Below are 57,671 nucleotides of genomic sequence, written 5' to 3'. Positions count from 1 at the left end.
GCGAACGAATGACGCACCACACGTTCTTTTCGGTAGGCAGCGGCACCGGGCCGGCAACCTTTGCGCCGGTACGTGTCACCGTGTCGACGATCTTGCGCGCCGAAGTATCGATGACCTCGTGGTCATAGGCCTTGAGCCTGATGCGGATTTTCTGTCCCGCCACGTTAGGTTCCTCTTTTTCGCTCACATCGATTCAGTCTCGAACTTTCGTCCGATCAGAACCGATTCGGTCTGCTACTTGGTCGCTTTCGCGACCCTCGGTCTTGTGTTGGCGCTGCCGCCTCATTCGAGGCCGCTCGTCCAGTCCACTGCACCAGACCTACGAGCCTTAGCCGCAGAGTCTTCGCCTTCGGGCTTCCACCCTCAGTTTCCACTGAATTCAGTTTCTACTGAACCCTCAAGTGCAGTTAACCGGAGCCGGCTGGGCTCGATTGGTTTCTGGCGGACACGACACACGCTCTCGCTGCCTTAAGGGCTACCCGGGTGGCTTTTGAGATGGAGCCTAACCCGCCACGATGCTGTTTTTTGCAGTTGCTGACCCTGTTTGAGCCATATCCTGCTTTTCATGTCCGGCTTCAGAAAAGACCATTCAGCCTAGTCAACGCCGTGCTACTCCGACACCCGAGGTCGGGCGTGTCGCTTGCCTTTTTCGAATCAGCGAACGAATTCGACTGATTTTCTAGCTGTTGGACACACTCCAAGGTGCTGGAGCAACCTGTAAATAATCTCACGATGGCCGCCAAGATTCAAATCAAGGGATGAAACCGGTTTTTAGTCACTGTCTAACTCAGCCCTTGGGCTTCATCTGGTTTTGGAATGCCGCAACTCGTTCTTGCTTGGTGCGCTTGGAGCACCAGGAACAGTATTTTCCGTTCCTTGCCGCATACCAGTGGCAACATGACCTGCGGTGGAAGAACAATCCCGTTTTCCCGTATGCACTGATTATCTCGAACGTCCCCAGGCCTCGCAGCTCTTTTCTGCTAGCCAAAAGTTCTTCACCAAAGAACTTGGCTTTTTCAAGCCCCACCTGATCTGCGACTTTCCTAACTCCCAAAGCCAATGACGCCGCAATGTTTCCATGCAGATTTCTTATGCCAGGCCCGACTATGTGCTTCCAATTAGATGCCATTTCAAGAAGGTGGCCGTCCAGAAGCATTTCTGTCAGAGCGTCAAAGTTAGGATTATCGATGGTTTTGTTTTCAGCCAACCACATCGTCTTCGGGGTGCCGTTACGCAGCGACATAGAAACGTCGCCAGAGGTTAACAATGGCACAGAGCCGGTGAGTAGCGTGCTAGCGCTCGCCAAGCCGCAAAGCCTGTGGCAGTAACGCTGAAAAATCAACGAGGCGCCTTCTTTACAGAAAGGTAGCCCGCGCATTTCGCAATGCGCTTCGATCATTTTTCGTGCAGCACCCGACGCTGGATCGCATAGCTCAACAGCCGGGTAAACAGGATCATCCGTCTCAGGCGCACCAAATCGCACATCGTGATGAGCGAGATAAGGCAAGGTACGCTCGACTATCTGCACTGCGTCGAGTTCGTTAACACTTTCAGGCATGCGACAACTCTAAAAGCTAGCCACCTATAAAACCACTTGCCGAGCCTGCTTTAGCTAGCGCTTCCTGCCCTTGCGTTTTGCTTCCAGACCTTCCTCTGAAACGTGTTGCTGCACCGCCTCGTACGCGGGCTGACGCAAGGCATCGAAATCGATCGGTTCGGCCTTGGCCCTGGTCGGAGCGAGCATCCGGTAGACGATAAGCATGGCCACAATCCACACGGGCGCAGCAGCGATCGCCATGCGCGAATGAGCGTCGAGAGCCAAGAAGACCAGGACAACAACGAAGAAACCGATCGTCGCCAACGACATCAACCTGCCGGCGGGCATTTTGAAATTCGATTCGGCATGACGCTCTGGGAATTTCTTCAAATACCTCAAGTAGCAGACCATGATCAGGCCCCAAACTGATAGATAGAGGATCGAAGAGACGCCAGCCACCATGTTGAAGGCGTCCATCACCGAATCGGACAGCATCACGATTCCGATGGCCGGTGCGATGCAGATCGCGGTGAGGAGCAAAGAATTCTGCGGAATGTGCCTGCGGTTCAGTTTGCCGAGGTACCTGGGGGCATTGTCTTCGCGAGCCAGCCCGAACATGATCCTGGAGGTTGAGAAGACACCAGAGTTGGCGGAGCTTGCGGCAGACGTCAGAACTACGAAGTTAACAACGTGAAATGCGATTCCGATTCCGATAAATCCGAACATCTCAACAAATGGACTCTTATCGGGATCGATCAGGTCCCAAGGCTGAACCGACATGATGGCGGTTAGCGCCAAAACGTAGAAGATCAGGATCCTGGCTGGAATCGAATTAATCGCGCGAGGTAAGTTGTGTTCGGGGTCCGCGGTCTCAGCCGCTGCTGTGCCAGCCATCTCGATGCCCTGGAAAGAGAAGATGGCGATTTGGAAGCCACCCACGAAACCGAGCAGTCCGTTAGGGAAGAATCCTCCCCTATCCCACATGTGCGTCACCGAAGCCGGCGGCGCGCCAACAGTATCGGGCTGAAAGCTGATCAGAACCAGGAAGAGCCCCACCATGATGAGCGCGACTATCGTCGCAATCTTGATCATCGCGAACCAAAACTCAAGTTCGCCAAAGACCTTCACGGCCACCATATTCAGGCCAGTCAACAGCAGGACTACGCATAATGCCGGAATCCACTTTGGCACGTCCGGAAACCAAACCTCTAAGTATCCGCAGATCGCGCACGTATCTGCGATCGCAATGACCACCCAGCACATCCAATACGTCCAGCCCATATAAAAGCCGGCGGCTGGACCGATCAGGTCCGTGGCGAAATCGGCGAAGGATTTGTAAGCAAGGTTGGAAAGCAGAATCTCACCCATCGCCCTCATGACGAAGAAAAGGAAGAAACCAATAATGCAGTACACAAGGATGATCGACGGCCCAGAGATGCTGATGGTTCGTCCCGAGCCCAAGAAAAGGCCGGTGCCGATCGCGCCACCGATGGCTATCAGCTGCAGGTGACGATTCTTCAGTCCCCGTTGCAGGGTATGGTTTTGGCCTTTTGCGCTCATTTGACTCCTAAGAAACTAGAGCGATTTTACGGGACTCGACGCGTTTTCATTCAACCTGCCACCAGTTAGACATTTTGTTGCTTTGAAATCCCTGAAAATAGCGGGTGCACGGAAAGTAAGTTCCAAGCACCCGCTAGTTACTACCAATCCAGATCTGTAAGGAAAAGATCCTGAACCGGGCAAAAAGTTATTGCAATTACTAGCGTTCACTCAAGAAAGCCGCGAACTTCTTCAGCCTCGCTAGCGACTCGTCCTTGCCGAGAATATCCAGAGACTCGAACAGCGGCGGAGAAACCTGCTGGCCGCTAGTGCCGAGACGAACGGGGTTGAAAGCGAAACGCGGCTTGATGCCAAGTTTGCCAACCAGGTCCTCTCGAAGCGCTGCCTCGATGTTCTCGGTTGTCCAGTCGTCGATGGTGTCGAGAACCGAGATCGCGGATTCGACAACCTCACCGGCGTTCTCTTTTAGCTTCGAGACGGCTGTCTCGTCGAAGGTCAACTCTTCGTTGGTGATGAAGAGGAAACGGATCTTTTCAAGGGCCTCGTCTAGAGTTACCAGACGCTCCTTGATGATCGGGGTGGCTGCGCGCACGACGTCCTCATGACCCTCGTGCATCGACTCCCACTTGCCGTTCGACTTAGCGTGCTCGATGATTCGGTCTGCAAGCTCATCATCGCTTAGGGAACGGATGTAGACGCCGTTCAACCAATCGAGTTTCTTGGTGTCGAAAACCGGCCCGACGGTGTTGACCTTAGCCCAATCGAAGTTTTCGACGAACGACTCGAATCTCTCCACCTCGTTGTCGTCTGTCGGCGGGTAGGCCAACAGCTGCAGGAAATTGCGCAGCGCCTCAGGCAGATAGCCCTGCTCACGGAACCAGGTTAGGCGCGCTGCGGGGTTCTTGCGCTTGGAAATCTTGGAGTGATCTGTGTTACGCAGTAGCGGCATGTGGGCGAACTGAGGAACGTCCCAGCCAAGCCACTTGTATAGCAGCATGTGCTTGGGGGTCGAGCTGATCCACTCTTCGCCGCGAACGACGGTGGAGATATTCATCAAGTGGTCGTCGACCACGACAGCCATGTGGTATGTCGGAAAGCCGTCTGCCTTCAAAATAACTTGGTCGTCGGGGAAAGGCGCCTTGACGTGGCCACGGATCAGGTCGTCAAACATGGTGGGCGCGTCGTCGGGAATCAGCATTCGCACGACGGGAGTCTCGGAGAAGCCAGGCAGTTTAGCGCGCTCCTCGCGGGTCATACCTAGGCACATGCGGTCATAACCGGTGTTTTCCTGCTTGCTTTTCGCCTGCTCGGCACGCATGTCAGCCAACCGCTCTGCGGAGCACCAGCAGTAATAGGCGTGGCCGTCTTCGATTAGCTTCTCGACGTAAGGCTTGTACGTGTCCAGCCGCTCGGACTGCTTGTAGGGTTCATATGGCCCGCCGAGAATCGGCGACTCGTCTGGATCCAGACCGAGCCAATCCAGCATGTCGTAGATCTGCTGTTCGGAACCCTCGACTAGACGGTTCTGATCGGTGTCTTCGATTCGCAGAACGAACTTTCCGCCGGTTTTTTCCGCCCACGCCTTGTCGAACAGGGCCATGTAGGCGGTGCCGACGTGCGGATCACCAGTTGGGCTTGGGGCAACACGAGTACGAGCTTCAATCACGGCAAACCATGCTACCCCACAAACCCGTCACACGTAGTTTCTAACTTTGGCGAAGATCTCCGGGTAGTGGTTTTCGACGCGTTTCACGGCTGCCCGCAGCAAGAACACGTAGAGGATCAACGGGATGACAAGGGCCAGCACGCCACCGACGATCTTCAACGTCTGGTTACCGTTCAAAAATCCGATGAGGAAACAAATTCCACCCGCAAGGATAGGCAGCAAAGATCCGAACATCGAGGCCATCGACGCGATGAACGCGCCGCCAGAGAATCCGCTCTTATCCTTCCACGGGTTAGTTCCTGGCCTAGCCATCGGATAAGGGTTGAATGCGCTCAGCAAAACTCCCACGCCTGCCGAACCAAGGAAGACGCCCACATAGAGCACCAGAAGCTCGGCAATGACGTCACGCTTGGGCGAAAAAATCAGGCAGACCGTGAAGCCCGATACAAATAATGCAAGCGAAGGCAAGATCGAGGCACAATGCCTAAAGAACACCAGAGTCTTGGCAGGCAACGGGCTCGAAATATGCAGCCAGTTCGATGGGCCGTCGTACCCGAAATCGTTGCTGCCCAGCAGCGCGGGAGTCACGGTGAACAACAGCAGGAAAAACAGCTCCATGCCGTTAGAAGGCATGAATACTACGTAAACCAATAGCAGCGGATACAAAATGATGCTCATCAAAAGTCGCGTATCGCGAATGAAGTAGCGAAGCGACCTAGACAGGATCATCGGGCCAGCTCCCCAGGGCAGCCCCCGAAGCAAAAGCGGAACGCCGACCGGCGATCGCTTCTTTTTCTTCTTCGAGACACTTTCCCTGATCGGCTCGACGAGGCTGCGCATCAGAAGCCGCTGCCAGGCCACGACGACTGCCACCAGCAGAGCACAACCGATGAGAACTTGAGCGACACCGACGAGTGTGACGGAGAAAGCCAGATTGATGATACCCGCTACGAGAGCGCCAAGGGTCCAAGCCCCGATTACCACGAGGACGTTGAGCACCTGCATAGCGAAGCCAAAGTCGCCGCCGGATTCCTCAACCCGCTGCATCCAAAAGCCCCAGCAGCCAAACACGATCGTCAAAGCCATGAAGCCGAGGAACGAGATCAGCCCCCTCTTTTCCCTCGATCCCCTACTGGCGAAAGACATGGAAAAAAGCGCAAAAACCTCTCCGAGCAAGATGGTAAAGACCAAAGTAGCTGCCATCGCCGGAAGAAAAGCGATTATCCAGAGCGCTTTTCCAGCGCTAGCCAAACCGAAGCAGCCACCCCACGTCGTAGCAAATGTGATCAGGATCGCGATCACAGCCCTGACCTGGAATAGCGAACAAACCAAGGCAGGTACCTTGATGTCTTTTGTCCGCAACGGCAAGAACGAATATTGCTCTGGAATAAACCTGCCCTCGGCTGCGGCCAACATCAGACCCAAAAACAAGTAACCCAAGGTACCTAACGCGCACAATGCGCCGAGCGCCTCCGGCATCGCCGATTCAGCCACCAGGCCAAACCCGGCGAAAGCACCGACGAACATGAAGCCTGCTCCGTAAAGCAGAACAAACACGCTGAAGATCATGCCTGCCGTGTTGGCACGCAGTGAGCGCCACCACAGCTTCGCTTGCAGCCCGATGAGTGCTTTGACCCGCTGACTCGCCAGTTGCTTTTCCGATAAACCAGCGGATTTGATTTGGGTGCTGGGCCTCTGCATCACTTCGTTCCCAGCCATCCGAGCGATCCCTCCCCCAGCTGGCCACCGCCAACCAGATTAATGAACACTTCGGTCAAAGAATGGTTTTGGCGAACGCTCTCAGTCGGTCCGCACGTCAGCACCTGGCCTCGGCCAATGATTGCGACGTGATCGCAAAGCCCCTCCACGATCTCCATGACGTGAGAGCTCAAAATTACGGTTCCGCCAGATGCTGCATAGTTTCGCAGGATCTGCTGGATAATCCTGCCGGAAGCCGGGTCGACCGCCTCCAGTGGCTCGTCGAGAATCAACACAGCGGGGTTGTGCAACAAAGCAGCGGCAAGCAGGATCTTCTTAGTCATGCCTGCCGAGTAGTCAACGATCCTCTTGTCGACGGCGTCGCTCAGCCCCAGAGCCTCGAGAAGCTCCCCGGACCTGGCCTTAACGGTCTCCTGTTCCAAACCTCGAATGGCGCCTAAGTAGTAAAGAAGTTCCGAACCGCTCAACCTATCGAAGACTGGAAGCCCATCGACGAGTAGCCCGAGCGACACCTTAGCCGCCTGAGGATCACGCCACACATCGTGTTCATCAAGCCAGACGTCGCCCGCATCGGGACGCGTCAGACCCGTCCACATGGAAATAGCTGTAGTCTTGCCGGCGCCATTCGGCCCAACTAGTCCATAAATTGAGCCTTTGGGGACGTCCATCGTCAACCTGTCAACAGCAACAAGCTCACCGAACCGTTTCGTCAGGCCACGCGCAGAAAGCGCAACAGATGTTGGATCATCGATCAACGGCTCAAAATACGGCTGCCATCCTGACATTTGCGAAATCGGCTGATTGGTCATAGTTAAAGCGTAGAACGAAGGTCCATCCGCAAGAAACCGAGACTCGCGACCACGCAGAAAAACACCCCGGCTAAACAGCAACCCTCATCTACGCGGGGCAGCCACGTTGAAGAGCGCCCGAAAAAATTCTGCCAAACTCAACGCTCAAATTCGCCCAGGGGCTGGATCAAAAACTGCAAAACGCTCCGACAAGGGAGAACACAAAAGTGCGCAGCAGCTACACGATTATTCAGTTGAGTTTGGCTAGAAAAAGTGATGCCCCGCAAAAAATGCGGGGCATCACTGACTAAAAAATCGTTACTTGACGATCTTGGTTACGCGGCCAGCGCCAACGGTGTGGCCACCTTCGCGGATAGCGAACTTCAGGCCCTCTTCCATAGCGATCGGCTTCTGCAGAACAACATCCATCTCGGTGTTGTCGCCAGGCATAACCATCTCAGTGCCCTCCGGCAGGTTGATGGTGCCGGTGACATCGGTGGTGCGGAAGTAGAACTGCGGGCTGTAGTTGGAGAAGAACGGCTTGTGACGGCCACCCTCTTCCTTCTTCAGAACGTAAACGCTACCGGTGAACTCGGTGTGCGGCTCGGTCGAGCCAGGCTTGGTAACAACCATGCCGCGCTCAACGTCTTCCTTCTTGGTGCCGCGGAGCAGCAGACCGACGTTGTCGCCAGCCTCGCCCTCGTCGAGGATCTTGCGGAACATCTCAACACCGGTGATGGTGGTGGTCTGAGTCGGGGCCAGGCCGACGAGCTCAATGGTGTCACCAGTGTGAACAACACCGCGCTCGATACGACCGGTAACGACGGTGCCACGACCGGTAATGGTGAAGACGTCCTCAACCGGCATCAGGAACGGCTTGTCGAGGTCGCGCTCCGGCTGCGGAACGTACTCGTCGATGGCGTTCATGAGCTCCATGATGGACTCTGCCCACTTCTCGTCGCCTTCCAGCGCCTTCAGGGCGGAAACGCGAACGACCGGGCAGTTGTCGCCGTCGAAGTCCTGCGAGCTGAGCAGCTCACGGATCTCCATCTCGACGAGCTCGATGAGCTCCTCATCGTCAACCATGTCGCACTTGTTCAGCGCAACGACGATGGCCGGAACGCCAACCTGGCGAGCCAGCAGGATGTGCTCGTGGGTCTGAGCCATCGGGCCGTCAGTGGCGGCCACAACGAGGATGGCGCCGTCCATCTGAGCAGCACCGGTGATCATGTTCTTTACGTAGTCGGCGTGACCCGGGCAGTCAACGTGCGCGTAGTGACGCTTCTCGGTCTGGTACTCAACGTGAGAAATCGAGATGGTAATACCACGCTGACGCTCTTCCGGCGCCTTGTCGATGTTCTCGAAGGCGGATGCCTCGTTGAGTTCCGGGTACTTGTCGTGCAGCACCTTGGTAATCGCCGCGGTCAAGGTGGTCTTACCGTGGTCGACGTGGCCGATGGTGCCGATATTGCAGTGCGGCTTGGTCCGCTCGAACTTGGCCTTTGCCACTTGGGCTCCTTTACGGATTATCGCCTCGCTGGTTGCGAGGCTCATCTGGACTTCGTCGGGGACTAAAGACCCTCGACCTATCTTTTTCAACTGTCAGTGCGAAACCACGATCGTTCGTCGTCCCCCAAGACAGTTTGTCTGTGGTTGCGGGTTTTGCCGGCCCAAGCTCAAGAACTTACGGAGCCCGGTTTGGCTTCGTCGTCCGGCTAAAGGCGCGGGGCATTGCCCACGAACTCTATCCATTTTTGCTTTGCTGGCGCCGATAGTCAAACTGGCAGCACAAATGCCGCCCGCTATGTTGCCTACGCAGTCATGGATATTAAACCAACTCCACAATAGTAGCCCACCATTTCAAGGCCCAAATCAGGCAATACGTCTGGTTATAAAAAGAAATCGGCCACCACGGACTATCCCATGGTGGCCGATCGCTAAATCAGCTTTTCTAGCTCATCATTTCAAACACGAACCAAAGCTCGAAGGAAACGGTCAGCGCAACGAAGAGCATCCACAGACCCGTGAAGAGGGCGTGCGGGATGATCGGGGACTTATCGAAGTTGCCCTTCTGACTCATTGTAGTGAAGATCAGCAGCTCTGCTACAAACATCGTGAATGGCATCGCTAGCGCGAAGAAAATAAGGCCAAGCGCGAAGGTAGCGCCATTCGGAATCAACCAAAGAATTCCAGTAATGGCAAGAACAGCACCCGACAGCAGGTAGGAAACCGAAGACAAAGAAAGAATCGAACGGAAATCTGCACTGCGCTGACGAAGGCCGAACACCCACTTGACGGTCAAAGGACGAAGCATCGCGATGATGAAGAAGCAGATAGCTGCCGTGATCAAGGTGACCAGCCAGGTGCCGAAGTTGAAGCTGAAGTAAGTGTAGCCACCAAATACTTCACTCAAGGCGCTATCAGCCGCGTCCGACGCGCGCCAACGCTGGTTCGCGAAAGCGAAACCGAATAGTACGCTCATCACGCCCGCTGCGATCAAACCGAAGTTTTTAGAAGATTCAGCGATCTCTAGCGCCTTCTCTGGAGCACCGCTTAGTACATGCTGGAAGGCCTTCCAGGACTTTCCTAAGAAAGACTGAGCGGAAGCAGAGACGTTGCCGATGTGCTGAGCTATCTGTTGGGCCTGCTGGTTTACGGCAGGATCAAAGCCCTGCTGGGACTGTAGCCCGTTACCGTAGTAGCCCTGCTGCGGCTGGTTACCGTAATAACCTTGCTGGTAATAACCCTGCTGGGCATACTGGCCATTTTCCGGATAATAGCCCTGGTAGCCCTGGGACTGCTGCGCATACGGATCGCCGTACTGACCAATTGCTACCGTTGGCTCATTATTCGACGGAGGGTACTGATAATTACCCTGCCCTGCGTACCCCTGCTGAGGCTGTAGCGGATTACCATACTGGTCATAACCGTAATTGGGCTGCTGCCCATACTGCTGGTTAGCGTAATACTGGCCTGCATCGCCGCCCTGTTGATACCCCTGAGGCTCCTGGGCTGCGCCTTCCTGGAAATTCTCCTGGGAGAAATTCTCCTGGTTTACGTCTGATCCGGGTTTCTGTTCCTCCGGAGAAAAGTCTTGCGACATACGCCCCTTCTTCCAAGACAAGTGAATAAGTAATTAGCAAGGCATGGCCACGCGAGAAATAACGCTAGCACACGCCAAATCGACAGATGCCGAACATCCGTACTTGTTTACCGAATAATTAAGTCACCACTCGATATCGGCTGCGGATAGGGCAAATACAATTTCGACAGGAAAGCTTAGCTTTCACCCAAAAAATTGCCGGCCAGGATATCCCGACCGGCAATTTTTGTAGCTATTTACTCGCCACCGTTAGCCTTTGCGATGACCTCATCGGCGATAGCCTTCGGAACCTCACCGTAGGAGTCGAACTCCATGGTGTAGGTGGCCTGACCGGAAGTCTTCGAACGTAGGTCGCCAACGTAGCCAAACATCTCGGACAGCGGAACCAGAGCGCGAACGACACGGGAGCCGTGCTCCTCGTCCATCGACTGAACCTGGCCACGACGAGAGTTCAGGTCGCCAATAACGGTGCCTAGGAAGTCCTCTGGAGTGGTAACCTCAACGGCCATCAGCGGCTCGAGCAGGGCCGGGTCGGCCTTGCGGGCGGCTTCCTTGAACACCATCGAACCGGCGATCTTGAACGCCAGCTCGCTGGAGTCGACGTCGTGGTAAGCACCATCGGTAAGGGTGACCTTGATGTCGTCAACCGGGTAACCGGCTAGCACACCGAACTGCATGGCTTCCTGGATACCAGCGTCGACCGACGGGATGTACTCGCGCGGAATGCGGCCACCGGTAACTGCGTTGACGAACTCGTAACCAGCGCCCGGCTCCTGCGGCTCGAGGTCGATGATGACCTTACCGTACTGACCGGAACCACCGGACTGCTTCTTATGGGTGTACTCAACGCCCTTGACAGCCTTGCGGAGGGTCTCGCGGTACGCAACCTGCGGCTTACCAATGTTGGCCTCAACGTGGAACTCGCGCTTCATGCGGTCGATCAGAACGTCGAGGTGGAGCTCGCCCATACCAGCGATGATGGTCTGGCCGGTCTCTTCGTCGGTGTGAACGCGGAATGTCGGATCCTCTTCAGCCAGACGCTGAATAGCGACGGACAGCTTCTCCTGGTCGGCCTTCGACTTCGGCTCAATAGCCTGTTCGATAACCGGATCCGGGAAGTCCATGGACTCGAGCTGAACCGGCTGGTCGGCGTCACACAGGGTGTCACCGGTGCTGGTTGCCTTCAGGCCCATGACCGCGCAGATGTTACCCGCGGGCAGCTCCTCGATCTCGTTACGCTTGTTGGCGTGCATCTGGTAAATCTTGCCGATGCGCTCCTTCTTGCCGGAGACGGAGTTCAGAACCTGGGTGCCAGCCTTCAGAACGCCGGAGTAAACGCGGACGTAGGTCAGCTTGCCGAGGTGCGGATCTGCAGCAATCTTGAATGCCAGCGCAGCCAGCGGCTCTTCCTTGCTCGGAGCGCGGTCGATCTCGACCGACTCGTCGCCCGGCTTGAAGCCGACGATGGCCGGAACGTCTAGCGGACTAGGCAGGTAGTCAACGACGGCGTCCAGCAGCGGCTGAACACCCTTGTTCTTGAAGGAGGAACCACAAAGAACCGCGGTGAAAGCGTTGGACAGAACACCGCGACGAATCGCAGCCTTAATGTCTGCAACGGAGATGTCCTCGCCACCGAGGTACTTCTCCATGAACTCTTCGTCGTTCTCAGCCAGAGTCTCGAGCATCTCGGTGCGAGCTGCCTCGGCCTGATCCTTCATGTCGGCCGGGATTTCCTCAACCTCGTAGTGCTCGCCCAGGTCAGTCTCGCCACGGTAGGTCTTGGCGTGCATCTCGACCAGGTCGACCATGCCCATGAGGTCAGCCTCCGAGCCGATCGGCAGCTGAAGAACGACCGGAACCACGTGCAGACGCTCGCGGATGGTGTCGACAGCGTGCGAGAAGGAGGCGCCGGTGCGGTCCAGCTTGTTCACGTAGCAGATACGTGGAACGTTGTAGCGGCTAGCCTGACGCCAAACGGTCATCGACTGCGGCTCAACGCCGGCGACGCCGTCGAAAACGGCTACTGCACCGTCGAGAACACGGAGCGAACGCTCCACCTCGACGGTGAAGTCGACGTGTCCTGGGGTGTCAATAATGTTGATCTGGTAGTTGTTCCAGAAACAGGTGGTAGCAGCGGAGGTAATGGTAATGCCACGCTCCTGCTCCTGCTCCATCCAGTCCATGGTTGCGGCGCCATCGTGCGTCTCACCGATCTTGTGGTTAATACCGGTGTAGTACAGGATGCGCTCTGTAGTGGTGGTCTTACCGGCATCGATGTGCGCCATAATGCCGATATTGCGCACCTTTTTAAGGTCGGTCTGCAAATCGAGGGCCACGTGTTCCCCTAAGTTCTAGTTGAATGAATAGTTTTATTGCCCCGCAGGGCCACATCCCTTTTGTACCCGATGCGATCGAGACTAAAGGAATGATCTTGGCAAGGCGGGCAAGCCCGTAACCAAGATTTCGTTTTGTAGTTACCCTGCGTAAAAGTTCAGTAAGCGTTTTAAGGTCGCCCACCGGCTGACGATGGGCGACCAGAAAAAATCTACCAGCGGTAGTGAGCGAAAGCGCGGTTGGCTTCCGCCATCTTGTGAACGTCCTCACGACGCTTGACGGAAGCACCAAGGCCGTTGCTGGCGTCCAGGATCTCGTTCATGAGACGCTCGGACATCGACTTCTCGCGACGATCACGCGAGAAGGAGACGAGCCAGCGCATGGCCAGCGTGTTAGCGCGAGCCGGCTTGACCTCGACGGGCACCTGATAGGTGGCGCCACCGACGCGTCGGGAACGAACCTCGACTGCCGGACGAACGTTCTCCAGAGCCTTCTTCAGGGTCTGCAGCGGCTCGACACCAGTCTTCTCACGAGTGCCCTCAAGGGCGGTGTAAACGATCTTCTGAGCGACGGACTTCTTGCCGTCACGAAGGATCTTTGCTACCAACTGCGAAACCAGCGGAGATCCGTAAACCGGATCGACTACCACTGGCCTCTTCTGGGCTGGGCCTTTACGTGGCATTACTTCTCCTTCTTCGCGCCGTAGCGGCTACGAGCCTGCTTACGGTTCTTGACGGCCTGGGTGTCGAGTGCACCGCGGATAATCTTGTAGCGAACGCCAGGCAGGTCCTTAACACGACCGCCACGCACGAGCACCATCGAGTGCTCCTGCAAGTTGTGGCCTTCACCCGGAATGTAAGCGGTGACCTCGATGCCCGAGGACAGCCTGACACGAGCGACCTTTCGGAGCGCAGAGTTCGGCTTCTTCGGGGTAGTGGTGTAAACGCGCGTGCAAACGCCGCGGCGCTGCGGAGATCCCTTCAGCGCAGGGGTCGCGCTCGCCTTAGTCTTGTCGGTGCGACCTTTGCGCACCAGCTGTTGGATTGTAGGCACCTTTTCGGTTCTCTTTCGTTGTCTTGGGTTTCCCTAAGCATTAACAATTTTCGTCAAGCCGGCCTGAACCACCGTTCATCCAGGAAGATCACGGCCTGAAATCACATGGAGCCTGACTTGGTCGGCGTTAAAACCGTAGCCGTTCAAGCATCTCACACGGACGTCAAAAATCGTTGTGCGGCCTTTCACACTCGCGGGCTCCTCGCAACGTTTAGGTGTCCCGCGCCATGCCAGGGCGCTTGTATTCGGGTAGCAACACACCGAACACAATTGAACAGGATACCCCGCGCATAAAGACGGGTCAAAAACTGCCGCATCATAGGCAACTTTTGACCCGTAATAAATATTTAGTTTTTTAATAGTGGCTGACCACAACCGTGCCCATCGGCGCCCAGTCGTAGATGAACTTTGAATCCGCCTCGTTCATGTTAATGCAGCCGTTGGAGCCGCCGGGTCCGCTCCACCCGAAGCTCGTCTGCCAGGGTGCGTAGTGGAATGCATAGCTACCGTGGAAGTAAGTCACCCAGCGCACGTTCGGCGTGACGTACCGCGAACCATCAGGGTGAGTGCCACGCATGGTCTGTGAACTGTACTTTAGATAAACATTGAACTTGCCGGTAACAGTTTCGGCGCCGGGCATTCCGGGAACCATCAGCATCGGGCCGCGAACCAGGGTTGCACCTTCATAAGCTGAGCTCGTGTTATTACCCAAATTAATCTCGAGCCATTTTTCTCCCGGAGCAGCCGCATAGGCAAGATTCTCTGCGCCTTCCGCAACAACCTTGTCTTCGTACCCGGCCTTGGTGACGTCGAACTCGAACTTGCCGGCGTACTTCTGACCGTCCTGCAGCGCAGCAACAGCCTCGGAGGCTACCGCATCTGCGTTCTTGACCGTGTATCCATCCACAGCATCGACAGCCACGGCTAGAACTTCGCCCTCCTCGGAGAAGTTGCGAACACCGTTCTTCGGTTCAACCTTTTCGGCTGCGGCCACCTCATTCACCCATTCGACGATCTTGTCGCCGTTCAGCTTAGGGGCTGCGTATGCGTCGTCTTCAGCTTCGATCTGCACCCAGCCGGCCTTGGTCGCGGCAGTTGCCTCGTAAGCCTGCGCACGTCCCTGGATGGAAGCAGAAAGCTTCAACAGTTCGTTAGCTTTATTTGCCGTTTCGGTGGCTTGTTCCACGCTGATCGACGGCTCAACTTGAGAAGTGGTCAGCGAAATATCTTGAGTGCTCAAATAATCGATAGCTTTGTCGAGGGTTTCCTTGACCTTATCGACGTCGATAGCGTTACCGCTCTTGCCCTCGACAGCCTTGAAGACTCCCTCGTTCTCGTCGAACTTGACGGCGGGGTTTTCGGCCGGAACGCCAGTCTTAGCGATCAAGGCATCCAGCGCTTCCTTCTGCTTGGCCTCATCGGTGGTAGTGACCGGCTCGACGTTCCGACTCTTGAACAAAGCGCCAAGCGAGTTCAGGAAATTGGAGTTCTTGGCGAAGGCCTCTTTAACGGTAGCGTCAACGTCGACGTTCACACCAAGATCGCTGAGAGCGTAAGAGTTCTGCTCTCCGTTGACCTCTACGTTGACTTTCGTATCGTTCAGCCTTTGAGTCATCTCTTTGGCCACATCTGGCCTGCTCTTGCCGGTGATAGAGAAACCTGCAACGGACGTGCGTGGCAAGCCCTTGCCCGAGAAGTAGAAGCAGTACGCCGCGACGGACAGCACCAGCATCAGAACTACTGCCAGCGTCGCCCACAGCGTTATCCGCTTAACCTTAGACTTGTTCTTTGACACGTGCTTCATAGTAACTAGATAGCCTTCCCCATTCCAGATAGTTGCAGCACTGGGGGGCTAACAATTCCCTAACGAAAAATTCGCTCTTTTGGCCCCGCAACCAAAACACCTGCAGCGGCCAAATTATCAGATGCAACAAGAAGGCATAGTCACTACCCTAACCAAATGGGGCAAATGCAAGGCAAAAGCGCTTGTTAAAGCGAGCGCAACAAAAAATGACCCGCCCGAAAACGGATCATTTTTTAAATAATTTTTTACTTCACCTTTGGCATCGGAACGTCTTTATTACCGGAGATCGTCTCCCACGGAACCTTGTCTGGCAGGTAGCTGTTGAACTCGTCAATGAGTTTCTCCTGATAGCTGCCCGAGTACTTGCCCTTCAAGAATTTGTCTAGTGCCTCGTCTTTGAAACGCTGCCAGGAGTATTTCTCGTTGCCGGGCAGGATCGGGTAGTAAAGGCAACCCGCCTTCTTAGCCGCGTCACGATCGCCTGGTGCGTCGCCGATAAGCATGATCTTTTCGGGATCGTACTTGCCGCTGGCAGCGTACTGGACGTGCTCCGCCTTGGATCCCTGCTCCTGGCCGGCGACCATCTTCATGTAAGGGGCCAGGCCGTGCGCATTCCATTCATATTCGAGCGCATGGACCGGTGTGGCTGAAACGACCATGGTGTCGACATCAGCCTGCATGGCCTCGATGGCTTCGCGGACTCCGGGGAACGGGCCGCAGCCGTGAACCATGTCTGCGATCGAATCGTTCACCGCGTCGCCCCAACGAATCGCGCGTTCGATCGTCTCGGATGGGTGATCCTTGTAGTAGGCAGCTATGCCTTTATCGGAGAGCGGATAATCGGGCGCCTGGGTGAAATCTGTAAGTTCTGGATACTCCGGAATGGTGACGCCACGCTCTGCCACCTCGACACGGTCGCGAAGCAGGTCGAGCAGCTGCTTTAGAGCAAGCCAACGGTTCAACCCGCGAGTGATCGAGCCTAGGTTTACGAAGAGCGCCGTCTGCCTAGCGAGCGTGGAGATTGGCTGTAGGTCCCAGTGCTTGATGTAGCAGGGGGTAAAACATTCCTGATGCTTAATATCCATCGCATCCATGGCACAGCCATCAGAGTCGATGCCGACGAAGAACTCCTTCGTCGGTTCGAAATCAACTAGTTCTTGAACGACCTCGGGGTATGTCACGAAAAGCCTCCTCGCTTTTTGGCCTGTACATCAATACTGTGCTGTTTGAGCCGCATTCGCTAGCGAATGCGGCTTGTTGCCCAACGAGGGCCGATAGCTGAGGATAAATTTTGTCAGTCAGGTTATTTAGAATGGTTGTAAAACCACCAAATGCGAGGATTAAACATGATTGAGCTTACCGCCGAACAAATTGACGTCATCAGGCAGTCTGCTCAAAAACAAGGGGCGCAAGATAGCCCCGTTCCGCTTGAATTGCGCCAAGAGCTCCTCGGCCCAATCACAGACCTGGTTTTCGTGCCTCACCATCAGCAACGGACGCTGACCGACGTCTATGGCCAAGACCAGAATTGGTTCACGAACTTGAACGCCGACTGGGAGGCCGCCAGGCAACTGGGCGCGGTGTACATGTTCAGCCCTGATACCATCACTTTTCCGCTTCACGATCTCACCGACGACGGCCAGCCGATCGTCGCATCCATCAGGCGTAGCTCTCGTCCCGAGGGACTGCCCTGGTACATGGCATATGTGACGCACAAGCACTCCAAAACGTACTCGAACCCGGCAAACGCGTTATGGGATTGGGCTTTCTTCCCTGGTGGCTGGGAAACAATCCTTCCTCCGCTTGCAGATTTGGCCTTGGACGAGAGTTGGGATTTCATCGAGGAGCGCGGTAACAGCAGGAAACCGTACAGCATTCTGCGCAGCTACCTTAAGTACACCTTCTACAAACTGCAGAGCGACGGCATGGTCTTCGAGGACGAAGATGCGCAATTCGCCGCGTTTAACACCGGCCTGGTGAACAAAACCTACGAAGCGATTTACGCCTGCTTTACAGCCAACGAGAGGGGCCCGCAGCCCTGGATTTTCCAAGAGTTTTGCTATGCAGGGCAGTCGGGTGCCGGCAAAAAACTGGTTTCCACTTTTAACCCGCTGCCGCCGAGAGCGAAGTATGTGAAGCGTCTTGAAGACTTGGTTTTCGACGGCACCCGACGTCTTGACGCCGATCGCGAGCACATTCTTCTGGACAATATCGACCGTCTGCCGGATGCCTTCCTATCCGAGGAGTTACGCGGCTTCAATGAGGCGTCCTCGTTTCTGGAAAACATCTACTCAACAGCTGACCGTCGGGCGCGCAAAGACAAGTTCTCCGATCTCGCCGAGCTAATCCAAAACGAGCCGAAGTACATGCGCAGGCTAACCAACCGGCTCAACGACGCCATCGAGTTGGCGCAGAAACGCGCGCAGTGGAATTACCGCACCGCAGTTCCCGCCTACTACCCCACTAAGGGCACCATGACCCTCTTGTTGCCGTTAGACCTGACCGACGACGAGCGTCCCGACGTCGCGCTTGTCTCCGAGCTGATGCCCACGGGCGTCTATGTCGGCCACACCATCCTCACGATGCGCATGGCCTACAACAACGCCCGCCTGGTGAGCCGCCCTGATAGCGACTGGTTGAACACGGGCGTCAAGCTGTTCGGCGGCGAGTACGACGAGTAACCACCAGGCTTAGCTTGAGGCCCGCGTTCAGCGTCTCAGGAGGCGACGGCTAGCTTCTCTTGCTTGTCGGCGTAGCGCCAGCGACGCCAAGTTGCGAGCGCCACTAGAGCTATCGACATAAGCAACATGCCGGCAGAGAACAAAAGCGCCAGTGATATCGCGTTGTTAGCTCCTCCTCCGCTGATCGCAGCCCGGATCCCCTGGCTCACGTATGTCATAGGCAGCCAAGGCCTGATCACCTGGAAGAATTGCGGGCTGGTCTCGATGGGGAATGTAGCTCCCATCGATCCGATCTGCAGGACGATAAGCACCAGCGAGATGAAGCGTCCCCTGAACCCAAACACTGCCACGCACGCCTGGTTGAAGATGACGAATGCCAGCGAGCCGGCCAGACATACGGCGACGAGTGCAGGCAAGTTTTCCGTCCCCAGCCCCAAAAGCCAATTCGATCCAAGACTGATCAATACTGCCTGGGCCACGCCAAGCAGGATTGCCGTACCTGTGGTTCGTCCCACAGCGATGCGCCACGGCTTATTCTTCAAGCGCCGATCGACCGCTGGGATAACCATGAAAATGCCGATTCCACCAACCCACATGGCCAGCGTCATGAACATCGGGGCGAACCCAGCGCCATTCGAGTTGACCGGATTGTTTCGCAAGGCATTCACTTGGGCAGCGCTTGCCGCTACGTCCGCTCTGTCCTGAGCCTGCTCGGCAGAAACCTTGGGAAGGCTTTGGCGACCCTCTTGAATGCCATCTTTGAGGGAATTTAGACCATCATCGATTTTTCCGCTGCCTTGTTTGGCGGTCGAGCTCGCCTGCTTAAGGGAAGTCAATCCTTCGGACAGCGTCCGACTACCGAACGAAAGCTCGCCTACCCCGGATGCCAGAGAACCTTGTCCAGCCGCAAGGTCGTTAGCTCCCTGGAGCAATCTGGTCTGCGCTGATGCGAGAGCCGCGCTGCCGGAAGCTATCTGCTGGCTTCCGCTACCTAACGCGTTTGCTGCGTTTGCCAATCTGGGGACCTTCGAATCTAGCGCTTTCATGCCAGAAGCCAGTTCGCTTGAGCCATCGGATATCTCACTGAATCCAGCGATCAGTGCCGAAGAGTTCAGCCTCGTTTTGTTTTGTTCGTCGTAGGGTCCGACCAGCTTGTTAGCACCTACGTTTAGCCTGTTAACGCCCTCGACAAGACCGTCGTCCTCGTCACCAATAGCCACTACAAGCGACTGGACCCCCTGATTCAACGCCTCGCTTCCCGAATACAGAGATTTTGCTCCGGCAGATAACTGGCCTGCCGCTTGGGATGCCTGAGCCACCCCTGAAGTCAGTTTCTGAGTGCCTGCAACCGCTTGCGGAAGCTGCTCGTTGAGATTAGCGAGCGAGACGCATATCGGATCTTGTCCGGTATGCAAGGCGGCACACGCATTGCTCAGCTGTTGTATCGAGTTAGCCGCTTGGGTGACTCCGGTTTGCAGCTCTGACGCCCCTGCTTTAGCCTGACCCAGTTTTTGGGCCAAGACAACTGAATTATCGCTAAGTGAGGCGAGTCCTGAGTTCAAGTCTGCGGAGCCCTGCCCTAATTTCGCAGCACCCTCCTGCAGAGCGGGCATTTTTGCGTTCAGTTCACCAATTCCCGCTGCCAGTTGATCCGCGCCAGTGGTATAGCGAGAAAGGGCTTCGGCGAACGAAGCCAAGCCGCCCACCAGCTTCGCGCTACCGCTCGCAAGTCGGTCAGTCGCGGAACCCAGCTCGGGCATGTAGCCATTCATAGTCTGAGTGCCTTGGGCAAGCCGACCGGATGCATCGGCGAGTTTCTCGGCACCAGGCGCCGACGCCTGGAGGCCGTCACGTAGTTGAACCGATCCATTGGCCAACGAGTCGGCGCCATTTTGGATTTTGGTAGCTCCATCGGCGAGACGCACGCCTGCTGCGTCAGCACGAACTGCACCATTTTCCAGCTCGCTAAGACCAGAGGTCAGCCTGGCAGACCCATCAGATAGTTGAGCAACCCCATTCTGCGCGTCTGCGAGCTTTTCGTCGACGATACCGAATCCGTTCAATACGTTATAGATGTACTGGCTTGCGATCTCTGAGGTTAGGGAATTTTCCAGATTGGCGGCTACAGTCGCAGCCAGCGTTCCAGACAAATAGTTGACGCCGTCATCCGTCGTCAGTGATAGCTGCGTCGCTTCGGGGTCTTTTTCGAAGTCACCCAACCCTGCGACCGCAGCAGAAAAATTGACCGGCATCTTCAGCACTGCCCGGACCTTCCCTTCGGCCAAAGCATCGTCTGCATCTTGGCTTTCCATCTGCTTCCATCTGAATCCGCCGTCTCCCGCCAAGAGTTTCTCGGTGAGGCTTTGGCCGACAGCCAAGCGCTGCCCTTCGAACTGCGCGGGTTCATCTTCGTTGACTACTGCTGCTGTAACCCGAGAGATGTTTGCAGTGTTGTCGTGGTAAGCGGAAGTCAGGACGCTCGCGTACAGCAATGGAATCAGTACCAGTGCTGTTACGACAACGATGTTGGCAACCAGATGCTTTCTTTTCTTCATCAAACCTTCAATACAGAGGTGTATCCAAAACGAACAGAACTAGAATACACATATGTATCGAACTATGAAATGACGAGTCATCGCTGCTGCACAGATTAGGATCGAAGCATGAGAAATAAGGCCGCCCAAACAATCAGCGCCCGTAGAGCAAAGATGTTGGATCGGCTAGCTACAGAGGGCGCTTCCAAACGACGGAAAGAAACTCAAACCAAATTACTTGACGCTGGTCGAAAACTAATCGTCGAAAAGGGCGTTGGCGCCACCTCTGTCGGCGACATCTGCAAAAAGGCCGGCTTCACACGAGGTGCGTTCTACTCAAACTTTTCTGACATGCCGAGCTTTTTGGTCGACCTGACACGCGGGCTATGGCGCTACATCGTTCAGACGCTTTTGGCACGCATCGGAGAGCCACAAGAAGAGCTTCCAGACGAAATCGAGGAAGTCAACAAACTGCTTGCGGAAAAACTTGGACAATGGATTGAGCGGCAGCCAAAGCGCCAGCAGACACTTGGCCAAATTGCTGGCCAGATAGTTGAGGCTTTGCCAGATGACCAAGAAAGCTATCTACTGATGCAGGAGTTGCGCGGATACGCGTTGCGCTACCCCACTCCCGCTAAACCCATCCGCAGCCTCCTGAAGGAAATCGCGCAAGCGGTAGAGGCCATCATCGACTCGGTACTTACGGCAAACAACGCCTACTCTAAAATCGGCACGCGCGCCCTTCGAAAACTGCTGATCAACTGGGGATACAGCGAAGTATTCGACAATGCGCTGTACGACGACGCAAATAGCCACGACTTATCTTCAGTCGCGGAAGCGCTGATTAAGTTAAAAGACGAGCCCAAAGACGGAAACTAATCCCGCAAGGCCGGCGTGATAAATACGGCCAAACTGCGAAAAATTGACCAAAAACAAAACGGGCGTCGGATAACCGACGCCCGTTAAGTTATTTGCTTTAGTGCAGATCGCTGAAGTCGAGATCATCCAGCGGAACCGCGTCACCGGAACCAGCACCGAAGTCGTAATCGAACGGATCGTAACTCATCGTGAAGGCGCCAGCCTTAGCTTCGGCTGTGGGCTCAACACGGATGTTGCAGTAACGATCCAGACCGGTACCGGCAGGGATCAGCTTACCGAGAATGACGTTCTCCTTCAGACCCTCAAGGTGATCCGACTTGCCGTTGATAGCGGCGTCGGTCAGAACCTTGGTGGTCTCCTGGAATGACGCAGCGGACAGCCAGGAATCCGTAGCAAGAGAGGCCTTCGTGATGCCCATCAGCACCGGGCGACCCTCTGCAGGCTTGCCACCCTCGGTGACAGCCTTACGGTTTTCCTGCTCGTAACGCTGACGATCCACCAGCTCACCCGGCATCATCTCGGTGTCGCCCGACTCAATGACGGTAATGCGACGCATCATCTGACGGATGATGATCTCGATGTGCTTGTCGTGAATCGGCGCACCCTGCGTGGCGTACACCTTCTGAACCTCGGCCACCAGGTGCTCCTGAACCTTGCGAACACCCTGAACGCGCAGGACGTCGTGCGGGTCGATGGTGCCACCAGTCAGCTGATCGCCAACGGAGACGTGATCGCCGTCCTTGATGGAGTGACGAACTCGGTTTGAATCCTCAAACTCCAGGCGAGCACGGCGCGGAATCGAGTACTCGATGTCCGGCTGGCCGTCATCACGGACGATGATCAGCTTGCGGCCACGGTCAGACTCCTCCAGCTTGACGCGGCCATCGGCCTCGGCGATCGGAGCCTTGCCCTTAGGCACGCGGGCCTCGAAGAGCTCGACAACACGAGGCAGACCCTGCGTGATGTCGTCACCTGCAACACCACCGGTGTGGAAGGTACGCATCGTAAGCTGGGTGCCCGGCTCACCAATCGACTGCGCAGCCTGAATACCCACGGCTTCGCCGGCGTCGACAAGCTTGCCGTCCGCCAGGCCACGGCCGTAGCACATGGCGCAGATGCCGACCTGGGACTCACAGGTGAGAACCGAACGAACCTTGACGCGCTCGATGCCGGCAGCCAGCAGCTTCGCAACCTCGATAGAGGTCAGGTCGGTGCCAGCCGGAACAACAACGTTACCCTCGGCGTCAACTGCGTCGACGGCCAGGTTGCGGGCCTCGAGAGAGGTCTCAGCGTTGCTTGCGGCACGAAGCACGCCATCCTCGCCACGAACACCGACGGTCTTGAACAGGCCGCGCTCTGTGCCACAATCCTTCTCGCGGACGATGACGTCCTGCGAGACGTCGACCAGACGACGGGTCAGGTAACCGGAGTCTGCGGTACGCAGAGCGGTGTCGGCCTGGCCCTTTCGGCCACCGTGCGTCGAAATGAAGTACTCGAGAACGGTCAGGCCCTCGCGGAAGTTCGACTTAATCGGGCGAGCAATAATCTCACCCTTCGGGTTGGCCACCAGACCACGCATAGCAGCGATCTGACGCATCTGAGTCATGTTGCCTCGAGCACCCGAGTTCACCATCATGAAGATCGGGTTCGTCTTGGAGAAGTTCTTCTCCATCGCGTTGGTCAGCTCGGTCGTAGCGTCAGTCCAAATGTGGATGAGCTCCTGACGACGTTCGTCGTCTGTAACCGCACCCCGCTCGTAGAGCTTGTCGATCTTGGTTGCCTTGGCGTCGTAGGAGGCCATCATGTCTGCCTTGTTGCCAGGAGTCTCGACGTCGCCGATAGAAATCGTGACGCCGGAACGGGTACCCCAGCGGAAACCGAGGTCCTTCAAAGCGTCGAGGGTCTCGATGACGACCGTGCGGGGGTATTCTTCGCTCAGCCTGTTGATGATGGCGCTGATCTGCTTCTTGCCGCAGAGGTAATCCACAAACGGGAAGGACTCCGGCAGAACCTTGTTGAAGATCAACTGGCCCATTGTGGTGTCGATGACTGCAGAGCCATCTGCACGCTTGCGGTCGGCCTGCGATTCAGGCAGAACCATATCCTGCACTTTGACCTTGATCTTCGAACGAATGTCAATCTCGTTCCTGTCGTAGGCCAGGGTGACCTCTTCGGGGCTGCTGAACGCACGTCCCTCGCCGGGCAGGCCGTCGACATCCATGGTCAGGTAGTACATGCCGATGATCATCTCGTGGCTCGGCAGCGCAACCGGACGGCCGTCCGCAGGCTTCAGAATGTTGTTAGCCGACAGCATCAGGATGCGAGCCTCTGCCTGGGCCTCGGAGCTCAGCGGCAGGTGAACAGCCATCTGGTCACCGTCGAAGTCAGCGTTGAACGCGGCACAAACGAGCGGGTGCAGCTGAATAGCCTTGCCCTCGATCAGCAGCGGCTCGAACGCCTGAATACCCAGACGGTGCAGCGTAGGTGCACGGTTCAACAGAACCGGGTGCTCCTTAATGACCTCTTCCAGAACGTCCCAAACATGGGCCCTCTGGCGCTCGACCATGCGCTTAGCGCTCTTGATGTTCTGCGCATAGTTCTGCTCAACCAAGCGTTTCATTACGAACGGCTTAAAGAGCTCCAGAGCCATCTGCGTCGGCAGGCCACACTGGTGCAGCTTCAACTGCGGACCAACGACGATAACGGAACGACCCGAGTAGTCAACACGCTTACCCAGCAAGTTCTGACGGAAACGACCCTGCTTGCCCTTGAGCATGTCGGACAGAGACTTCAGCGGACGGTTGCCAGGTCCAGTGACCGGGCGGCCGCGGCGACCGTTATCGAACAGCGAATCGACCGACTCCTGGAGCATGCGCTTCTCGTTATTAACGATGATCTCAGGCGCACCAAGATCAAGCAGACGCTTCAAACGGTTGTTGCGGTTGATGACACGGCGGTAAAGGTCGTTGAGGTCGGACGTTGCGAAACGGCCACCGTCGAGCTGAACCATCGGACGAAGATCCGGCGGAATAACCGGAACGGCGTCCAGAACCATGCCCTGCATAGAATCCGAATTGCCCTGGAAAGCACGAACCACCTTGAGACGCTTCAGTGCGCGAGTCTTGCGCTGGCCCTTACCAGTCTTGATGATCTCGAGAAGCTTCTCGCATTCGGCGTCGAGGTCGAAATCCGCGAGACGACGCTGAATAGCCTCAGCGCCCATGCAGCCCTCGAAGTACTTGCCGAAACGCTTCTTCATTTCGCGGTAGAGGATCTCATCGCCCTCTAGGTCCTGAACCTTGAGGGTCTTGAACCTGCTCCAGACGGCGTCCAGGCGGTCGCTTTCGCGCTGCGCACGTTTGCGAATGGCGCGCAGATCCTTCTCGCCGGCGTCCTTGATCTTCTTCTTGACGTCGGACTTTGCGCCCTCTTCTTCAAGACGTTCGAGGTCTTCCTCTAGCTTCTTGGAGCGCTCGGCAATGTCGGCGTCGAGACGGCTCGTGATGAGCTTGCGCTCGGTCGAAACCTTAGCCTCGAGGCTCGGCAGATCGCGATCGCGGGCGTCGGTGTCGACCTTCGTGATCATGTATGCCGCGAAGTAGATGACCTTCTCCAGGTCCTTCGGGGCGACGTCGAGCAGGTAACCCAGACGGCTCGGCACACCCTTGAAGTACCAGATGTGCGTGACCGGAGCGGCCAGCTCGATGTGTCCCATGCGCTCGCGACGAACGTTGCTGCGGGTAACCTCCACGCCACAACGTTCACACACGATGCCCTTGAAGCGGACGCGCTTGTACTTACCGCAAGCACACTCCCAGTCGCGGGTCGGGCCGAAAATCTTCTCGCAGAAGAGACCGTCGCGCTCCGGCTTGAGCGTGCGGTAGTTAATGGTCTCCGGCTTCTTAACCTCACCGAAGGACCAATCCCGAATCTGGGAGGCCGAAGCCAGCCTGATTCGAATCTGATCGTAATTAGTGGTATCCAGCACAGTTATCTCTTTTTCCTACTGAAGTCGAAAAGTTGTTTGAGGGTCTGAGCTGGAGGCTCAGATTTCGTCAACAGCGAACGAAGAATCAGCTCCGGGACGCCTAGACAGGTCGATGCCCAAGTCTTCGCTTGCGCGGTAGTCGTCATCGCTTTCCCGAAGGTCAACGATCTGGCCGTCCTTGCCGAGGACCTCGACGTTCAGACACAGCGACTTCATCTCTTCGACGAGCACCTTGAACGATTCCGGAATGCCTGGCTCGGGGATGTTCTCGCCCTTGACGATCGCCTCGTAGACCTTCACGCGGCCTGCGACATCGTCGGACTTGATAGTGAGCATCTCCTGCAGCGCCCATGCGGCACCGTAGGCTTCCAGTGCCCAAACCTCCATCTCGCCGAAACGCTGGCCACCGAACTGGGCTTTACCACCCAGCGGCTGCTGCGTAATCATCGAGTAAGGACCGGTGGAACGGGCGTGGATCTTGTCGTCGACCAGGTGGTGCAGCTTCAGCATGTACATGTAGCCAACACCCACCGGCTCCGGGAACTTACGTCCGGTGCGGCCGTCGTAAACGGTGGCCCTGCCGCTGGCGCCGACCAGCTTGTGGCCGTCCTCGGTGGGCAGTCCGTTTTCGAGCAGACCGGTGATTTCTTCCTCGTTGGCGCCATCGAAAACCGGAGTGGCGACTCGCGCACCCGGATCGACGTGGCCGAGACCAACCTCGCGCAGGCGGTCGGCCCATTCGCCCTCGACGTCGTCCAGGTCCCAACCGGAGTGAGCGATCCAACCGAGGTGAAGCTCGAGCACCTGACCCAAGTTCATTCGGCTAGGAACACCCAACGGGTTCAGAATGATGTCGACCGGGGTGCCATCCTCGAGGAACGGCATGTCCTCGACCGGAAGCACCTTGGAGATGACGCCCTTGTTACCGTGACGGCCAGCGAGCTTATCGCCCTCCTGAACCTTACGCTTCTGGGCGACGTAGACGCGCACCATCTGGTTGACGCCAGGGGGCATCTCGTCGTCGGCCTCGTCGCGGTCGAAGACGCGAACACCGATCACGATGCCGGTCTCGCCGTGCGGAACCTTCATGGAGGTATCGCGAACCTCGCGCGCCTTCTCGCCGAAGATTGCGCGAAGCAGGCGCTCCTCCGGGGTGAGCTCGGTCTCGCCCTTAGGCGTAACCTTGCCGACCAGGATGTCGCCGGTGGTCACCTCGGCGCCGATGCGGACGATGCCGCGCTCGTCGAGGTTGGCGAGCATGTCGTCGGAGACGTTCGGGATGTCGCGGGTGATTTCCTCGGGGCCAAGCTTGGTGTCGCGAGCGTCGACCTCGTGCTCTTCGATGTGAATCGAAGTGAGCAGGTCTTCGCTAACAACGCGCTGGCTGAGGATGATCGCGTCCTCGTAGTTGAGGCCTTCCCACGGCATGAACGCACACAGCAGGTTGCGGCCGAGAGCGAGCTCGCCGTTGTCGGTGGAAGGACCATCGGCCAGAGGCGTGCCCGGCTCGATGTGCTGACCGACGTGGACGATCGGGCGCTGGTTAACGCAAGTGCCCGCGTTCGAACGATTGAACTTCTCCAGACGGAAGGTCTGGTAAGTGCCGTCGTCGTTAGCGATCTCGATCATGTCGGCCGAAACGTCGGTGACGGTACCGGTCTTGTTAGCCATGACGACGTCGCCGACGTCGGTAGCAGTGCGGTACTCCATGCCGGTGCCCACGTAAGGAGCCTCGGTCTTGATCAACGGAACGGCCTGGCGCTGCATGTTCGCACCCATCAGAGCTCGAGATGCATCGTCGTGCTCGAGGAACGGAATCAGTGCGGTTGCGACCGACACCATCTGGCGCGGCGAAACGTCCATGTAGCCGACCTCGCTCGGGGGAACCTCGTCGACGTCACCGAAACGAACGCGAACTGTAACGCGGTCTTCGACGAAGCTGCCGTCGGCGTTGAGCTCCGAGTTCGCCTGAGCAATGTTGTAGCGGTCTTCCTCGGCTGCGGTCAGGTAATCGATCTGGTCGGTTACCTTGCCGTCTACGACCTTACGGTACGGGGTCTCGATGAAGCCGAAGGCGTTGACGCGGGCGAAGGTTGCCAGCGAACCGATCAGACCAATGTTCGGGCCTTCAGGGGTCTCAATCGGACACATACGGCCGTAGTGAGACGGGTGGACGTCACGGACTTCCATGCCCGCACGGTCGCGGCTCAAGCCACCAGGACCAAGCGCGGAAAGACGACGCTTGTGGGTCATCTCGGCCAGCGGGTTGTTCTGGTCCATGAACTGGCTCAACTGCGAAGTTCCGAAGAACTCCTTCAGCGCAGCGGTGACCGGACGAATGTTGATCAGCGACTGCGGGGTGATGGAGTCGACGTCCTGGGTGGACATGCGGTCGCGAACGACGCGCTCCATGCGGCCCATGCCGGTGCGAAGCTGGTTCTGCACCAGCTCGCCGACGGTACGCAGACGACGGTTGCCGAAGTGGTCAATGTCGTCGGCCTCAACCAGGATGTCGACGCCCTCGGAGTTGGTAACCTCCTCTACGCCCTCGTGGAGTGCGCAGATGTAGTGGATCGCTGCGACGATGTCGTCCATGGTCAGGACGCGCTTGTCGAACGGCAGGTTCAGGCCGAGCTTCTGGTTGATCTTGTACCGACCAACCTTTGCCAAGTCGTAACGCTTGTCGTTGAAGTAGTAGTTGTTCAGCAGCGTTTGAGCGGCCTCGCGCGCCGGCGGCTCACCGGGACGCAGACGCTTGTAGATGTCGAGCAGGGCCTCGTCGGTTGTGGTGACGGTGTCCTTCTCCAGCGTCATGCGCATGGACTCATACTGGCCGAACTCCTCGAGGATGCGATCCTCGCTCCAGCCGAGAGCCTTCAGCAGGACGGTGACGTTCTGCTTACGCTTGCGGTCGAGACGCACGCCGACGGTGTCGCGCTTGTCGATCTCGAACTCCAACCAGGCACCGCGCGAAGGAATGACCTTACACGTGTAGATGTCCTTATCGGAGGTCTTATCGGGCAGCACTTCGTAGTACACGCCAGGCGAACGAACGAGCTGGGAAACGACCACGCGCTCGGTGCCGGTGATGATGAAGGTACCCTTGTCGGTCATCAGCGGGAAGTCGCCAATGAAAACGGTCTGGCTCTTAATCTCGCCGGACTCGTTGTTCATGAACTCCGCGGTGACGAACAGCGGCGACGCGTAGGTGGCGTCGCGGTCCTTACATTCCTCAACCGAGTACTTCGGGTTTTCGAAGCGGTAGTCGCGGAAGCTCAGAGACATTGTCTGAGCAAAGTCCTCGATGGGAGAAATCTCTTTGAAGACTTCTTCGAGGCCTGAGACTGTATTGATGTCGGTACGACCCTGTGCCAGGGCTTCGTCCACTTCAGCCTGCCAGTCGGCATTACCGACCAGCCAGTTGAAGGACTTGATCTGCAGATCGAGCAGATTCGGTACCTCTAGCGGCTCAGCGATCTTCGCAAAGGAGATACGCCCGCTAGGCGATATAACATTTCTATTCTTCGAGGCATTGCGCAAGGCGGCCAAGATGCAATCCTTCCAAGAAGGTTCAGTGCACGCTAAACGACCCGAGTCAAATCGGGCACGTGAAAGCGTTAGGGCAAGGATTGACTTTAACCAAAATTAGGCATGTAGGCAAATCTACATAGCAAAAGTAGCCGACAATGTTTCCACTGCCGGTTGAGACTCGCCGAACTATTTTAAAATCGCGAGGCCGTTTCATCACTGAACATTAACGACTGTAGCGACTACTAGGCGCATTTCCAAGCATTTCAGGCCTTAGAACTCACAATCGTTACGTTTACGACCGCCGCAAGATTAGAGGGTTCTCATCCCCATCTCCTGATTACTTAATCATCGCCTAGTCTGGTCTCACGGGCCCGGTTCGTGAGGCCAGAAAAAGCATCGCTTAAGTTAAAGCCGAGCTACGACGAAATTCCGCTGTCCACATTAGATTCTGGCAACCCCGAGAACCTTCGCGCCGATCTGCTTATTAGCTCAGCATCTCCACGCGAAGATCTTCTGGAGCTAAAGGCTCTGTCACCAAGCGCAAATACCCCTTACCCGGAGAAGGTACGACGACCTCATCCACCCCAACCAAGCTCTCGTGCATTCGCTCCCCCGCACCGAGACCGGTCCGAATAATTTCGATATCTCTGCCGCTATCGGCGATGGCTTGGCGAGCGAGGTCTAGCATCCGAAGTTCTTTCGAGTCGGTCGAAACCAGCACCTCACCGGCAGCTCCGGATCGGGCCACCTCTAGAAGTACCTCGACCGCTTGATCTTTCGTGATAAAGAATCTCGTGGCATCATCGTCGCTTAGCGTTAGCGGCCCGCTCGCACAAATCTGCGCATTCCAGGTGTCGAAGACGGATCCGCGAGTGTGCAATACATTGGCAAACCGGACGCTGAGGTATTGCCGACCGCTCTGCCGAGCCGCCCACGCGGTCAGTCCCTCGGCGATCCTTTTCGATTTACCTAAAACCGAGGACGCCTGCGCGGCTTTATCCGTCGAAACATTGACGAACGTATCCACGCCGGCCTCGACGCAGGCACGCAGAACGTTCAACGTGCCAAGAACGTTGGTCTTCCAAGCCTCGGCAGGAAACTTCTCTAAAGCGACCACATGCTTCAGCGCAGCGGCATGAAAGACGACATCGGGACGAAGAGACGCAATTTGGTCGAAAATTGTCTGCTCGTCTCTAATGTCCGCGAGGATGATGCCGTCATCGGCAAGATTCGCCCTGCCATAGAGACGCAATTGGGCGGCGTGCAGCGCGGACTCGTCGCGGTCTAACAAAACCAATCGGCAACACCCGCTCAAGCGCTCGGCAAGCTCAACGCCGATGCTGCCGCCCGCACCCGTGATGAGTACCGTCTTGCCGGAAAAGAATTCGTCCATCGCATATAAAAATATCGCCCGACAAAAGTCGGGCGATATTTCTTAAGTAATTACTACTTGAAGGAGACGGTTGCGCCGGCTTCTTCCAGAGCAGCCTTAGCCTTGTCGGCATCTTCCTTCTTAGCCTTCTCGAGGACAGGCTTCGGAGCGCCCTCAACCAGGTCCTTAGCGTCCTTCAGGCCGAGACCAGTCAGAGCGCGAACCTCCTTGATGACGGCGATCTTGTTGGAGCCGAAGGAGTCGAGGATAACGTCAACCTCGGCATCGGCGTCGTCTGCAGCAGCAGCCTCGCCGCCAGCAGCAGCCGGAGCGGCAGCAGCAGCGACGGCAACCGGAGCGGCAGCCTCAACGTCGAACTCTTCCTCGAAAGCCTTCACGAAATCGGAAAGCTCGATCAGGGTCATTTCCTTGAACTGCTCAAGCAGCTCTTCAGTGCTCAGTTTAGCCATTATTGTGGCGTCCTTTCTTGATGTATTTATTCGCTCGCGGCGGAATCGGCCGCCACATCGGTAGATTCTTCTTTTGCTTCTTGCGCCTGCGGCTTCTGATCAGCCTCGCCTGCACCGCCGATTACCGACGGGTCTTCTTTGGCCTTGGTTTCGAGGGCGCCAACCAGGCGTGCAGCCTTGGAAAGCGGAGCGGCGAAGGTGGCAACAGCCTTGCTCATGCTGGCCTTCATGCCGCCAGCCAGCTTGGCCAGTAGCACCTCGCGGGACTCGAGATCGGCAAGTTTCTTCGCCATGTCGGCGTCCATAACCTTGCCCTCGAGCACAGCGCCCTTGACAATCAGAAGCGGCTGTTCCTTTGCGAAGCTACGCATAGTCTTGCTAGCAACTGCGATATCGCCATTGATGAAGGCGATAGCGGTCGGGCCGGCCAGCTGGTCGTCAAGACCCTCAATGCCGGCTTCCTTAGCAGCGATAGCAGCAAGCGTGTTCTTCGCAACGGCGTAGCTCGTGTCCGCACCCAGCTGCTGACGAAGATCTTTCATCTCAGCAACGGTCAGACCACGGTAATCAGTCAGCACAGCAGCGGCGCAGTTGCTAAATTTTTCCTTCAGCTCTGCAACAGCAGCTGCCTTATCTGGCCTCGCCATTGGTTCTCCTTCCACTTCATTAACGCCGCGTTGCGCGAGTAGAAAAAGAAAACCCGGCGCACAGATGCCCGGGTATTTGTGACTAAACGTCACAAGAACGGCACCTGCGCGGGCGCTTTCGCATTAAGTTTCCACCTGCGGTCTACGGCTCGACAAACATTAGCCCATAGGCCAGGCAGGACAAAATTGCTGCAACACCACGTTTTTCTGCCAATCTCAACGCTCAAAAGAGGCTCAGCGCAGCAGCTTTGCTCCAAAAACTCTCTGACTAGGGCAAACGTAAAACTTCGGCCCGTAGCGTCGCGTTAGCGAGTTGAGTTTGGCAGGAAAACTATCTTGGTAAACATTGGCAGCATCGCTTCAGTGTTGTCACGGTGATTTTTCCTTCACGCTTTCGACAATGGTTACGCCGTGAAGAAGCACTTTTCGTACGCAGCACCCGGTATTTTACGCAGCAAAGACAACAGAGCTGTCCGCTACGGGCTAGCAAAAGCCGCAGCTTCGAAGAAAATAACGAAGCTCCTCCCGGGTGTTTACTGCCAGAGTCACCTCGAAAACGACCCGCTTACTTTGGCGGCCGCAGCGCTCATCTACAACCCGAATTTTGTCTTGCTTGGTGAAATCGCAGCAAAGCTCCAATTCATGCCTGATCTCAAGCCAGAACTCATAACTGCAGCCTGCCAATCGGCGCAGTTTTCTGCCAGACAGTACCCAAAGTTTCGCTTCACGAGGGCATCCATACCCGATGACCTCAAGACTTCCTGGGGATCAGGCTTCGTTGCAGCTCCCGAAATCTCTGTTTTTCACATGTCCCTAAACGACGACTACTCTGCGCTTTGCGAGGCGCTCAGAAGAAAGGTCGTGAGCGCAGAATCCCTAATCAAGGCCTACCAACGACTGCCGGAACGGTCATCGCTGAGGAATCTTGACTGCGTAACTAAAGCTCGCGGGAATCCGTGGTCGTTGCCCGAACTCGAAATGCAAGAACTACTGAACGCCTTCGGGATAACCGGATGGCGTGGAAACATAACCACAAAAATTTCTGGGAGGAATTTCATCCTCGACATAGCTTTCGAAGAACAGAAAGTCGCGATCGAGATCGACAGCGAAAAGTACCACCTAAACCAAACCGCTTTTCACGAGGACCGCTCTCGACACAACCTGCTCACGGCAGAAGGGTGGATAGTCCTTCACATCACTCCGCGAGCCATTAGGCGCTCCCCCAAAGAAGTGATCAAGCAAGTCGCTTCAACTTTGAAGTGCCGTAGCTGGCAATAGACAAATTAATTTTTCTGCCAAACTCAACGCTTAAAACGAAATCTGCGTGGCCCCCACAATCCGAAACCCTATGACTACGGCAAACGCAAAACTCCGGCCTGAAGCACTGTATTAGCGAGTTAAGTTTGGCAGAAAAAAGGAGCGCAGCCCGCAGGCTGCGCTCCTTCAAAAATGTTTTAGGCCTCGTCCTTAGCGGTCGGCTGAATCGGGACACCCGGACCGAAAGTCGTGCTAATCACGATCTTGCGAACGTAGCGACCCTTAGCGCTGGTCGGTTTCAGACGCAGCACCTCGCCTGCAGCGGCGCGGTAGTTCTCCACCAATGCGTCCTTATCGAAGGACTGCTTGCCAATGATGAACTGCAGGTTCGCGTGACGATCGACACGGAACTCGATCTTGCCGCCTTTAATGTCGGAAACAGCCTTGGCGACGTCCATGGTGACGGTGCCAGTCTTCGGGTTCGGCATCAATCCACGCGGACCGAGGACGCGACCCAGACGGCCGACCTTACCCATCATGTCCGGGGTAGCAACGACCGCGTCGAAGTCGAGGTAGCCGCCGTTGATCTTCTCGACGAGCTCGTCTGCACCGACCTCGTCCGCACCAGCTTGCTCAGCCTCGGTTGCCTTGGCGCCCTGAGCGAAGACGAGGACCCTTGCCGTCTTGCCGGTGCCGTGAGGCAGGTTGACAGTGCCACGAACCATCTGGTCAGCCTTGCGCGGGTCTACACCCAGACGCATGGAAACCTCGACGGACTCGTCGGACTTGCCAACACCGTACTGCTTGATGATGCTAATTGCCTCTTCAGCCGTGTACAGCTGAGAGCCGTCGACCAGAGCGGCCGACTCGTTATAACGCTTACTGCGCTTCATGCTGGTTCCTTTCTCGACAGCCTCGCAGGCTGTTCCACCAGTTCTGGTAAGGGCGTGCTGCCCGACCCAGAGTTTAAAAAGTTAGTCTTTTACGACGATGCCCATGGAACGTGCGGAGCCAGCGATAATCTTCATCGCAGCCTCGACGTCATTAGCGGACAGGTCCTTCATCTTGGTTTCGGCGATCTCGCGCACCTGATCCTTGGTCACGGTGCCGACCTTTTCCTTGTTAGGAACGCCGGAGCCCTTCTGCAGACCAGCAGCCTTCTTCAGAAGGTCTGAGGCCGGAGGGGTCTTGGTGATGAAATCGAAAGAGCGGTCTTCGTAGATCGTGATCTCAGCCGGAACGATCGATCCACGCATACCTTCCGTCGCAGCGTTGTACGCCTTGACGAATTCCATGATGTTGACGCCGGTCGGGCCAAGCGCGGTACCAACTGGCGGAGCCGGAGTAGCCGCACCAGCCTGGATCGCGATCTTTACGACCTGCGCAACCTTCTTGTTCTTGGAGGCCATGTTTTAGGGTCCTTGCTAGTAGTTACTTTTTCTTCTATTCAGTTATGAACACACAGAGTTTACGCACCCAAAGTGCGATAGCGAAAATAGCAATTGCAGCATTGCCAGCTAACTCTGCAAGACGGGCAGATTAGATAACCTTCTGAATCTGCTCGAAAGTCAGATCAACAGGGGTCTCACGGCCGAGAATCTCGACGTTTGCGCGAACCCTCTGATTGTGGGCGTTGATTTCGACGATCGTCGCGTGAACACCAGCGAACGGGCCGTCGGTGACCATGACCGAATCGCCCGCCTTGTAGTCGGCGACAACGATCTTGTCGACCTTCTTGGCGCGAGCGTTCGTCTCTGCAGCAACCTTGGAAACAACAAGCGGTTTGAGCATGTTCATCACTTCGTCGATGGACAGCGGAACCGGCTGGTTCTCGTAGCCAACAATGCCCGTAACGGACGGAGTGTGACGAACGACCTGCCAGGCCTCGTCGGTCATGTCCATGCGAACGAGGACGTAGCCCGGCATGAATGTGCGGGTGACGTTCTTGCGCTGACCGTTGCGGACCTCGACGGTCTCTTCGGTCGGGACAATGACCTCGTAGACTTCGTCCTCGAGGTTGAAGTTAACGATTCGGGCCTCGATGTTCTGCTTTACGCGGTTTTCCATGCCCGAGTAGGTGTGCACGACGTACCAGTCGCCGGGCTTGGTGCGAAGCTCGTCCTCAAGGGCTACCAGCTCGCGCTCCAAGGCCTGCTCGGTGTCGTCCGCATCTTCGTCTTCTTCGGACTCTTCGTCTTCGGAAAGGGCATCGAGGTTGATCTCGGGTTCGGAGGGAGTTTCCTCTTCCTCGTCAGCGTCGAAGTTCAGGTTGATCTCTACTTCTTCGGTTGTCTCGGGCTCTTCTTCGCCGAGACCGAGCGCCGAAAGATCGATGTCCACCTCGCCAGTTTCCTCGTTCACCTCGCCAGCGAGCTGGCCGTCTTCGAGGAAATCCTGATCCTCGTTAGGGGTCTGAGTCATGAAAATCTCCTAATCAGCGGCCCAGGACCTGCAGGAGGCCCCAGCCGAACAGGGCGTCGAGCCCGGCGACGACAGTCATGATGAACAGAACGAAGACCAAAACCACAATGAAATACTGGCGTGTCTGGTCGCCGGTCGGCCATACGACCTTCTTCAACTCGCCAACGGACTGCTTAGCGAACCTAATCGGGCCAACGCTCTCGTTCTCAGCTACCTCGCCGCGCTTCTTGGTTGGCTTGGCTTTCTTGACAGGGGCCTGCGTGTGCTTGCGTTTTACCGGCTTGGCGGCAGCAAGATCTGAGGTCTTTTCTTCGGCGGAAGGGGACGTCTTTTTGGACGGCTCGTCTACCGAGTCGTCTGGACGCTTATTGCTATCAGCCACCGTTTTCCTTATCTGCGCTGCGTCTCGCATCGGAGCCGATACGAAAGCTATTCGATCTTAAAAAGCGGGTTTCAGTCGAAACCCGCGTGCGAGACTTATCCGCCCCGCTTTGCAGGGCAAGAGGGACTCGAACCCCCAACCTGCGGTTTTGGAGACCGCTGCTCTGCCAGTTGAGCTATTGCCCTATTCAAGGGGTGGTTTACAGCCCCGGCTTGCTGTAAACAGCCGCAACTGAGCCACCAAGATCAGTAGTCTAGCGCCAAATTTGTCAACAGAAAAATGGACCTTGCATCGGCGCTGCAATTTTCGCTTCGCCTACCCCAGTTTCAATCCGACGAGGACGGGTTCGGGAACGAGTTTAACGCCGTAGGTCTCTTCGACTCCGTCGCGCACCTTCGTCGCCAATTCGACGAGCTCGGTGGCGCTCGCGCCTCCCCTGTTCGTCAGGGCGAGGACGTGTTTGGTGGACAGCGTCGCCGCGCCCTCGCCTGGATAGCCGCGCTTGAAACCCGCGTGGTCGATTAGCCAGGCGGCAGAAGATTTCACGGATCCGTCGGCCTGCTCGAATTTGGGCGCCTCGTCAGGAAGTTTCGCGGCGTCTTTTGCGCAGAGGATCGGGTTGGTGAAGAAACTACCCGTCGACCAGGTGTCGTGATCAGCCTCATCGAGCACCATGCCTTTGCTGGCACGCAGTTTGAGAACCGCCTCGCGAACCTCGCGCGCGTCCGCTCGCTGCCCGATCTCGACGCCCAGCGCTTCCGCCAACTGCTTGTAGGCGATCGGGGTGGACATCGAGCCAAGCTCGAACTGGAACCAGACCTCTAGCACCACGTACCGCCCGGTCACTGCTCCTTCGCCCATCTCTGCCAGGGAACGCTTGAACATCGAGTCTCGATATCCGAAGCCGCACTGGTCGAAGGTGAAAGTGCGCTGCTCCCCTGCCTGGCGATCCCAGGTGCGAACGCGGGCGATGGTGGTGGCGACCTCCTGACCGTAAGCTCCGACATTTTGAATCGGGGTCGCGCCTACCAGGCCGGGGATACCCGAAAGCGCCTCGAGGCCCACCCAGCCCTGGGTGATCGTGAACTCGACGAAGTTATCCCACACCTCTCCCGCTGCGACGCGAACCATAGCTCCGCCACAGTCGGATTGATCGAAGGTGACGCCCCTGGACGCAACCTGCACCACAGTGCCGTCAAAACCCTCGTCACTGACTAGCATGTTGGAGCCACCTGACAGAACCAGCAGCGGCTCGCCAGCCTCGTCTGCGGCCTTTACCGCGTCGACGATCTCCTCGGAACTTCTAGCTACGACGAGTTTCTTCGCGGGTCCGCCCACCCTGGTGGTGGTGCGAGCGGCCAGGCTCGAATCAGCGGACGGCTGCCAACGGCTCAGGTTCTCCACCGAGCCTCTCTCGACGTGGCAAGCGCTGGAATCGGACGGATCGAAATTCAAATTGATGCTAGTCAAGACGCACCTGCGCTTTCGCGGCTCCTAGAAGTTTTTCTTCATCATTCTTGGCTTCGATGGCGATGGTGGCAAGGCCTTCGTCGACGGCGCTCACCTTGGCGGTGACGAGCATCTTCGCCCCCACTCCGTCGTCAGGGAGCGGAAGAGGCTTGGTGAAGCGGACGAAGTAGTTAACCACCCTGGTCGGGTCGCCGATCCAATCGGTGACCACCCGAAGTGCCGCGCCCATGGTCCACATGCCGTGAATTATCACCTGGGGCATGCCGACTGCTTGTGCGGCGTGATCCGAGTGGTGGATTGGGTTGAAATCCCCGGACGCACCCGCATACATGACCGCTGTGGTCCTGGTGACCTCGATCTCTAGCGAGGGCAGTTCCTGGCCGATCTGGACGTCAATCACTGCTGCTCCTCTGCGGTGTGGATCAACTGGCTGGTCGCGGTCACGACACGCTTACCCTGCTCGTCGGAAATCTCTACGTCGATGGTGACCATGTTCACGTTGCCGCGGTTGCGCACCTTGGTGATGGTCAGTTTTGCGCTCACGCGATCTCCGGCGCGCAGCGGACGCTCATAGTCGAAACGCTGATCGGCGTGAATCGTTCGATGCAACGCCAAGCCCAGGTCCGGGTCGTCGAAGAATGGCCCCCAGGCCTTGGACGCGATGACCGCGGGGAACGTCGGCGGGGCGACGGGGTCGTCGCCGAAATATGCCGGATTATCGTCACCGAGAGCCGTCGCAAATTCGGCGATCTTCTCGGCGTTCACCTCGTATACGGAAGTGGACGGGTACGAGCGTCCAATGTGTTCTGACGAAATAGCCACGTGTGCCAGTTTAGCCAGAGACGAAAGACTGCGGACTGTAAGCGTCTACTAGATTGTTGAACAAAATAAAAAGCCGCCCGAAGGCGGCTTTTTTAAAAAGTTATTTAGCGAGTCTCGCGGTGCAGCGTGTGCTTGTTGTCACGCGGGCAGAACTTCTTCACCTCGAGGCGGTCGGGAGTGTTGCGACGGTTCTTCTTGGTGATGTAGTTGCGATCTTTGCACTCGGTGCAAGCGAGCGTGATCTTAGGACGAACGTCCCCAGACTTCTTAGCCATCGTTACCTTCTCTATTGGTCTGCGTTATCTAAATGCCTTCGTCGTAGAGCCTGCCGACACAAGCCCCGCAATTCGAGCTTTAGCCAAACGCTCCGGGCATCTGGCCGTTTGTTGTTCGTATCTCATCGCTTCGCGACTCAAACGAACTCAATCGCCTCGAAAATGCTCAAGCAAGCTTGAGCATTTTGCTCGGCTCAATCGTTCGTAGCGGGAACGGGACTCGAACCCGTGACACAGCGATTATGAGCCGCTTGCTCTACCGCCTGAGCTATCCCGCCATTGCCGGCAACATCCCTAAGGAAACTTAAACCGCCCCGGCAAGGGCGGTTTTTGGTTAACCCACGCGGTTGCGGGTCTGCCACCAACAGAGCCCCGACGCAGAGTTGAACTGCGGACCTCATCCTTACCAAGGATGCGCTCTACCACCTGAGCTATCGGGGCCAGCCGACGAACTAATTTAGCCGACGAGCCAACTGATAAACAAATTCAGCGCAAGTTAACCCTGAAATTGTTTTTGCCGGTTTGCTTCACAGAGCAAAAGAGCCCCGCACCCGCGGGGCGTCCTCTGGTGGCAGCTGATGGATTCGAACCATCGTAGGCGTAAGCCGACGGTTTTACAGACCGCTCCCATTGGCCGCTCGGGCAAGCTGCCTTGCAAAGCTTCAAATCTTCGTGCCCGCGTAGCGAACGCTCAAACTTGATGACCAGCAGTGCAAGACTCTAACAGAATTCTGCGAGATGACAAAAATCGGGCAATACTGGCGGAACTCAGCGCGTTCCGAGGTGTTCGGGCAACGTAATAAGCAGCGTAGATATCAGCAGCGCGATGCCTGAGTAGATGAAAACGAGCGGGCCGAAGACGTCGCTCGCGGTGTTTGTCTGCGCGAACGCATATGCCGCATAAACCAATAGTGCTAGAGGAATCGTCGCCAAAATAATGGCGCCGGCGCGCACCCTTTCCCTGTTCTTGGCTGCGGCAAGCAGGGCAGAGATCAGCGCGGTGGCCTGCGCGAAGATCGCGATCACGGCCATGCTTAGACCGATTAGCGTCGTCGCGGCCCCACCGACGCCGCCATATGCGGCCACGAGCAGCAGATAGCTTGCGAGCGCCGCAACGGGAGCGACCCAAGCCGCTATAACTGCAACAACCGCCGACTTCGTGCGCCACTTCTTCATGGCGAACAAATCTAGTTGGTTTTCTTAATTATCGGGTAGACGAAACTGCTTGGAAAGCCAAGTTCAACCTTCGAGGCGACGATTTTGCCTTAGGTATCCTGAGATCCATGCGAATCGTCACCTTCAACGTAAACGGAATCAGGGCCGCAACCCGACGTGGCTTCGTCGAGTGGCTGTCAGACGTGGACGCCGACGTCATCGCCCTTCAAGAGGTGCGTTGCCGCGCCGAGCAGCTGCCGGATTCGTTTGGCGATTATCACGTCAGCTACTGCGAAGGCAATCTTGCGGGGCGTAACGGCGTCGCGATCATGACGCGCAACGCCCCGAAAGCCGTGCGCACCTGGAACGGCAAGTCGATGCAGCTCGTGGGCGTCGAGCAGACCGAGCTAGACACTCCCGACGAGCTTCCGCTGGAGCCGGAGCTCGAAGATTTCAGGCAGGCAGGCCGCTGGATAGAGGTGGACCTTGCCGATGCACCCGTCACTGTCGCATCGTTGTACCTACCCAAAGGCGATTCGCCGTACAACACTCGAAACAAGGATCTGGAAAACGCCAAAGCCAAGTACGACTCGAAAATGTCGTTCTTGTCCGGGTTCGCGAAGCAGCTTTCCAAAATGTTGAAGCGCTCTGCGCAGACCGGACGCGAACTGGTGATCGTCGGCGACTACAACATCGCCCACACCAACCTCGACCTGAAAAACTGGAAGGGCAACCAGAAGTCCTCCGGGTTCCTGCCGGAAGAACGGCAATGGCTCGACTCGATCATCTCACCCGATTCACTCGTCGACGTCAGCCGAGATCTACACCCTGGCGAGGAAGGCCCGTATACGTGGTGGAGCTGGCGCGGCAAAGCCTTTAACAACGACGCGGGCTGGCGCATCGACTACCAGCTGGCGACGCCGAAGCTGGCCGCGCGCGCCGAGACATCCAAGGTCTGGAGAGCCCCCGACTATGCGTCGAGGGTGAGCGATCACGCGGCGCTAGCCATCGACTACAAGATTTAGGCTTCGAACCTGGCCTGCACCTCAGCAGGATCGACTTCCTCGACACGCTGGTTTCGCCAACGCGGCTGACGATCCTTGTCCACCAGCTGGGCGCGCACACCCTCGACGAATTCTTCGGGTTGCTTGGCCCATGCGCGGCCGAGGGCCATGTCCTGATCGAGCACCTCGAAGACGTCCTTTGCCTTCGCAGCGCGACGAACGGCCTCGAGCGAAACGCAAACGGACATCGGGCAGCGACCCCGAATCAGCTCAGCAGTCTCGCGGGCTGCTGCTATCGGGTGCTCCTCCAGCCGACGCAGAATCTCGACCGGATCGTCGCCGCTGTAGCACTCGTCGATCCACGGCTGGTTCTTAGCCAGCGCAGAATTAGCCGGGGCCACGTCGCCTTCGACCTCGGTAATCACGCCCGCATACAGAGCAGAAGCGGCGTCGATGGGGGCTCCGGTTAGCGCCAGGTGGGTGCCTAGTTCACCGGGCATCCTGGCCAGCTCGTACGTCACTCCAACGTCTGGCCACAGCCCGATGCCGGTTTCCGGCATCGCCCACCTGAGGTCCGCCTTAGCGACGCGCTTGCCCGCGCCTCCGCGATGCATTGACAGCCCCAAGCCGCCACCCATAGAAACCCCGAACAGGTAAGAATCAAACTGCTTTGGGAACCTGACGATCTTGGCATCGACGTCGTACTCGAGCTCCAAAAATTCACGCAACGGGGAGCCGTCGCCCTTCTCGACGATCAACTCGCGCAACGCGCGAATGTCGGCGCCAGAGCAATATCCGCGTCCCTCGACGCCAGTGAGCTCGACGCGTTCGACGCGCTCGTCTTCGGCCCACTCGTCTAGCTTGGCATCTAGGCTCCTGAACATGTCGCTTGTCAGCGCGTTAATTGCCTTCGGACGATTGAGGGTGATCTTGCCCACCCCGCGGTTAATTTCAAACAGGACTTCGTCGCTCACTTGGATCCTTTCGTCGCCTACTCCACTAGCGATTTTAGTGGCCCGGCTTCTGGCCGCCCTACTGCCTATGCGTTTTTCACTAGGGCGGATACCTTTCGGGCCAACGCCGGTAATAATTTATCGGGGCGTAACAGTAAGGTATTACATCATGCCAGGAATCAAACTCCGAACGAGGGTGGCTGCGGACATCGCGGCCGCCTGGCGCGCGCGTTTCGTCAAGCGGGGTTTTCTAGGCACTGTGCTGATCGCGCTGGGCAGTATCTCCGCCGCCTACCTGCCCAGATCGACGCCCATTTGGCGCTGGCTAGACCGCCTATCGATGACGGGGATGCCGTTCAGGATTCTGGGTACCCTCGTCACTATGACGGGGCTTCTGCTTCTGGTGGATGCCTGGCTCAGGCTGCGCCCCGGGTCGAAGGCAAGCAAGGAACAGCCGTACAGAAACATTAAGCACTGGGCAGTTCTTTTGATCTGGTCAGCGCCGTTTCTGTTGGCTCCCCCGATATTCAGCCACGACGCGTATTCCTACGCGGCGCAGGGCTGGCAGCTGGTCAACGGCATCAGCCCTTACGACGCAGGCCCAGCAGTTTTGCCTGGCCCCTTTGCAGACCAGGTTGCGTGGGTGTGGCGAAACACTACTGCACCCTACGGTCCTCTGAGCCTGCGCATCCAACATCTTCTGGTGCTGCTTAGCGGTGGACAGCCTTACCTCGCCGCGGTTCTGCAGCGAATCCCTGCCCTAATTGGCGTCGCGATGATCAGCGCTTTCACCCCTAGAGTTAGTCGTCAGGTGGGCGCGAATCCCGCGTTCGCAGCCTGGTTCGCCGTGCTTAACCCGCTGCTGGTGATCGACTTCGTAGGCGGTGCGCACAACGACTCCCTGATGATGGGGCTGGTTGTGCTGGCTGTCTGGGTCGCGGGATTAAAATCCAGAACATTTGGCTTGTTAGCCAACAACATGTGGTTGCTCGGTGCCGCAGTGATCGGCGTGAGCGCCGCCATCAAACAACCGGCTTTTCTTGTGGCTTATGCCCTGCCACTGATCTCCAAACGCTGGACGAGTTGGCGGGCAAGACACGTCGCAGTGATCGCGACGCGGGCACTAATCAGCCTGGGCATCGCGATCGGAGTGTTCGCGCTAATCAGCCTCGCGACGAGGCTTGGATTCGGTTGGCTGGAGGCCGTCAATGTCCCGGGACGCGTCATAACGGTGGCGCCGTTCACGCTAGCCGGCCAGGTGGTTCAGATATTCGTCGACATGCTCGGTATCGACCCCACCGGGCGTGCAGCGGTTCACTATGCCAGGAGCCTGGGCATCGCCGTGGCTGCGGCGATAGTGGCGTGCCTAGCGCTGAGCGTGGCGAGAAAAAAGCCGCGCGCGTTTATCGCGTGGGGATACCTGGCCGCGGCAATTTGCGCTCCGGCGCTGCGCAGCTGGTACATCCTCTGGGGCTGGATCGCGCTGCCGTGGGCGAAACCTAGCCCGAAGGCAGTCAAGATCGCCTGCTGGTTCACTCTCGTTTTGCTGTGCTACGACGGCATCAACATGGCCTGGCGCAACGACTCCACCGCGCTGGGCATCGCCCTCATCGGCGTCATCTGGCTGATCGCCCGCCGGCATCTGCTGAAAAATCGGATCTCGACGGAGGACGGCGCCTAAAAGGCTATCTGGGCCGCTCCGCAGAGCCGCTCGGTTGCCCTCGTCCCCGTAGCCGGGCTACGAAGTTCGCAGATCGAGGCGGCAGCAGAGCCAATGGCGTATAGGCCTGGGACGGGTTCGCCACCGCGAAGGGCGCGGGCCTGCGAATCGACGATTATTCCGCCCTTGGTGCCTGCGTCGCACGGGCGAATCTCAACCGCATAGAAGGGCCCGTTAGTTAGCCCGTTGCCGCGTCTGGCTAACGAGCCGAGACTCTGCCTGGCTTGGGTCAGCCTGCCCCTAATTCCGGCATTTTCTTCGTTGCCAAGAATCTGCCAGTCTCGTCCGAAATCCAGGTCGTTACCGGCATCCGCCATCGCGTTGAACCGTTTTACGGATTCGGTAAGGCGGGGAGCCCTGATCACTCGCGCGAGCTCCTCGAGGCTCTTTGCCTTTCGCAGTCCCCCGTTCTCGGCCGCCTTCCGGGGCACGTGCCCGGGCTTCAGCGAGCCCAGCGGAACCGTCTTTCGGTGTGCCGAATCGAAAACTAACCAGGCCTTTTCAAATCGTTCGGCAAGCACCTCCGGCGGCTCGGACTCGTCACAGAACCTGAGGCCAGCGGAATCCACGAGCATCGAATGGCCAGCCCGGACGGCCTCGGTGGCGTCCACCCAGCCCTCGCCAAGCGGATCTTGCATCCCGATCGACGACCACGTGCGAGCCATCGCACCAAGGTCGAGGCCGTGGTTGACGGCAGCCTCGATGACGCACCCATCACCGTCGACCTCAAGCTGGCGATCCGCCCTAGTGCCTGGAAGGAAACGCCTGCGCAGCTTCACGTTCTGGCCGAAACCTCCGCTTGACAGCACGACCCCAAAATTGGCCTCGACTATTATCGGCGTCCCAGCACGTCGAACCCTGAGTCCGATAACTCGTCCGTCACGCCAAACCAGATCCTCCAGACCCTCAACGCTCCAAACGCTGACCTCCTCTTGAGCAGCGACGCTGAGGAACTGCATCTTCAGAACCGACGAATCGATGACTGCGTTCGCCAGGTTCCAAAATTTTTCCTTGTAGATGACTCGCCACACCCGGCCTTTCGAGGCTGATGAAAGCTGCGGATAGTTGTCCCGGATCTTCGTTTTAGCGAGCCCGACACCGAACTCGGCTAACAGCTGTGGCAGCGAGGTGGCCGCCTGCAAAAAATCGTGTCTGCGCTGAGACTGTTCGACGGTTGCGTCGCCCAACACCTGATCTAGGTAGTTCCTGGCCGAGTGATAACTTTCAGGGATCCACAGCAGGTTCTCATCGCGGCCATCGCCCACGTCTAGGACGGTCACCTCAAGGCCGGCCCTTCTGGCTCGAAGAGCGGCCAGCAGACCCGGGGCGCCGCAGCCTAAGACAACAACGTCCGTCAGATAGCGCCTGGCTGGCGGCGCTATCTGGTTATCCCTCACAGGTTGCTCAGAATCTGGTCTCGGGTCTGCTTGCGCAGTGCCTTGCCCAGCATCGACTTCGGGATTTCGTCGACGGGGAAGAATTTTCGGGGCACCTTGTATGCGGCAAGCTGCTTCTTCAGCCAATTGCGCGTCTCCTCGGTGTCCAGCTTGACGTCTCGTTTCAGCACAACGGCGGCAACGACTTCCTCGTCGCCGCGCTCGGTGGGCAGCCCGACCACGCAAGATTCGACTATTCCCTCGTGGCTATTCAACACTTCCTCGACCTCTGCTGGGCTGACGTTGAAGCCACCGGTGACGATGATTTCCTTCTTGCGGGCGACGATTGTCACGAAGCCGTCCTCATCAGCGGTGACGACGTCGCCGGTATGTAGCCAACCATCCTTGAGCACCTGTTCGGTGGCCTCACGATCGTGCCAGTACCCCTGGGTGATCTGCGGCCCCTGCAGCAGCAGCTCACCGGGAGTGTTCGGCGACACCTGGTTGCCTTCGTCGTCGACGACCTTCATCAAAGTGGACGGGAAAGGAATGCCGATGGTGCCCGGACGCCTGGACTTCCAAAACGGGTTGCCGAGGGCCACCGGGGACGCCTCCGTCAAACCATAGCCCTCAACGAGCAGCCCGCCCGAAACCTTCTCCCAAAGGGTGCGCGTCGAATCGGGCAGCGCAGCGGCGCCAGAAATGCAGTATTTGCAGCTCTTCAGCGAGACGCCACGCTTGCGGGCGGTTTCCGCCGTGCGCTGGTAGAGGATCGGCACCACACAGTAGACGGTTGCCGGGTATTTCTTCATCGCCGAGACGATCATGTCGGTGTCCGGCTTGGGGAACAGCACCTGACGCATCTGCTTGAGCACGCCGAAGGTGGCGTGCATGGTGATGCCGAAGCTGTGGAACATGGGAAGCGCCGCATAGCTGGTTTCCTTGCCTGTTTCGGCCCCGCGCATCCAGGCGGCACCCTGCAGCGCGTTCGAGTAGAGGTTGAAGTGGGTCAGCATGGCGCCCTTGGGCTTGCCAGTGGTGCCGGACGTGTATTGGATTGCCGCCAGAGAATTTACTTGCGGATACGGCACCCGATTGCTGATCGGCTTGGCCGAGAGCATCTCCTCCCAGGTCATCGAGCCCCTATCGCCACTGCTTAGCTGGGCGCGCATCTTACGCAGTTTGGGTAACGGCAGCGAAAGGGCCATCCGCTTCAGCTTCGGAAGCGCGTGCAGCAGATTCACCGAAACGATCGTACGGGGACGCACGTTTAGAGGCATCTTCTTCAGCTTGGGCACCACGGAGTCCATGACGATAGCGACGCGGGCGTCGTGGTCGGCGAACATCGTCTCGAGCTCGGGCTGGGTGTAGAGCGGGTTGTGTTCGACGAGCACCGCCCCGATGCGCCAGATCGCGTACATGGCCACCAGATGCTGCGGGCAGTTTGGCAGCAATACGGCCACCCTGTCGCCGGGGCGAACCCCCATACGGCGCAGCGAATTGGCGGCCCTAGAGACTTGGTCGCCTAGCGCTTTGTAGCTTGTTTTTGCGTCGAAGAAAACAGTTGCCGTCTTCTTGCCAGCCTGCTGGACGGAACGAGCGAACATTTCGGCCAACGACTCCGTCGGCGGAACAATTCTTGGCTTAACGCCATGCTGATAATGCTTCGTCCATGCTGGGTCTGGCTTGAGGTTACGACGCTGTCTCATGATCCAATTCTTTCACAAAGGCCCAACAGCTTGGTGAGATGAAAAATTTGACGGAAGAATGGTGTTCGACTTCGACATGAAAGACCCGCCTATAAGCGTTAGTCTTCTTCTATAAATAGTCTTCTCGCCGCAAGGGGTTTTCAACGTGAAAGACATCGTGGTTTTCTCGGGTTCAGCGCACAAGGAGTTGGCCGAGGAAATTTGTGATCATCTGGATATAAATCTTTCTGACGTGAAAATCAGCAGGTTCAGCAACGACTGCCTGCAGGCGCAACTGATGGTTAACGTTCGGCAGCGCGACGTCTACCTAGTCCAGCCGTTGACTCCCCCAACTCAGGAGCACCTGATGGAGCTTCTGCTGATGATCGACGCGGCGAGGCGCGCATCGGCCTCCCAGATCACCGCGGTCATCCCGCACTATTCTTATGCCCGTTCGGACAAGAAGGACGCTTCCAGGATTTCCGTTGGCGGCAAGCTCGTGGCGGACCTGCTGGTCACCGCCGGCGTCTCCCGGGTGCTCACGATGCAGCTGCACGCACCTCAGGTGCAGGCTTTCTTCGACGTCCCCGTAGACCAATTGACGGCGCTCGGGGTCCTCGCCGATTATTTCCTCCAAAGCGACTTAGAAAATTCGGTCGTGGTTTCGCCCGATTTGGGCAACGCAAAGAACGCGACCCAGTTCTCCCGCCTTCTCGGCCTGCAGGTTGCGGCCGGCTCCAAGCGTCGTCTCGGTGACGACAAGGTGGTCATCGACAACATCGTTGGAGACGTCGAGGGCAAGCACGCCATCGTTCTGGACGACGAAATCGCAACTGGCGGTTCGATCATCGCGCTATGTCGCAGGTTGAAAGATTTCGGTGCGCTGGATGCCCGCGTCGCATGCACGCACGGATTGTTTAGCGGGAAAGCCGTGGCGAAAATGCGCGCGGAGAGCTTCATTAAAGAGGTCATCACCACCGACACCTTGCCCGCTCCCCTGCACTGGCCAGAGCTTCAGGTACAGACGGTCGCCCCGCTGTTCGCCGAGGCCATCGAACGCATCCACAAGGGCCGCTCGGTTAGCAAAATGTTCACGGACGTCGATCCGACGTTTGCCCCGCCGGAAGATCTTGAGGGTCTGTTCTAAAAACTCTCAGTACCTAAGAATAAGGAGAGGAAACCCAAAACGGGGTTTCCTCTCCTTAAATATTTAGACCGGCAGAGCTTAAATCTCTCTGACCGTGATTACTTGGCTCATGACGTGACGCTCCCCCGGCGCAAGCACCAGTGAGCCGCTCCTGGCGTTCGCCACTTCGACGCAAACCATTCCCGGCCACTCGTCGTCACCGAAGTCCGGCATCGCCTTCGACTTGTCGACCCACGGGTTCCAAACCACGACGTTGCTAGCGCCCACGCTCTCGATGCTGATCACGCGAGCCAACTCTTCGTCGACGATCCTGGGGTTCTTCACCGTGTCGAAACGAATATCCGTTTCGGCGTCGAAAGTTAAATCGCCCTCTAGCCTGTGAAACTTGCCGGTCAGGTTATCCGTGTAGGGCTCGCCGTCAAGGCCGTTGATCTTGATCTTTCTGACGTCGCCAACAGTGAAGTAGGTGTGCAGCCCCTCCTCGAAGTCGATCTTGTGCTCGCGGGCCGTCACAACCAACGACATCTGCAGCACAGAACCCATCGAAAGATGCAGCTCGACGGTTGCCTCTGGGTAGCGATTAACCCCCAACAGGGAATCGTCCTTGGCGTTCATCTGGAATACCAGGTGCGCCGCCCCACGATCGGTGACCTTCGCAGACATCAGACGCCACGGCGCTAGACGCCCAAACCCATGCCCAGGCTGCTCGGTACCTTTTCGGCCGGGACCAAACCAAGGGTAGACGATCGGCGCGCCTCCGCGGATCGGTTTGTCGTCGGCAAAATCCGACTTCTCACTCATCCACAGCACAGGATCAGATGCGGACTTCGGCGTCCACTCAACCACGTGTGCGCCATGTTCAAGCACTAGCCCGGTGCACAATTGCGTATCAACTTTGATACCGCGCATAGGCTCTTCGACCAGGCTCAACCCGGCCGGCAAATCAACAAAATCCATAACCAGACGATAAACGCAATTGTGTTTACACGGAAGACCTTGGGCCAATTTTTACCTATTTGTTCTCAACGCCCGAATATCCTTCATTCTTTTTAGAAAATGTCACTGGCGTGTGGTTTGCTATTTTGAGTGAACACTAATGAGCGACGCATAACTTTTGTGTCGATGCACACGTCTCCGGTCGCCGAACCGGGCACCCCCGACGCTGGCGGAATGAACGTAGTCGAACTTAACTGGGCTCTTTCTTTAGCACAGCTGGGTTATGGCGTCGACCTGGTGACCAGACGCGACGGCCCCTCGGCAGACTGCGTAGAGATCGCGAACGACGTGCGGCTTTTCAATCTTCCCGTCGGGCCTAAGCACCCGGTGGCGAAATCCGATCAGGAACAATTCATCGGTGAATTTTCCTCGGCACTGAAAGATTGGCTAGCGGGCCCCGGCTCAAATACCGGGCTGATCCATTCTCAGCACTGGTTCTCCGGCGTGGCGGCCCTGCCTGTCGCAAAAGAGGCCGGAATCGCGCACGTCCAGTCCTTCCACTCGGTCGCGGCCCCAGCAGACACGACGGATCCCGCCGCAGGCGAGAAGGCTGAATCGCCGGGCAGGATCGAAGGCGAACGAATGACAGCGAACGAGTCGGACCTGATCGTCACCGTCAGCGAAGCGGAGAAGCGGACTATCATCGAGCGCTACGGCGTTTCGCCCGATTCAATCGCGGTTGTCCACCCCGGCGTCGACCTCGAGTTGTTCAGGCCGCTGAGCTGCCGGGAACGGCACTGGAACTGGTCGGGCTGCTACGCGCTATTCGCCGCCCGACTGGAACCCCTTAAAGGCGCGGACCTTGCCATCAAAGCCCTTGCCGAGATGACAGATAAGCCTCGGCTGGTAATTGCGGGTCAGGCGGCGAGCGAATTCGCAGACTACGAAGATCTACTGCAGGATCTAGCCATCGAAAAGGGCGTTGCGGACGAGGTAATTTTCCTCGGCACCCAGAAGCGCGAAGAGCTTGCCCGCATGATTCGCGGCGCGTGCGTGCTGCTAAACCCGAGCTATTCGGAAACGTTCGGGCTGATCAACCTCGAGGCTGCTGCGAGCGGGGTGCCAGTTATCGCGTCTCGCGCAGGCGGTCTGGAGGAATCCGTCGCGGACGGGCTCAGCGGAATCCTGCTAGACAATCGCAACCCGAAAAATTGGGCGCAGGCGATAAAGAAATTCACCGGCTCCGCGCGCACTAGAGCTCAATACGCCAAATCCGCTCGCGAGTTCGCCGAAAGACACAGTTGGGCGGACTCGGCGGAAAGACTCGCGGCGACCTACAACCAGATCAAGGCAAGGCGAAATAATGACTGACCTAATCGAGATCTTGAGCGAAGACCGTGGAAGGCTAAGCGGCAAACGACTTCTTTTCGTCCATGCCCATCCAGACGACGAAACTCTGCAGACCGGCACGCTCATCGCGACTTTGACCGAGAACAATGCGGTTGTCGATCTGATCACTTGCACACGCGGCGAGCAGGGCGAGGTCGTCTCCGGCGTGCTGCCCGACAACATCACCGAAGAAGATCTCGTGCTGGCGAGAAAAACCGAATTGTCCGACGCCTGCGCCAAGCTAGGCATCCATCGCAGGTTTTTCCTCGGCGAGTACCCTGCCAGAACGCGCGGTAAGCAGCCCCGCGAATACAAGGACTCCGGAATGCGCTGGATCCGAGAGGGCATGGCAGGCCCCGAGGAGAACGCCGGCGCCGATTCCCTAACCAAATCCGACTTCGACGAGGCCGTCGCCGATCTCATGGCTGCGATCGAAGAGCTATCGCCCTGCGCGGTGATCAGCTACGACGCGGGAGGCAGCTACAACCACCCCGACCACGTCCGGACCCACGAGATCGCTAATAAGGCATGCGCCGACCTTGACGTCACTTTCTACGAGATCGCGTCTGAGCCCGGGCAAGAGGGGTTCACCTACTTCGATTTTTCAGACAAGCTGCCGAAGCTGCGCGAAGCGCTCGGTTTCTACCGAACCCAGTTGACGGTCTGCGAAGATCACGTGCGTCACGTCGGCGGAAACACTGAGGAGTTCCACACCGAGATCGGCATCCGCTAGTCGAGGTTCTCCAGAAATACTTCCGCGTTCGCATCGCTCGGGGCAACCCAACCGTCCCTTGGCGAGAGGGATCCGCCGCCTAACAGCGCGGGACCGGAGGGGCTTGCTGTGCGCTTGAACTGCTGTGTGGTGAACCTGCGCAGGAATACCTTCAACCAGCGGTTGATTTCATCAGCCGAATATTCCACCTTCGAGCTTTCTGGGAAGCCGTCGGGCCACTGCCCCTTGCTAGCATCCGCCCAGGCGTGTTGCGCCAAGAACTGGATCTTGGTGGGTTCGTAGCCCAAGAGCATCCAATACAGGAAAAAGTCGTGCAGGTTGTATGGGCCGATGCTGCCTTCGGTCGACTGCGGCTTGGCGTCGCCAGCGGTCGGGATCAGTTCGGGCGTGATTTCGGTGTCTAGAATCGACTGGAGCACCCGGCTGACCTTAGCCCCGAACCTGTCGGTCTTTATCACCCAGCGCACTAACTGCTGCATAAGAGTTTTCGGAAGCCCTGCGTTGATGTCGTAGTGGCTCATCTGGTCGCCGACCCCATAGGTGCACCAACCGAGCGCGAGCTCCGACAGATCGCCGGTGCCGAGCACGATTCCGCCCCGCTGATTGGCAATCCTGAACAGGTAATCCGTGCGCACGCCCGCCTGGACGTTCTCGAATGTGACGTCGTATTCGTCGAGCGGGTGACCGATGTTCTTGAGGATTAGTTCCGCTGTTGGGCGAATGTCGATCGTCTCGAAGGAGGCGCTGAGCGCCTCCGCGAGCCGCTGAGCGTTGGACTTGGTGTGTGACGTCGTCGCAAAACCGGGCAGCGTAAAAGTCAGGATTTCATCGCGGCCACGCTTGGCACGGTCCATCGTTTCGGCTGCGACGAGCAACGCGTGAGTGGAGTCCAGGCCACCGGAAACCCCCAAGACTACTTTCGACCCGCCGATTGCCAAAAGCCTGGTCTCCAATGCGGACGCCTGAAGCTCGAAAATTTCCGCGTAGCTTTCGTCACCGACGGGGAAGAATGGCTGCCTGGGCACGCTGCGCTGCAGGCCAAGATCTCCGCTGGGCGCGCCGAGCTCTATCTGTCTGCTGGCCATTTCTGCGCGTTCCCGGCATGCAAAATCGTTGGCCCTGCGGGTAGCAACCAGCAAGTCCAGATCGACGTCTGCTGTTACGGCGTTTTTCTCTGCCCCAGATTTGGCGGCCAGAACCTCGCCGTTCTCCGCGATCAGGCAGCCGCCCGACCAGGCGGATTCGCTGGTGGACTCGCCCAGCCCGGGAGCCGCGGAGACGATCGCGGAGCTTAGCCTGGCCGATTCCGCAGCGATCGCTGTGCGCCTGCGCGAAAAACTATCTGCCACGGCGGGCGCACCGCTTGGCCAAACCAGCACCGTAGCGCCGGAGAGCACTGCGCTAGCTGCGTCCGCGCCGACTCCGGGGGCGTCTAGACTGAAGCTGATCGTGAAGTCTGGCAGGTCTACTGCCTGAACGTTGAAGTTTGAGCCGACCGCGACTGCCTCGTCGAAAATTTCGGTGAACAGTTCCAGGCCCTCGCCGACGGAGAACCAGCGCTTTTCCTCCGCATTCAAAAATCTCTTGGGCACTACGCCAATCAAAGAGCCACGGTGAACGACAAATGAGCAATTGTAGGTTTTAGCCCCGATCGCCATCGGCCCGCCAACCACTATGACGGGCAGCAGCTCGCGAGAGGCCTCGATGACATGTTCTAAGGCATCGAGCACAGCCGAGAGCATAGCGTTCGAAGTAAAAAGATCCCCTAGCGACGTGCCGGTCAGGCATAGCTGCGGGAATACCGCCAGCCCGACGCCCTCGTCGCTGGCTTTCTTGGAGACGGAAATTACTTGTTCAGCGTTCTTTTTAGGCTGCCCAAGATAGATGCGTGGGCTGTATGCGCCCACCCGGACAAAGCCTTGGCTATACAGATTGCGGTTCACACGTCTAACTCTAAAACCTTGTGCAATTCAGATTCCGTCTATCCCGTCAAAGCCTTATCGACGGGCTGACTTACTCCGTAATTTGTCGCTGCGCAGATTCGGCTATGTCTGTAAAGTTGGGAGTTAAGTAGCAAGCTTGGAGGAAAAAGTGTCGCAAGATCAAAACAGCAACCAAGATTTCAACCCTGCGGAAAATCAGGAAGCCCAACCAGAACAACTCGGCGTTGCTCGATCCGAAGCGCCCGAAAAGGCTGCTAATCCAGTCCCGACGGAGGGCCCTTTCGGCGGCCAGGAGGCTGACGCCAGCTGCAGCGCCTCCAATCAAGCACCTATGCAGGAGGGGCCTCAAGGTTTTCCGAACTACGGTCAGTTCCAGAGGCCCGGGCAACCCGTCCCTCCTCAGGGCCAGTTCCAGGGCCAGCCTCCCCGTCCTTTCCCCGGCCAGCAGTTCCCACCCCAGCAGTTCCCTGGCCAGCCCCACCCGCAGCAGTTCCAGGGACGTCCATTCCCCGGCCAGCCTCCTTTCCAGGGCCAGCCTCCCCGACCGTTCCCCGGTCAGCCGCAGGGCAACCAGTTCCCGCCCCAGCCAGGCCAGCCTTTCCCACCCCAGCAAGCTTTCCAAGGCCAGCAACAGGGCCAGCAATTCAACCAACAGCCCGTCCAGCAGCGCGCAGATCGCCCGCAGGGCATTCAGCCCCAGGCACAGCCTCAGGCGTTCCAGCCTCAACAGGGACGTCCCCAGCAGTTCGTCCCGAATAATCAGCAATTCGCTCAGCAGCCTCCGCAGAACTTCGGGCAGCCCCAGAGCAACCAGCAAAACCAGAGCAGCGCGTTCGACGATCTGAGCCGAACCGCATCCCAGGCCGGCCAAGAGATCAGCAAACTGATGGCCAAGGAAAGTCGTCGCTGGCCGATCCTCGGCGGCATCTCGGGCATTGTGCTGCTTTTAAGCACACTTTTCCCCTGGTCTAGCGCGAGCATTTTCGACTCCAGCATCGGTTTCAACGCTTTCAACCACGGTTTCGCCGGCATCGGCGCGTTCTTAGTGAGCCTGATAGCAATCGCTGCTTTCGTCGTTAAGCTGGTCGTTCCGGAGTTCAAATACCGCAAGCAGCTGGCCTGGGTCGCTTTGAGCTCCGGCGTGCTCGCCGTCGTGTTCACGATCATCGTTATGGTCAGTGTGTTCACCAATGATTACATAGGCCTATCCTTGAGCTTCGGCATTTTCTTGGCGCTGGTGGCATCTTTGGCCATCATCGCGTTCTCGATTCTCGACCAGTTTGGCTCTAAGGGAGTCGCGAACATCGTCGACAACATTCAAGAGACCGCCCACAACCTCACCAACAACAACCAGCAGATTGGTTCCCAGCAGTTCCAGCCGAACTACCAGAACCAGCCCGCCCAGCAATTCTTCGTTCCCCCGGCTCAGCAAAATGCAGCTCCCGAGCAGGATGCAAAACAGCAGACCGAGGCCCCGGCTCAAACCGACGATGAAAACGAAAACAAGGAGTAATTAGCGAATGGCATTCCCGATTGCAGAAGGTGCCGGGTTCTCCAGCCCGAAGGAAATCTCCGAAGCGCTGGCGAAGCCGAGCTTCGGAAAATATTTCAGCGACCACAGCGCCCTCGCCCGCTGGAGCCCCGAGAAGGGCTGGCACGATCGCGCACTGATCGGACGGGAGTCGCTGCAGCTGCATCCGGGAACTGCCGCCCTGCACTACGGGCAAGAGATTTTCGAGGGGCTAAAGGCCTTCCGGCACGCCGACGACAGCGTCTGGATTTTCCGTCCGGAAATGAACGCGGCACGGTTCGCCGCCTCGGCCCGTCGAATGGCCATGACTCCCCTGCCCGAGCAGGACTTCCTGGATTCGGTTCTCGAGCTCGTCTCCGCGGACAAGGCTTGGGTGCCGAACGGGGATGGCGAACGCAGCCTGTATCTGCGTCCGTTCATGTTCGCTTCCGAAACACTCATCGGCGTTCGCGCGGCGGCGGAATACACCTACATGGTCATCGCCACTCCGGCATCACCCTTCTACCCGGAACCGCTGAAGCTCTGGGTCACCCCCGATTATTCCCGCACGGCCTCCGGAGGCACCGGAATGGCCAAGTGCGGCGGAAACTACGCGGCCTCCATGTCCGCGGAGGCGCAGGCGCACGAGAACGGCTGCGGACAGGTGCTGTGGCTCGATTCGGCCACCCGCACCAACATCGAGGAAGGTGGCACGATGAACTTCTTCGTCGTCACCAAGGACGACGAACTGGTTACCCCCGCCCTGGACGGCAATATCCTCGCTGGCGTAACCAGGGATTCCCTGCTGAAACTCGCCGAATTCCACGATCTCAAGCCCGTGGAGAGGGAGCTGGCGCTGGCGGAGGTCCGCGAGCAGATCTCGTCGGGCCAGATCACCGAGGCATTCGCCTGCGGAACAGCCGCTGTGGTCAGCCCGGTCATCGGTCTGAAGGCGTCCGACTTCGAGGTGAGCGTCGGGGACGGCAAGCCAGGCGAAAAGACAATGGCGCTTCGCGAACACCTCACCGGCATACAGCTGGGCAAACGCGAAGACACCTTCGGCTGGCTCACCCCAGTCGCCTAACTAAAGGGTCAGTTCAGAGGCGGGTTTGCGCTCGCGTCCGAACGAGCTGGCCATCTCACCTGGCGTCCCAACCGCGCAGATGGTGACTGGGATCCACTCGTCGCCCAGCCCAAATTCGTTAGCCAGACCATCGCGGTCGAAAGTGGCGAATTGACGCAGCTTCGCGCCGATATCTTCAGCCTCTACACTCATGTGCGCCACGGCCCCGCCCAGATCGTAAAGGGCGAAGTCGAGCGCCGAATCCGGGGTTTTCTGGTAGCAATTGACGATCAACGCGCTGGCATCCAACGCCCAATCCGAGTAGCCGCGCACGTGTTTATCAATGCGTTCACGGGTTTCGTCGCGCAAGCCGACGATAAATTTCCACGGCTGCCGGTTCATCGCCGAGGGCGCCCACCTGGCGGCTTCGAGCATCAGGTCGATGTCTTCGCGGGCTATATCGTGGGTGGCGTCAAAATTGCGTGGGCTCCAACGACCGCGCAACAAATCATTGATTTCGTGTATTGGTGTAGCCATTGACCAATTCTAAAAGCAGTAAGGCCCAAAAAACTGTAATTAGCGGGTTGGCATTTTTTTCCGAGACACTTTTCGTCGTTGATTTGGAGGTTCACTTAGCCTTTCTTGGTGACGAATTCGACTACGCAGCCGACTCAGCATTGGAAGCGCGGCGCACAGCTTGGCCGAGTCACGTCCGCGTTCAGCATGGTCTCTGGTGTTGCCGTCGCGTTAGCAACGATGCTCTTCGGCATCGCACCAGGCATCTTCCCTTCCTGGATGACGCTCGTGTTCTGCGGTATCTTCACGCTGGCCGCAGCCTTCTTCATGCGCATAGATCCTGTGTTGCGAAAGTACTCGCCGAAGGCCGCGGGCAAGCATTTTCCTGGCAAGCGTTATAGCCTAGAGCGCGTGATTGAAATTTTGGCGCAAGCCCCACTATTAACGCTTTTTCTGGTTATAGCGTTGGGCACCCTGGTCGGAGCGATCCCATTCGGCCCGATCAAGTTCGGCCCAGCAGGTGCATTATTCGTAGGCCTGGCAATCGGCGCCCTTGATCCCTCTCTGGGCGAGGGGTTCGGCATCGTGCAATCCATCGGCCTGGCGCTCTTCGTCTACACCATCGGCCTGGCGGCGGGAGCATCATTCTTCCGCGACCTGCGCAAGCAGACCCCGCTGCTCATCGGCACGGTGGTTCTCCTTGCCATCTACGCCCTGCTGATCGCGTTCTCAGGCAAACCGCTGGACATTTCGTCCAACCTGCTCGGCGGCATGTTCGCCGGTTCTTTGACGACGACGCCTGCCCTAGCAGCAGCAACTTCTGCGGCTGGCGGCTCCACCGAGCCTGCCGTCGGCTACGCTATCGCCTATCCTGTGGGCGTAATCGTAACCATGGTGATCATCACTTTCGTCACCAGCAAGCGCCTGCCTGGCGGCAAGGACCCCGACCCGGTTTCCGCGGCCGGCCTGCACTCGGAGACGGTTCATGTAGACCGCCCCATGCGCATCCTCGACGTGCCGGGCATCGCAGAGATCGTCGGCAGCGAAGAGGGTCAGGTGAGAATTAGCTACCTGAACCGCAGCGGACGAGTTCGCGTCGCAGATCCTGAAGAGAATCTTTTCCCGGGCGACGAAGTCCTTGTCGTCGGAACCCCGGAGTCCGTAGCGATCGCCGCGGACGCGCTCGGGCATGTTCTCGACCGAAACATCACTCACGACCGCTCCTCGGTGGATTTCCGCAGGTTCGTCGTATCCAACCCCAAGATTGCTGGCAGAACCGTCGCCGAGCTGCACATTCCTTCGCGCTTCAACGGCTTAATCACCAGGATCCAACGCGGCGACACCGACATGCTCGCCACCGCCGAATCCAGGCTCCAGACCGGCGACCGCGTGATGGTTGTAGTGCCCGGCGAAAACATGGAAGATATCGAGCACTTGTTCGGCAACTCCGAGCGCAAGATCACCGAGGTGGACTTCTGGTCTGTTGGCATCGGCATCGCCATCGGCGTGGCGATCGGCCTGGTCGCTATCCCGCTTGGCGGCGGAGCCGTACTCTCACTTGGCAGCGCCGCAGGCCCGCTGGTTGTTGGCCTGATCCTCGGCAAACTGGACCGCACCGGCCCTATCATCTGGGCCATGCCAAACGCGGCCAACCTGACGATTCGCCAACTCGGTCTCGTCTTGTTCCTGGCAGCTGTCGGCCTATCCAGTGGTCAGGCATTCGCCTCCACCGCATTCAGCCCCACCGGCATCAAGATCGGTGTCCTTTCGGCCGTACTGCTGACCCCGATTCTTCTCATCTTCTGGTTCTTGGGCAACAAACTCGGCCTGTCGATGCCACGCGTCGCCGGCGCCATGGCAGGGTTCATCGGTCAGCCCGCGATCCTCAGCCACGTGCAGTCCGTTGTCGTTGACGAGCGCACCGAGTCCGGATACTCCGCGACGTTCGCCCTCGGAATCATCGTGAAGATCCTGCTTGTCCAAGTCGTGATGATGATTTAAACCATTCACTAACCAAAACGGCCACTCGGGTTCTTTCCCAGTGGCCGTTTTATATTGTTTTTTCTAAGGTGACGCTGCGGTTTGCCTAGACGATCTTGGGTGGTGGCTGACTTGGCTGTTTTTGGTCGGCTGCTGGGCTTGCTGCTTATGGTCGGCTGCTGGCCTGGGTTGGGTTGTCGAGCGAGTCGCCGTGTCTTCGTTTATCTCTCATCGCTTTCGCGATTAACGAGCTATCACTCCCGAC

General features: G+C 57.6%; 45 protein-coding genes and 4 tRNA genes (1 of these 49 running past the window's edge). 11 read left to right on the top strand and 38 right to left on the bottom strand.

The window, feature by feature from the left end; all coding sequences use genetic code 11:
* The 13 genes from rpsJ to G556_RS0106450 form a co-directional block, all read right to left on the bottom strand.
* Positions 1-163, bottom strand: partial view of a 30S ribosomal protein S10 gene (gene rpsJ / locus G556_RS0106510; protein ID WP_016455368.1) — the 5' portion only. It extends 149 nt beyond the left edge of the window; only the first 163 of its 312 coding nucleotides appear in the window; it begins with the start codon at positions 161-163; its stop codon lies beyond the left edge, outside the window.
* Positions 164-787: 624 nt separating this feature from the next.
* Entirely contained in the window at positions 788-1,558 is a 771-nt protein-coding gene (locus G556_RS0106505) for a hypothetical protein (protein WP_028822190.1), read from the bottom strand.
* Between the two features lie 54 nt (positions 1,559-1,612).
* Positions 1,613-3,097 (bottom strand): amino acid permease, encoded by a 1,485-nt coding sequence (locus G556_RS10485; protein ID WP_036916151.1) that lies wholly within the window; start codon positions 3,095-3,097, stop codon positions 1,613-1,615.
* 199 nt (positions 3,098-3,296) lie between these two features.
* On the bottom strand, positions 3,297-4,763 hold the full coding sequence (gene gltX, locus G556_RS0106495; protein WP_028822189.1) for a glutamate--tRNA ligase: 1,467 nt from the start codon (positions 4,761-4,763) through the stop codon (positions 3,297-3,299).
* 27 nt (positions 4,764-4,790) lie between these two features.
* Positions 4,791-6,482, bottom strand: coding sequence for a hypothetical protein (locus G556_RS0106490; RefSeq protein WP_028822188.1), 1,692 nt, complete (start codon positions 6,480-6,482; stop codon positions 4,791-4,793).
* Positions 6,464-7,291 (bottom strand): ABC transporter ATP-binding protein, encoded by an 828-nt coding sequence (locus G556_RS0106485; RefSeq protein ID WP_051176747.1) that lies wholly within the window; start codon positions 7,289-7,291, stop codon positions 6,464-6,466. The genes G556_RS0106490 and G556_RS0106485 overlap by 19 nt, the downstream gene beginning before the upstream one ends.
* A 297-nt stretch (positions 7,292-7,588) precedes the next feature.
* Positions 7,589-8,779: an elongation factor Tu gene (gene tuf / locus G556_RS0106480; protein WP_028822186.1), complete on the bottom strand. Its 1,191-nt coding sequence runs from the start codon at positions 8,777-8,779 to the stop codon at positions 7,589-7,591.
* A 442-nt stretch (positions 8,780-9,221) separates the two neighbouring features.
* A complete protein-coding gene (locus G556_RS0106475; RefSeq protein ID WP_028822185.1) occupies positions 9,222-10,373 on the bottom strand; it encodes a hypothetical protein in 1,152 nt (383 codons plus the stop codon).
* Positions 10,374-10,609: 236 nt separating this feature from the next.
* Entirely contained in the window at positions 10,610-12,709 is a 2,100-nt protein-coding gene (fusA, locus tag G556_RS0106470) for an elongation factor G (protein ID WP_016455360.1), read from the bottom strand.
* Positions 12,710-12,918: 209 nt separating this feature from the next.
* Positions 12,919-13,389 carry a 30S ribosomal protein S7 gene (gene rpsG / locus G556_RS0106465; RefSeq protein WP_016455359.1) on the bottom strand — a complete coding sequence of 157 codons (471 nt, stop codon included), beginning with the start codon at positions 13,387-13,389 and terminating at the stop codon, positions 12,919-12,921.
* Positions 13,389-13,760 carry a 30S ribosomal protein S12 gene (gene rpsL, locus G556_RS0106460; protein WP_016455358.1) on the bottom strand — a complete coding sequence of 124 codons (372 nt, stop codon included), beginning with the start codon at positions 13,758-13,760 and terminating at the stop codon, positions 13,389-13,391. The genes rpsG and rpsL overlap by 1 nt, the downstream gene beginning before the upstream one ends.
* Positions 13,761-14,115: 355 nt before the next feature.
* Complete coding sequence (locus G556_RS0106455; protein ID WP_036916150.1) at positions 14,116-15,564, bottom strand: L,D-transpeptidase family protein; 1,449 nt, start codon at positions 15,562-15,564, stop codon at positions 14,116-14,118.
* A gap of 245 nt (positions 15,565-15,809) precedes the next feature.
* Positions 15,810-16,745, bottom strand: coding sequence for an HAD family hydrolase (locus G556_RS0106450; RefSeq protein WP_028822183.1), 936 nt, complete (start codon positions 16,743-16,745; stop codon positions 15,810-15,812).
* 165 nt (positions 16,746-16,910) lie between these two features.
* Here G556_RS0106450 and G556_RS0106445 point away from each other — a divergent pair, with 165 nt between their 5' ends.
* The gene (locus tag G556_RS0106445; protein WP_028822182.1) at positions 16,911-18,245 is read left to right on the top strand and encodes a DUF3825 domain-containing protein; all 1,335 of its coding nucleotides are present in this window, start codon (positions 16,911-16,913) and stop codon (positions 18,243-18,245) included.
* Positions 18,246-18,280: 35 nt separating this feature from the next.
* Here G556_RS0106445 and G556_RS0106440 read toward each other — a convergent pair whose 3' ends face one another.
* On the bottom strand, positions 18,281-20,800 hold the full coding sequence (locus tag G556_RS0106440; RefSeq protein WP_028822181.1) for a YhgE/Pip domain-containing protein: 2,520 nt from the start codon (positions 20,798-20,800) through the stop codon (positions 18,281-18,283).
* Between the two features lie 108 nt (positions 20,801-20,908).
* On the opposite strand from G556_RS0106440, the gene G556_RS0106435 reads away from it, so the two are divergent.
* On the top strand, positions 20,909-21,658 hold the full coding sequence (locus tag G556_RS0106435; RefSeq protein ID WP_028822180.1) for a TetR/AcrR family transcriptional regulator: 750 nt from the start codon (positions 20,909-20,911) through the stop codon (positions 21,656-21,658).
* A 97-nt stretch (positions 21,659-21,755) separates the two neighbouring features.
* Here the strand turns inward: G556_RS0106435 and G556_RS0106430 are convergent, their stop codons facing one another.
* The 5 genes from G556_RS0106430 to rplJ all read right to left on the bottom strand — a co-directional run bounded on the left by G556_RS0106430 (position 21,756) and on the right by rplJ (position 31,666).
* Positions 21,756-25,646, bottom strand: coding sequence for a DNA-directed RNA polymerase subunit beta' (locus G556_RS0106430; protein ID WP_028822179.1), 3,891 nt, complete (start codon positions 25,644-25,646; stop codon positions 21,756-21,758).
* Positions 25,647-25,703: 57 nt separating this feature from the next.
* Positions 25,704-29,195, bottom strand: coding sequence for a DNA-directed RNA polymerase subunit beta (gene rpoB / locus G556_RS0106425; RefSeq protein ID WP_028822178.1), 3,492 nt, complete (start codon positions 29,193-29,195; stop codon positions 25,704-25,706).
* 466 nt (positions 29,196-29,661) lie between these two features.
* A complete protein-coding gene (locus G556_RS10480; RefSeq protein WP_016455340.1) occupies positions 29,662-30,570 on the bottom strand; it encodes a polysaccharide biosynthesis protein in 909 nt (302 codons plus the stop codon).
* 53 nt (positions 30,571-30,623) lie between these two features.
* Positions 30,624-31,019, bottom strand: a complete 396-nt coding sequence (rplL, locus tag G556_RS0106415) for a 50S ribosomal protein L7/L12 (protein WP_016455339.1) — start codon at positions 31,017-31,019, stop codon at positions 30,624-30,626.
* A 26-nt stretch (positions 31,020-31,045) separates the two neighbouring features.
* Positions 31,046-31,666, bottom strand: coding sequence for a 50S ribosomal protein L10 (rplJ, locus tag G556_RS10475; RefSeq protein WP_036916160.1), 621 nt, complete (start codon positions 31,664-31,666; stop codon positions 31,046-31,048).
* Between the two features lie 411 nt (positions 31,667-32,077).
* On the opposite strand from rplJ, the gene G556_RS0106405 reads away from it, so the two are divergent.
* Entirely contained in the window at positions 32,078-32,944 is an 867-nt protein-coding gene (locus G556_RS0106405; protein ID WP_028822177.1) for an endonuclease domain-containing protein, read from the top strand.
* 176 nt (positions 32,945-33,120) lie between these two features.
* Here the strand turns inward: G556_RS0106405 and rplA are convergent, their stop codons facing one another.
* The 13 genes from rplA to G556_RS0106340 all read right to left on the bottom strand — a co-directional run bounded on the left by rplA (position 33,121) and on the right by G556_RS0106340 (position 39,469).
* Positions 33,121-33,816, bottom strand: a complete 696-nt coding sequence (rplA, locus tag G556_RS0106400; protein ID WP_016455336.1) for a 50S ribosomal protein L1 — start codon at positions 33,814-33,816, stop codon at positions 33,121-33,123.
* Positions 33,817-33,897: 81 nt separating this feature from the next.
* Positions 33,898-34,332: a 50S ribosomal protein L11 gene (gene rplK / locus G556_RS0106395; protein WP_016455335.1), complete on the bottom strand. Its 435-nt coding sequence runs from the start codon at positions 34,330-34,332 to the stop codon at positions 33,898-33,900.
* Between the two features lie 130 nt (positions 34,333-34,462).
* The gene (gene nusG, locus G556_RS0106390; protein ID WP_028822176.1) at positions 34,463-35,344 is read right to left on the bottom strand and encodes a transcription termination/antitermination protein NusG; all 882 of its coding nucleotides are present in this window, start codon (positions 35,342-35,344) and stop codon (positions 34,463-34,465) included.
* Between the two features lie 13 nt (positions 35,345-35,357).
* Positions 35,358-35,726, bottom strand: a complete 369-nt coding sequence (gene secE / locus G556_RS10470) for a preprotein translocase subunit SecE (protein ID WP_233418199.1) — start codon at positions 35,724-35,726, stop codon at positions 35,358-35,360.
* A gap of 112 nt (positions 35,727-35,838) precedes the next feature.
* Positions 35,839-35,911, bottom strand: a tRNA-Trp gene (locus G556_RS0106380).
* A gap of 130 nt (positions 35,912-36,041) precedes the next feature.
* Positions 36,042-37,130, bottom strand: a complete 1,089-nt coding sequence (locus G556_RS0106375; protein ID WP_231376328.1) for a UDP-N-acetylmuramate dehydrogenase — start codon at positions 37,128-37,130, stop codon at positions 36,042-36,044.
* 58 nt (positions 37,131-37,188) lie between these two features.
* Positions 37,189-37,593, bottom strand: coding sequence for a MaoC/PaaZ C-terminal domain-containing protein (locus G556_RS0106370; protein WP_420806061.1), 405 nt, complete (start codon positions 37,591-37,593; stop codon positions 37,189-37,191).
* The gene (locus G556_RS0106365; protein WP_024111026.1) at positions 37,593-38,018 is read right to left on the bottom strand and encodes an FAS1-like dehydratase domain-containing protein; all 426 of its coding nucleotides are present in this window, start codon (positions 38,016-38,018) and stop codon (positions 37,593-37,595) included. The genes G556_RS0106370 and G556_RS0106365 overlap by 1 nt, the downstream gene beginning before the upstream one ends.
* A 104-nt stretch (positions 38,019-38,122) precedes the next feature.
* Entirely contained in the window at positions 38,123-38,293 is a 171-nt protein-coding gene (gene rpmG / locus G556_RS0106360; protein ID WP_016455329.1) for a 50S ribosomal protein L33, read from the bottom strand.
* A gap of 205 nt (positions 38,294-38,498) precedes the next feature.
* Positions 38,499-38,571 (bottom strand) — tRNA-Met (locus tag G556_RS0106355).
* Positions 38,572-38,661: 90 nt separating this feature from the next.
* Positions 38,662-38,734, bottom strand: a tRNA-Thr gene (locus tag G556_RS0106350).
* A gap of 125 nt (positions 38,735-38,859) precedes the next feature.
* Positions 38,860-38,945: transfer RNA gene (locus tag G556_RS0106345), tRNA-Tyr, on the bottom strand.
* A gap of 116 nt (positions 38,946-39,061) precedes the next feature.
* Positions 39,062-39,469 carry a hypothetical protein gene (locus G556_RS0106340; RefSeq protein WP_028822174.1) on the bottom strand — a complete coding sequence of 136 codons (408 nt, stop codon included), beginning with the start codon at positions 39,467-39,469 and terminating at the stop codon, positions 39,062-39,064.
* 107 nt (positions 39,470-39,576) lie between these two features.
* Here G556_RS0106340 and G556_RS0106335 point away from each other — a divergent pair, with 107 nt between their 5' ends.
* Positions 39,577-40,473 carry an exodeoxyribonuclease III gene (locus G556_RS0106335; protein WP_024111276.1) on the top strand — a complete coding sequence of 299 codons (897 nt, stop codon included), beginning with the start codon at positions 39,577-39,579 and terminating at the stop codon, positions 40,471-40,473.
* Here the strand turns inward: G556_RS0106335 and G556_RS0106330 are convergent.
* Positions 40,470-41,426, bottom strand: coding sequence for an enoyl-CoA hydratase/isomerase family protein (locus G556_RS0106330; RefSeq protein ID WP_024111252.1), 957 nt, complete (start codon positions 41,424-41,426; stop codon positions 40,470-40,472). The genes G556_RS0106335 and G556_RS0106330 overlap by 4 nt on opposite strands.
* Positions 41,427-41,574: 148 nt before the next feature.
* Between G556_RS0106330 and mptB the strand changes: the two genes are divergently transcribed.
* Entirely contained in the window at positions 41,575-43,086 is a 1,512-nt protein-coding gene (gene mptB / locus G556_RS10465; RefSeq protein ID WP_016455325.1) for a polyprenol phosphomannose-dependent alpha 1,6 mannosyltransferase MptB, read from the top strand.
* On the opposite strand, the gene G556_RS0106320 is transcribed toward mptB, so the two are convergent.
* The gene (locus tag G556_RS0106320) at positions 43,083-44,522 is read right to left on the bottom strand and encodes an FAD-binding protein (RefSeq protein WP_016455324.1); all 1,440 of its coding nucleotides are present in this window, start codon (positions 44,520-44,522) and stop codon (positions 43,083-43,085) included. The two genes, mptB and G556_RS0106320, sit on opposite strands and share 4 nt — an antisense overlap.
* Positions 44,519-46,210, bottom strand: a complete 1,692-nt coding sequence (locus G556_RS0106315) for an AMP-binding protein (RefSeq protein WP_028822172.1) — start codon at positions 46,208-46,210, stop codon at positions 44,519-44,521. The genes G556_RS0106320 and G556_RS0106315 overlap by 4 nt, the downstream gene beginning before the upstream one ends.
* A 145-nt stretch (positions 46,211-46,355) precedes the next feature.
* On the opposite strand from G556_RS0106315, the gene G556_RS0106310 reads away from it, so the two are divergent.
* Positions 46,356-47,336 (top strand): ribose-phosphate diphosphokinase, encoded by a 981-nt coding sequence (locus G556_RS0106310; protein WP_028822171.1) that lies wholly within the window; start codon positions 46,356-46,358, stop codon positions 47,334-47,336.
* A 78-nt stretch (positions 47,337-47,414) separates the two neighbouring features.
* On the opposite strand, the gene G556_RS10460 is transcribed toward G556_RS0106310, so the two are convergent.
* A complete protein-coding gene (locus G556_RS10460; RefSeq protein ID WP_051176744.1) occupies positions 47,415-48,293 on the bottom strand; it encodes a D-hexose-6-phosphate mutarotase in 879 nt (292 codons plus the stop codon).
* 129 nt (positions 48,294-48,422) lie between these two features.
* Between G556_RS10460 and G556_RS0106300 the strand changes: the two genes are divergently transcribed.
* Together G556_RS0106300 and G556_RS10455 are read left to right on the top strand one after the other, a co-directional pair.
* Positions 48,423-49,643, top strand: coding sequence for a glycosyltransferase (locus G556_RS0106300; RefSeq protein ID WP_028822170.1), 1,221 nt, complete (start codon positions 48,423-48,425; stop codon positions 49,641-49,643).
* On the top strand, positions 49,636-50,394 hold the full coding sequence (locus G556_RS10455) for a PIG-L family deacetylase (RefSeq protein WP_051176742.1): 759 nt from the start codon (positions 49,636-49,638) through the stop codon (positions 50,392-50,394). Before G556_RS0106300 ends, G556_RS10455 begins: the two co-directional genes overlap by 8 nt.
* Here the strand turns inward: G556_RS10455 and G556_RS0106290 are convergent.
* The gene (locus tag G556_RS0106290) at positions 50,391-52,337 is read right to left on the bottom strand and encodes an NAD(+) synthase (RefSeq protein ID WP_028822169.1); all 1,947 of its coding nucleotides are present in this window, start codon (positions 52,335-52,337) and stop codon (positions 50,391-50,393) included. The genes G556_RS10455 and G556_RS0106290 overlap by 4 nt on opposite strands.
* A gap of 148 nt (positions 52,338-52,485) precedes the next feature.
* Here G556_RS0106290 and G556_RS11450 point away from each other — a divergent pair, with 148 nt between their 5' ends.
* Entirely contained in the window at positions 52,486-53,850 is a 1,365-nt protein-coding gene (locus G556_RS11450) for a DUF998 domain-containing protein (RefSeq protein WP_155941767.1), read from the top strand.
* 7 nt (positions 53,851-53,857) lie between these two features.
* Positions 53,858-54,931, top strand: coding sequence for a branched-chain amino acid aminotransferase (locus G556_RS0106275; RefSeq protein WP_028822166.1), 1,074 nt, complete (start codon positions 53,858-53,860; stop codon positions 54,929-54,931).
* Here G556_RS0106275 and G556_RS0106270 read toward each other — a convergent pair whose 3' ends face one another.
* Positions 54,932-55,447 (bottom strand): nitroreductase family protein, encoded by a 516-nt coding sequence (locus tag G556_RS0106270; protein WP_028822165.1) that lies wholly within the window; start codon positions 55,445-55,447, stop codon positions 54,932-54,934.
* Between the two features lie 108 nt (positions 55,448-55,555).
* Between G556_RS0106270 and G556_RS0106265 the strand changes: the two genes are divergently transcribed.
* The gene (locus G556_RS0106265) at positions 55,556-57,427 is read left to right on the top strand and encodes an aspartate:alanine exchanger family transporter (RefSeq protein ID WP_211219446.1); all 1,872 of its coding nucleotides are present in this window, start codon (positions 55,556-55,558) and stop codon (positions 57,425-57,427) included.
* The last annotated feature ends 244 nt before the right edge of the window (positions 57,428-57,671 follow it).

This window comes from Propionimicrobium lymphophilum DSM 4903 (genome assembly GCF_000423485.1).
In the GTDB taxonomy this organism is placed as follows: domain Bacteria; phylum Actinomycetota; class Actinomycetes; order Propionibacteriales; family Propionibacteriaceae; genus Propionimicrobium; species Propionimicrobium lymphophilum.
Note: the sequence above shows the minus strand (reverse complement) of the source record. Positions and strands in the feature narration are given on the sequence as shown.

Bases quoted from the DNA above. Each gene is read 5' to 3' on its own strand.
- G556_RS0106505 (WP_028822190.1), bottom strand. From the start codon at position 1,558: ATGCCTGAAAGTGTTAACGAACTCGACGCAGTGCAGATAGTCGAGCGT.
- G556_RS10485 (WP_036916151.1), bottom strand. From the start codon at position 3,097: ATGAGCGCAAAAGGCCAAAACCATACCCTGCAACGGGGACTGAAGAAT.
- G556_RS0106490 (WP_028822188.1), bottom strand. From the start codon at position 6,482: ATGGCTGGGAACGAAGTGATGCAGAGGCCCAGCACCCAAATCAAATCC.
- G556_RS0106485 (WP_051176747.1), bottom strand. From the start codon at position 7,291: ATGACCAATCAGCCGATTTCGCAAATGTCAGGATGGCAGCCGTATTTT.
- G556_RS0106475 (WP_028822185.1), bottom strand. From the start codon at position 10,373: ATGTCGCAAGACTTTTCTCCGGAGGAACAGAAACCCGGATCAGACGTA.
- rpsG (WP_016455359.1), bottom strand. From the start codon at position 13,389: ATGCCACGTAAAGGCCCAGCCCAGAAGAGGCCAGTGGTAGTCGATCCG.
- G556_RS0106455 (WP_036916150.1), bottom strand. From the start codon at position 15,564: ATGAAGCACGTGTCAAAGAACAAGTCTAAGGTTAAGCGGATAACGCTG.
- G556_RS0106445 (WP_028822182.1), top strand. From the start codon at position 16,911: ATGATTGAGCTTACCGCCGAACAAATTGACGTCATCAGGCAGTCTGCT.
- G556_RS0106440 (WP_028822181.1), bottom strand. From the start codon at position 20,800: ATGAAGAAAAGAAAGCATCTGGTTGCCAACATCGTTGTCGTAACAGCA.
- G556_RS0106435 (WP_028822180.1), top strand. From the start codon at position 20,909: ATGAGAAATAAGGCCGCCCAAACAATCAGCGCCCGTAGAGCAAAGATG.
- G556_RS10480 (WP_016455340.1), bottom strand. From the start codon at position 30,570: ATGGACGAATTCTTTTCCGGCAAGACGGTACTCATCACGGGTGCGGGC.
- rplL (WP_016455339.1), bottom strand. From the start codon at position 31,019: ATGGCTAAACTGAGCACTGAAGAGCTGCTTGAGCAGTTCAAGGAAATG.
- rplJ (WP_036916160.1), bottom strand. From the start codon at position 31,666: ATGGCGAGGCCAGATAAGGCAGCTGCTGTTGCAGAGCTGAAGGAAAAA.
- rplA (WP_016455336.1), bottom strand. From the start codon at position 33,816: ATGAAGCGCAGTAAGCGTTATAACGAGTCGGCCGCTCTGGTCGACGGC.
- rplK (WP_016455335.1), bottom strand. From the start codon at position 34,332: ATGGCCTCCAAGAACAAGAAGGTTGCGCAGGTCGTAAAGATCGCGATC.
- nusG (WP_028822176.1), bottom strand. From the start codon at position 35,344: ATGACTCAGACCCCTAACGAGGATCAGGATTTCCTCGAAGACGGCCAG.
- rpmG (WP_016455329.1), bottom strand. From the start codon at position 38,293: ATGGCTAAGAAGTCTGGGGACGTTCGTCCTAAGATCACGCTCGCTTGC.
- G556_RS0106340 (WP_028822174.1), bottom strand. From the start codon at position 39,469: ATGAAGAAGTGGCGCACGAAGTCGGCGGTTGTTGCAGTTATAGCGGCT.
- G556_RS0106335 (WP_024111276.1), top strand. From the start codon at position 39,577: ATGCGAATCGTCACCTTCAACGTAAACGGAATCAGGGCCGCAACCCGA.
- mptB (WP_016455325.1), top strand. From the start codon at position 41,575: ATGCCAGGAATCAAACTCCGAACGAGGGTGGCTGCGGACATCGCGGCC.
- G556_RS0106315 (WP_028822172.1), bottom strand. From the start codon at position 46,210: ATGAGACAGCGTCGTAACCTCAAGCCAGACCCAGCATGGACGAAGCAT.
- G556_RS10460 (WP_051176744.1), bottom strand. From the start codon at position 48,293: ATGGATTTTGTTGATTTGCCGGCCGGGTTGAGCCTGGTCGAAGAGCCT.
- G556_RS10455 (WP_051176742.1), top strand. From the start codon at position 49,636: ATGACTGACCTAATCGAGATCTTGAGCGAAGACCGTGGAAGGCTAAGC.
- G556_RS0106275 (WP_028822166.1), top strand. From the start codon at position 53,858: ATGGCATTCCCGATTGCAGAAGGTGCCGGGTTCTCCAGCCCGAAGGAA.
- G556_RS0106270 (WP_028822165.1), bottom strand. From the start codon at position 55,447: ATGGCTACACCAATACACGAAATCAATGATTTGTTGCGCGGTCGTTGG.